Raw genomic sequence first — 54,465 nt, forward strand, 5'->3', positions numbered from 1 at the left:
AGGTATACCCGTCCAAGGGAATGACCCGATAGTACTGAGCACGTCAGGTGGGGTCCCCGACCTTCTCTTCCGCAGCCTGTGATGGGCAACGCTCGAGTTCCAGCGTGAGGACTGGCTGTGGCCCGGTTGAAAGAGGCTGGGGAAAACGAGCCGAGTGTGGTCGTCGGCGCCATCGAGCCGAGCCAAAAGGTCGTTGGCGTCATCGAGCCGAGTCATATGATCGCTGTTGAAGATCGTTTAGCGACCATACGACTCGACTCGATGGGCTCAGGCGACGATGTTGATCAGGCGGCCGGGGACGACGATCAGCTTGCGGGGCGCGGCGCCGTTCAGTAGTGCGGCGATCTTCTCGTCGGCCAGGGCGGCCGCCTCGATGGCCGCGTTGTCGGCGTCTGCCGGGACCTGAATTCGGCTGCGCACCTTGCCGTTCACCTGAATCGGGTACTCGACGGACTCGTCCACCAGTAGCGCCGGGTCGGCCACCGGGAACGGGCCGTGCGCCAGCGATGCGGTGTGGCCCAACCGTTCCCACAGCTCCTCCGCGATGTGCGGCGACAGCGGTGCCAGCATCAGCACCAGCGGCTCCACCACCGCGCGCGGTGCGCCGTCGGGGTAGGTCTTGGTGAGGTGGTTGGTCAGCTCGATGAGCTTCGCGCCCGCCGTGTTGTCGCGCAGCGCGGCCAGATCCTCGTCGACACCGGCGATCGTCTTGTGCAGCAAGCGCAGGGTCTCGTCGGCGGCCGCGGCCTCGGTGACCCGGATGCCGCCGGTCTCCTCGTCCACCACCAGACGCCACACCCGTTGCAGGAAGCGGTGTGCGCCGACGACGTCCTTGGTCGCCCACGGCCGCGAGGTGTCCAGCGGGCCCATCGACATCTCGTAGAAGCGGAAGGTGTCGGCGCCGTACAGATCGCACATCTCATCGGGAGAGATGGCGTTCTTCAACGACTTGCCGATCTTGCCGTACTCCTGGTTCACCGAGATCTCGGTGCCGGTCGGGTCGGTCCAGAAGAACTTGCCGTCGCGCTCCACCACCTCGGCGGCCGGGATGTACGCGCCGCGCTCGTCGGTGTAGGCGTAGGCCTGGATGTAGCCCTGGTTGAACAGTCGCCGGTACGGCTCGTAGCCGGACACGTCACCCAGATCGAACAGCACCTTCTGCCAGAACCGCGCGTACAGCAGGTGCAGCACCGCGTGCTCGACACCGCCGACGTACAGGTCGACGCCGCCGGGATCGTTCGGGCCGTGCTCGGCCGTGCGCGGACCGAGCCAGTACTGCTCGTTCTCCTTGGCGCAGAACGCTTCCGGGTTGGTCGGGTCGGCGTAGCGCAGCTGGTACCAGGAGCTGCCCGCCCAGTTGGGCATCACGTTGGTGTCGCGCCGGTATCGCTTCGGCCCGTCGCCCAGATCCAGTTCGACATCGACCCAGTCGGTCGCCTTGGCCAGCGGCGGCGACGGCTCGGAGTTCGCGTCGTTCGGATCGAAGGTCACCGGGGCGAAGTCGTCCATCTCCGGCAGCAGCACCGGCAGCATGGATTCCGGCAGCGCGTGCGGCGCGCCGTCCTCGTCGTAGACGATCGGGAACGGCTCGCCCCAGTAGCGCTGCCTGGCGAACAGCCAGTCGCGCAGCTTGTACTGGATGGTGCCCTTGCCGTGGCCGTCGGACTCCAGCCGGGCGATCACCGTCGCCTTGGCCTCGTCGATCGAAAGTCCGTCCAGGTAATCGGAATTCACGATGGCGCCGTCGCCGGTGTAGGCCGCGGCGGTGAGGTCACCGCCCGCCACGACCTCCTTGATGGGCAGGCCCAGCGCGGTGGCGAAATCCCAGTCGCGCTGGTCGTGGCCGGGCACCGCCATGATCGCGCCGGTGCCGTAGCCGCTCAGCACGTAGTCGGCGATGAAGATCGGCATCGGTGCGCCGTTCGCCGGGTTGGTGGCGTAGCTGCCGAGGAAGACGCCGGACTTCTCCTTGTTCTCCTGGCGCTCCAGATCGGACTTGGCCGCGATCGACTTGCGGTAGGCCGCAACGGCATCCGCGGGGCTCTCGCCGCCGCCGTTGGTCCAGCGGGCATCCGCGCCCGCGGGCCACGCGGCCGCGATGAGCGTGTCGACCAGCTCGTGCTCGGGTGCCAGCACGACATACGTTGCGCCGAACAGCGTGTCGGGCCGAGTGGTGAAGACCTCGATCTGCGCGCCGTTCGCATCGAACTTGACCTGCGCGCCGCGCGAGCGCCCGATCCAGTTGCGCTGCATGGCCTTCACGTTCTCCGGCCAGTCCAGGTGGTCGAGATCGTCGACCAGCCGGTCCGAATACGCGGTGATGCGCATCATCCACTGCCACAACCGCTTACGGAACACCGGGAAGTTGCCGCGCTCGCTGCGGCCCTCCGCGGTGACCTCCTCGTTGGACAGCACGGTGCCGAGGCCGGGGCACCAGTTGACCATCGAATCGGTCTGGTACACCAGGCGATACGAGTCGAGCACGGCCGCGCGCTCGGCGGCGGTCAGCGTCGCCCAGTCCTTGCCGTCGGGGGCGGGGCGGGCGCCGCTGGCGAACTGGTCGGCCAGTTCGCCGATCGGGCGGGCTCGGCCCAGCTCCTGGTCGTACCAGGCGTTGTAGATGCGCAGGAAGATCCACTGGGTCCAGCGGTAGTACTCGGGATCGGTGGTCGCGAACGTGCGTCGCCGGTCGTGGCCGAGCCCGAGGCGATCGAGCTGGCGCTGCATGGTGATCATGTTCGACTCGGTGGTGTCGCGCGGGTGCGCGCCCGTCTGCACCGCGTACTGCTCGGCGGGCAGGCCGAACGCGTCGTAGCCCAGCGCGTGCAGCACGTTGCGGCCGTGCATCCGGTGGTAGCGGGCGAAAACATCGGTGGCGATGTAGCCGAGCGGATGCCCGACGTGCAGACCGGCGCCGGACGGGTACGGGAACATGTCCTGGACGAACAGCTTGTCCGCGGGTGTGGCACCGGCCAGCGGACCGACCGGATTCGGCGCATGGAAGGTCCCGCGCTCGCCCCACGTCTGCTGCCACCGACGTTCGATGCGGCCCGCGAGCTCCGCGGTGTAACGGTGCTCGGGTACATCGCTATCGGTTGCACGAGTGTCCTGCACGGTCCTGCCTTCTTGTGATCGCCGATCCCCGACAAACTTCGTCTATCAGGGTAGAACGTGCGGACCGCAGTACTGAAAATCGGGCTGTGCCGACTACGTCGGCGCGTCCGCGTTCGCGCCCCGGGGAAAGTTACCCGCCCGTCGGGATGGGACTGTCCCGCACCGTCTTCGCGTTACTCGCGAGTTGTCGTTCCCATCCGAGCGGTCCCAACAGTGCGTTTGGTTGCTACAGCTCCAACCCAGCGCCGCGCAGTGTGGAACGCGCCTGTCCGGGCCGGTGTCGGGGCGAGTGCTGAACAGTTGCGGGGAGCTCTCGGCGGGCGGTCGGCACCGATGCGCTAGCCTGCATGAGTGCTCGTCGTCGCTCTCGTCCTGTTCGTGCTGGCCCTGGTGGCCATCGCAACCGGCGCTCTCGGACTGATCGGCAGGCTGCCGCGCAACCGCTTCGTCGGGGTGCACACCGAGGCCGCCCTGTCCGATGACGAGACCTTCCGCATCGCGAACCGCGTCGCCGCCCCCACCTCGCTGGCGGCCGGGGCGCTGCTGTTCGCCGGTGGTCTCGTCGCCCTCGCCGCGAGTGGCATCGTCGCGCTGCTCGTCGGTGCGGGTGCGGCCGTGGTCGCCCTCTTCACCCTCGGTGCCGGAGCCAACGCCGCCGCCTCGACGGCCGCCGCCATCGCACCGCCCGCAGAGGTCGGTGGCTGTGGCAGCGCGTGTGGCGCGTGCTCGCTGCGCGACGCTTGCCAGCCCGCGACCTAGAGCTGTGTTTCGCAGTCCGGTGCGGGCACGCTGCGTGACAGCGGACTCCCGAGCGGATTGACGTAAAGCACGCACAGGTGAACCGGTACCGAGCCGCGGTTGCGTGCGACATGTGGATAACTCGGGCCACTCGGCTCACGAAAGACGCGTCCGCGACGGTAGGTCACTGGTACACAGTCCGCGCCGGGATGATCGAGGGTGCCGCCCGTGACCACAACCAGCAGCGTGCCGTCGTGGTAATGCCAGCCGCTGCTGCCGCCGGGCTCGACGATCGTCTGGCGCAGCACGAACTCGCGGCGTCCCAGGGGAAAGCGGAACAGCACGCGACTCGCCGTGCCCTGCGCGGGCGCCGCGTTCACCTGATACTCGCGTCCCATCAGACCATCGAACCATTTCCCTGCGGTTCGCGTAGCACTGTGCCGACCAGGCCTTTCCGTGCGGCGCTTCGATATCCGGGTGGGTTGAATCGGCCGAGTTACGTTTCGGGTCGAACCCTGTCGACGGCGGTATCGGGAGTCCATACTTGGGGCATTGCAGTACCAGCTTGATTTTCGGGGTGGAAATGAACTCGCTCGTCTTTGTTGCCGCAGGCAATACCTGGGGAATCTCCGGGCCCGACTTCATGGCGCTGTATTGGCCATTCATCGGCCTCGCGCTGCTATTCGGATTGTTGATGCGATTGCGGGTGACCCGCGGCGCCGTCGACAAGCGCGGCATCGAGCGACCGGGCCTGGAGCTGTCGCTACCCGAGATCGCCATGCTGTTCGACGATCGCCGCGCGGTGCTGACCGCACTGGCCCGGTTGCGCAGCCACGACCTGATCGACTCGGCGGCCGCGCCGGCCCGGCCACTGACGGACGCGGACAAGCAGCGCCTCGACCCGTTCACCCGGTCGATCTACGACCGGATCGTCGCCGGAGCCAAGCCGACGGTCGTCTCGCTGACCGCCAAGTCGGCCGCGGCCCTCGGCTCGCTGCGCGACTCGATGATCAAGCGCGGCTACTTTCCCGACGCCGCCTTCCGGCGCAGGCTGTGGGATGCGGGGCTGCCGCTGCTGATCGTCGGCGCGGTCGGTGTGGTGCGGTTCATCGCCGGGACGCTGAATCACAACCCGGTCGCGTTCCTGGTCATCGCTCTGGTGGTGCAGGCGTTCGGCTATTGGCTCGTGGTCGCCAAACCTCGGCTGACTCCGCTCGGCCGTCTGGCCCGCAAGAACGCGACCAGTGGCAATGCCCATCTACGGCCGTCCAATTCGCCCGCCTACGCGACCTACGGTGCTGAGAGCGCCGCGCTGGCCGCCGCGGTCTTCGGCGGTGCCGCGCTCCTGTCCCTCGATCCCGGGCTCGCGAATGCTGTTCAGCCCCCGAGCTCTTCGGGCGGCGACAGTGGTAGCAGCGGTGACAGCGGCGGGGGTGGCTGTGGCGGTGGTGGCGGCTGCGGCGGTGGCTGTGGCGGCTGACCACGGTCCGCATCGGCGCCTCGGATGAGCGGACCGCTGCCGGACGGAGCGCTCGGCATCGGCTGGCGTCCGGAGATCTGCGGGGTGATCGCGGAGCTGAGCGGGCTCGGGTTCGGTGAGGTGATCGCGGAGTCGCTGCCGGTGCGGCGACGGCGGCTCGCCCGGTCGGAAGTTGCGATTCCCGATGAACTGACGGCATTGATCAACCGAGGGGTAGCCATTGTGCCGCACGGTATTTCACTGTCGCTCGGTGGCGCCGAACCGGTGGACGAGCACCGGATCGAACATCTGGCCGGGTGCGCGCAGGCGGTAGACGCACCACTGGTGAGCGAGCACATCGCCTTCGTCCGGGCCGGGGGAGTCGAAGCGGGACATCTACTTCCGGTGCCGCGCTCCAAAGCCTCCTTGGATGTCTTGGCCCGCAACATCTCCCGTACTCAGGACGGGCTCGATGTACCGCTGGCTGTGGAAAACATTGCGGCACTGTTCGATTGGCCCGACGACGGATACACCGAGTCGGAATTCCTCGCTGAACTCGTCGACCGCACCGGGGTATACCTGCTGCTCGACATCGCCAACGTCTACGCGAATGCCCGCAACCGCGCCCGCGACCCCCTCGACGAACTCCTGCGCCTGCCGACCGATCGCGTCGCCTACTGCCACGTTGCCGGCGGCCACGAATCCGGCGGTCGTTACCACGACACGCACACCGACCCGATCCCCGCTGAAGTCCTCACGCTCGTCAGCGAATTCGCCGATATCCACCCGGTGCCGCTGATGCTGGAACGTGACGGCAACTATCCACCCGCCGCCGAACTCCTCGACGAACTCGACGCCATCGCGGCGGCCGCGCATCGCCCGTCCATCACGGGCCACGCCCGATCGGCACGCACGTGAGACCGCCCGAGGCGCATTCGCGGGGCAGCGACGCCGACGTGCTTGCCGAGCGCCAGGCCGCATTGGTCCGGGCGTTGGTGGCCGGGAGCCCGGTTCCGCACGGGTTCGATACCGAAGCCGTCGCTGCGGCGGCCCGCGCATTGCTGCACAAACGCGCGGGTGAGGTCGCGCGCCGCTGCCCACTACTGGTGCATGCCTGCGGTGAGGACTTCACCGAGCGGTTCATTGCCTGGGCCGCGGACAAACCGAAGACGTCTACCGCTTCGGACGCAACGGCTTTCGCCGAATACGCGGGTATCGCGCTGCGGACGAGTGGCCCTTCCCGGATGTCGTTCCTGCGCCGACGCCGATAGCCGGGCCGGTCGCCGAGCGCTGCCATCAATGCTCCGAGTTCTCGGGATTCACCCGGCGCCCGCGCACACCGTGGCAAAGTGTACGGACGAACGTTCGCATTTATCGACTATGCTCAGAGGTCCCATGGTGTGACGAATTACGTACTTTTCGGTTCTATCCCGACACACCCTCGGCGTTAGCGTGTGGTGTGCGATTCCTCAGCAAGTTCTATATCGACGGATTCATCCTGTCGATCCTCGCTACGGTTGCCCTGGCCAGCGTGTTTCCCGCCCGGGGTACCGCTGCCGACGTAGTCGGTGTGCTGACGAAGATTGCCATCGCATTGCTATTCCTGCTGTACGGCACCCGCCTCTCGCCGAAGGAAGCCCTGGCCGGCCTCACCCACTGGCGGCTGCACGTCGTGGTGCTGGCGAGCACGTTTGTGCTCTTCCCGCTGCTCGGCCTGGCGGCCCACCTGCTGGTGCCGGGGGTGCTCACCGACGATCTGTACACCGGTTTGCTGTTCCTGTGCCTGGTGCCGTCCACCGTGCAGTCCTCGATCGCCTTCACCTCGATCGCGAAGGGCAATGTGCCCGGCGCGATCGTGAGCGCGACGGCGTCGAACCTGCTCGGCGTCTTCGTCACCCCGCTGCTGGTCATCCTGTTGATGAACACCACCGGCCAGGCCAGCGTCGACTTCTCCTCGATCGGCGACATCGTGCTGCAGCTGCTGGTGCCGTTCGCCGTCGGCCAGCTGATTCGGCCGAAGGTGCACGGCTGGCTCAGCCGGTACGCCGAGCCGACGAAGCTGGTGGACCGCGGCTCGATCCTGCTCGTCGTCTACAGCGCGTTCAGCGCGGGCATGGTCGAAGGCATCTGGCACATGCTCTCGCCGTGGCGGATCCTCGCGCTGGCCGGTGTGTGCTGTGTGCTGCTCGCGCTCGTCATCGCCGCGACCATGCTGCTCGGCCGGATCTTCGGTTTCTCGATGCCGGACCGGATCGTGATCGTGTTCTGCGGCTCGAAGAAGAGCCTTGCCACCGGACTCCCCATGGCGACAGTGCTTTTCGCCAGCCAGCCGGTCGGGCTGATCGTGCTGCCGCTGATGATATTCCACCAGATCCAGCTGATCACCTGTGCCGCGCTGTCGCAGCGCTGGGCCAAGCGGGCGGAGGAGTCCGGCGAGGAAGGCGAACTGCCTGCCGCCGCTTAACGCAGCGTCGCCAGGGCCGCCAGCACCGCGTGATCCGCGTCCGGATCGCCGACCGAAATACGCGCACTCCCGTCGGGATACGCTTTGGCGGCGATGCCTGCCCGCCGCAGCGCGGTGGATACACCGGGCCCCGGCAGGTACAGGAAGTTCGCGTGGCTGAGCGGCACCGCGATCCCGCAGCGCCGCAGCGCGTCCCGCAGTGTTTCCCGCGCGGCGGTGATCCGCATGGTTCGCACGGCGAGTTCGGGTTCGGCGGCGTAGGACGCGGACACCGCGGCCACCGCCGCCGAACTCACCCCGAACGGCAATTGCAACCTGCGCACCCTGGCCATCAGCTCGCGCCTGCCGAAGGCGTACCCGATGCGCAACCCGGCGAGCCCGTAGGCCTTCGAGAAGGTGCGCAGCACAAGCAGATTCGGATATCTGCTCACCAGGGCCACCGGGTCGATATAGTCGGCGGCGCCGAGAAATTCGACGTACGCCTCGTCCAGGATCACCGGCACCCGCGCGGGCACGCTACTCAAGAACGCCTTCAACTCGCCTGCCGAGACCACCGTGCCCGTCGGATTGTGCGGACGGCACACCACCACCAGCTCGGTCCACTTGTCGATGGCCTTGGTCATCGTGCGCAGATCCTGGTTGCCCGCGGCGTCCAACGGCACCGGCACCATCTCGACACCCGCCATCTCGGCCATGATCGGGTACCCGTCGAAGGTCGGTGCCGCGTAAACCATTCCGGCGCCGGGCGTGGTCAGCGACTGGATGATCTGCATCGCCACCCCGGTCGCGCCGGAGCCGACCACCACCTGATCCGGCTGCACGCCGAGATGCCGTGCGATCAGCTTCGGCAACCGCAGCGGCAGGAACTCCGGATAGCGATTGGCCTGTGCCAGCACGCTGTGCACCGCGCGAAGCACCGAAGGCAGTGGCGGGAAAGGGTTTTCGCTGAGGGTCAGATCGAACCGGGGTTGCGTCGACGAGGCGCCACGCCGCCGCGACGGCGTGGTCTCGTCGACGAGGTGCAGGCTCATCGCGCCGCGCCCCACCGAATGGCCGCGGCGCCCGCGAAATCACCCGCGTGCGCGAACGCGGACATCAGTACTACCGAGCCGTTGCGCAGCCTGCCCGCCCGGTTCTCCGTATCCAGGGTCACCGGAATGCCTGCGGCGAACAGGTTTCCGCAGCTGTCGAAGGTGTCCGGGTGGCGATCGGCGGGCAGCTCGAGCGCGTCGTGCCAGTTGCGCAGGAACAGCCGGTTCGGCTGATTGGTGACGAAGGTGTCGATGTCGCGCCCCTTCACTCCGATCCGATCGCACACCGCCAGCGCCACCTCGGGCACCAGCCGGTTGCCGCGCGCGAACACCTTGGTGATCTTCGATTCGGTGAAGCTGACGCAGCCCTGGCCCTCGCCCGGCTCCCAGTACTTGCGCTCGCCGTTGGTGGAAAACTCCATGTCCCCGGCGAATTCGGGATAGGTGCGGCATTCGATGTCCAGGATCGGCGCGCTGTCGTCCTTGACCAGCAGCCCGACCCCGCAGCCGTCACCGGGCACCGGCGCCTGCGCCAGTTTGCGGATGTCGGGCTGGGTGAACACCGGGCCCGCGCAGTTCTGCGTCGCCACGATCAGCGCGGTGCGAGCGTTGGTGGTCTGCAACACCATTCGGGCGATCGACATCATATGCACGAAGGCCGCGCAGCCGCCGTTGTGCACGTCGTACACGAAGGCGGGACGCGCACCGAGCCGCTTGGCCACCTCGGGCCCGCAGCCCATCACCGGATTGTCCGGCAGCTGAGTATGCGTGATCAGCACGTCGATATCCGAAATGAACTGTGCGCCATGGCGTTCGATCAACGGCGCGACGGCGCGCTCGACCATGTCCACCGCGGTCTCGTCCCGATCCACATGGTGGCGGCCCTTGGGCGAGCGGAACATCACGTTCTTGGCCATCCGGTCCGAGCGGGAGAACTGGGTGAAGTATTCGGTGCCGACCGGCTCACCCGGCAGGTAGCTGGCCACATCGACCAGGCTGACCGAGGGGAGCGCGGGAGCGTCCGGGTTGGTGGGGTTCATACCGGGTCTCATTTCATCCAGTCAGGCTTGATGGGCAGGTCATGCGCCGCCCGGTACTCACAGATCGCCTTGAGGTTGTCCATCTCCAGCTGGTGGCCCGCGGAGAACATCTCCCAGAAGTCGCCGACCCACACCGGGCGCTTCGTGGGCGCGGTCTCGGGATAGGGGTTCTCGTCGTAGAACGGGTGCTTGCAATTGACCCACAGGACAACCGAACCCGGCTTGTTGAACACCGTCTGCGCGTCCACGACCCGCAGCAGATAGATCATCCACAGGTGCTGGGACTGGTCCCAGGCGCAGTGGTAGTCGACGGTCATCCCCTCGGGATGCGCGACGGTGCGGGTGAAGATCTGGGTTTCGTCGCCGAGCCGGTCGTAGGCCAGCCACAGGCCCGGCTCCTCGGTCGGCACGAAGCCGCGCAGGCTGTAGGTCCATTCCTCCAGCGAGCGGGTGTCGGCGAGGTACTCGTACACCTCGCGCGGCGGCGCGGCGATATAGGCCTGCACCGGGCAGTATTCGCCGAAGATCTGGTCGTGCGGGTACACCGACCGCAGCATGTCCATGATGATCGGGGTGGTGGCGTCCTTGTCGGAATTCTCGATTCGCAAGAGACCGGGCGGCAGCACGTCCTCGGGGATATCGCTGAGTGCTGGCAGGGCGCTGGTGGTCACGAGTTACTCCTGGATTGTTCGATGGTCGTCAAAAACGGAAGAAACGGCGGAACCTCGTCCGGGTCTACGTCGATCGAAATGAACGAGGGCCCTGGGGTTTTCATGCAGTGTCGCAGCGTCGCGGCCAGCTCGGCCGGCAGCCGCACCGAGAAGGCGGGCAGTTCGGGGAACATGGCGCCGACCCCCTCGCCGAGATGCGCGGGCCGGAATCTGTTGAAGCTGTAGCGGTCTCGGTAATACAGCTGTTCTCTGGTCACGCACATCGCGTGGGCGTTGTTGTTGAGCACGATGAAGGTGATCGGCAGCGCGTGCTCGATCGCGGTGTGTATCTCCATGCCGTGCATGAAGAACGCGCCGTCGCCGGCCACCACCACCGTGCGCCGCACCTTGTCGGGGCCGTGCCCGCGGGCGAACGCGGAACCGATCCCCGCGCCGAACGCGTAACCCATACCGCCCATCCCGAGCGCGACCACGAACCGGCCGCCGCGCGGCACCCGCAGGTGATGCACCACGGCCGCACCGGTATTGCCCGCGTCGGCGAAGACGTCGGTGCCGTCGGGCAGACCCGCGTCGATGGTCTCCACCAGCTGCCGATAGCGCAGACCGGGACCGGAGGCTTCCGGAACATGCAGTGGAGTAAGCGAAGTGGCGGTCCGCCGCTCGGGTGTCGCAGTGGCAGCGGTGAATTCGTCGGCCAGGTCGCCCAAGGTGCGTGCCAGGTCGGTACTGGTGGCATGGGTGGTCGGCAGATGGGGCGGCGTCACACCGATGCTCGCCACCGTGCCGCCCGCCAGCAATTCGTCCAGCCCGGTGCGCGTGGTCATGGGCATCGGTGTGCCGATGAGCAGGCACAAGGCCGCCGACCGGATGGCCGCGCCGAGTTCGGGATGCCCCATGGTGCCCGCGACCCCGCAGAAGCCGGGATCGGTGTTGTCGTAGGTGTCCTTGGCATCGGGGGCGACGCCGACCGCGGCGTCCAAGACGGTGGCCAGCCGAGCCAGCTCACCTCGCGCGTCGTCACGGGCGACCTGGTCACCGGCGATGATCACGATTTTCCCGGTTCGCCGCGCCGTCGTCAGCGCGGCGCGCAGTCGGGCGAGGCCCGCCTCGTCGCGCCGATATACCTTGCTGGGCAACCGAATCGGCCGCGCCGCGCCCATCTCGGCCTGCTGCACGTCCTTGGGCAGCAGCAGCACGGCAGGCCCGCCGCGCCGGGCCGCGCCGACCGCCCTGGCCAGCAGATCCGGCAGGTCGGCGGCGGATTCGACGCGTGCGCAATAGCGGGTGATCTCGTGGAACATCCGGGCAGCGTCGATGGTGCCCGCCTGTCCGCTGGTGTCTTGAAAGGCGCCATTGCCCTCCAGCGCGGTCGGCGGCTGGCCGACCAGCGCGAGCACCGGTACCCGCGAGGCGAATGATTCGGCAAGTCCGGCAACGAGATTCATCGCGCCGCCGCCGGACGTCGCGGCGACGACGCCGAGTCCGCTGGTCGAGCGGGCATAGCCGTCGGCCATGGTGGCCGCCGAGAATTCGTGCTTGGCGATCACCCCGGTGACGTCGTAGGGCGCATCGAATATCGCGTCGTACAGATCCTCGATGTTCGCGCCGTCCACGCCGAAGATGTGCCGGACTCCCAAGACCGAAACCGCCTGCACCAAATAGTCCACGACTCGGCTCTGCATCGGCACTCCTTCCCGCGGTGTCCCCCTGTGCCCCGGGCACACGCGAGATCACGTTCTGCGTACAGGAGTGATACGAGCGGGGAGCACGGACGGTTCAACGCCGCGCCAGCAGTGCGGCGCCGGCTCCGCTACCGGAGGACGGTCAGCTCAGCTCGATGGGGTCGCTGTAGACGACCTCGCTGGTCTGTCCGCCGGGGGTCACCAGGGTGAATTTGACGAAGGTCCGCACCGTCACCGGCCCGAACGCGCCGGTGACGGTCAGATGCGTGTTGGACAGGTCGGCGTAGGCCATGGGCTGGGTCAGCGCGACCGTCGCCAACGTCGTCGCGACGATGCCGCCGTGCCCCACCTGGAACGATGTCTGCTGGGACGGCAGCACGGTGGCCAGCGCGCCGAACTCGCCGCCGAGTTCGTAGTTCAACGGGGTTTCCGACTCGGCGGCGGGCTCGGATTGGGTTTCGGATTGAGATTGCGACTGGGACTGCGATGAGGTGGTGCCTGCGATCTTCGGCTTGGCGTTGCCGGTGACCGCCACCGACGGCGAGTTGAGCGTCGCGGTGATCCCGTTGGGCGCCAGCGCCACCGGATAGCCGATTTCGTAGCCGACCTCGAGCACCGCGCTGACGATCTTGCCGTGCTTGGGCCCGTCGACCTGGCCGATGCCGATCCCGGACAGGAACGCCTCCTTGCTGAACGGGTTGTGGTCCAGCGGCGGCGTGACGTTGGCCGCGGTGTTCGCCTCGATGATCATGAACGCGTAGCCGTCCATGGTCCGTTTGACCAGCTGGTGGCCGATTCGGACGGGCAAGGTCGCGGGATCGACAAACTTGGCCGTCGCCGGTGTCGCTGCGGTCAGTGGCAAGGCAAGCGACAGCAGGCAACTACCCAGCACCAATCGCATGCTGTGCTTTCGCTCGGCGTTCAGAGGCTTCACAGCCGCACCTTCTCGCAATCCGCGTCCAGCAGCTGGTGCCGAGCTGGCGGTTCGCTGCCAGTCGGAGGATAGTGGTGACCTTCCAGCAACCTACAAGAGCCGGATTCCGAAATGCCGTATTTCGCCGGGCGGTGTCGCACGGCTTGCGTGTACGTATACATCTACGTATAGTCGGGTCATGCCCAACAAGACGATCTATGTTGCCGATGACGATCTGCCGCTGTTCCAGCGGGCCCAGGAGCTGGTTGGCGGCAATCTCTCCGGGGCGGTGACCACGGCGCTGCGCCGGTTCATCGAATTGGAGGAAGGTCGACAAGAAGGGTACGACGAGGTCATCGTCCGGGTCGGGCACAACGGTGTCCGGCAGGTCCGATTCTCCGGCGCGCTGCTCTTCGAAACGAACGACGTGAACGACCATCGGATGGAACATGTCCGGGTGTTCCGCAGCCGCAAAGGCAAGTTCGTGCTGCACGCCCACTACGCGAGCTGGGACGAATATCCGCAGTCGGCCAACTGGATCAAGGATTTGAAGAACTGGCGGCGCATGCTCGGCGTCGGCGAACAGGACTGGGGCGACTTCATTTTGGAGATCGTCGACTCGATCGAGGAGTTGAAGGGCAAGCTGCCGGACAAGGTGTACGAGCGGGTGGTCGATATCGCGAAGCGTCCGCAGATCGAAGACCTCGACATCTAGCCGAATCATGGTTCCGCACAACTGAACAGCACCTGTTCGACACGAAAGCCGCTCCCGGGGAGCGGTGTTGATTACACATGCGCGCATGCGCATTCAACTATGGAATTCATCGAAAGGACCGTTATGGTCAACGGCCATCGCGCACCCGCCATTTCGGCACTGGGCCTGCGCAAATCGTTCGGCGAGCAGGTGGTGCTCGACGGCATCGACATCACCGTCCCCGAGGGCACGATCTACTCGCTACTCGGCCCGAACGGCGCGGGTAAGACCACCACCGTGCAGATCCTGAGCACGCTGATCCACGCCGACGGCGGCGAAAACCGGGTCGGCGGCCACGATGTCGAGGGCGACCGCGACGCGGTGCGCAAGGCGATCGGCGTCACCGGCCAGTTCTCCGCGGTCGACGAGCTGCTCACCGGCCGGGAGAACCTGCAGCTGATGGGCGACCTGCATCACCTGCCGCGACGCGAAACTCGAAGGCTGACAGTGGATTTGCTGGAACGCTTCGACCTGGTCGAGGCCGCCGACAAGCCCGCGTCCACCTACTCCGGCGGCATGACCAGGCGGCTGGACCTGGCCATGACGCTCGTCGGGGACCCGCGCATCATCTTCCTCGACGAGCCGACCACCGGCCTCGACCCGCGCAGCAGGCGGGCCATCTGGGAGCTCATCCGCGGCCTGGTCGACGACTACAACGTCACGGTCTTCCTCACCACCCAGTATCTGGAGGAGGCCGACTACCTGGCCGACCGCATCGCGGTGCTCGACCACGGCCGGATCGTCGCGGAAGGCACTGCGGCGGAACTGAAGCGGCTGGTGCCCGGCGGGCACATCCGGTTGCAGTTCGCCGACCGTGCCGCCCTGTTCGCCGCGTCCGCCGCGCTCGGCGTCGCCGCCCAGGTGCTCGACGACGCCGAGGCCGACGAGGACCTGACCCTCGCCGTACCGAGCGACGGCAGCGTGAAATCGCTACGGGCCCTGCTGGATCGGCTCGACTACGAGCAGATCGAGGTCGACGGCCTAGCCGTGCACACGCCCAACCTCGACGATGTCTTCCTCACCCTCACCGGCCAGCCGACCTCCGAAAAGGAAACCGTCTGATGAGTACTATGTCCTACGCCCTGGCCGACTCGGCAACGATGTTGCGGCGCAACCTGACTCATGCCAAGCGGTATCCGAGCATGAGCGTCGGCGTCATCGTCATGCCGACCGTCCTGCTGCTGATCTTCAAGTTCGTCTTCGGTGGCGCGCTGGAAAAGTCTTCCGGCGGAAACTACATCGACTACCTCGCGCCCGGCATGCTGCTGATGGTTCCGGCCTACATCACGGCGTCGGTGGCGGTGTCCATCGCGACCGACACCTCCAAGGGCATCGTGAATCGGTTCCGCACCATGGGGATCACGCAGTCGTCGATGCTGACCGGCCACGTGCTCGGCGCGCTGCTGCAGGCGCTGGGCGGCATCGTGCTGATGGCCGCGGTCTCGCTGCTCATCGGGTGGCGGCCCGACGCCAACGTGTTCGAATGGATCGCCGCGTTCGGGCTGCTCAGCTTCACGACCTTCGGATTGAATTGGCTCGCGGTCGCGTTGGGCCTGCTGTCGCCGAACCCGGAGGGCGCGAGCAACGTCATTTTCCCGATCATCATGCTGCCGTTCCTCGGCAGCGGCCTGGTCAGCACCGACACCATGCCGGTCGGGCTGCGCCAGTTCGCCGAGTATCAGCCGTTCACCCCGATCACCGAGACGGTGCGCGGCCTGCTGATGGGCACCGAGATCGGCAACAACGGCATCCTCGCGCTCGTCTGGTGCGCGGGCCTCACCCTCGTCGGATTCCTCTGGGCGAACTCGATTTTCCGTCGCCAGACCAGCTGACCAACTCGCGATGAGGGGTGCCGATCCCCCGCCGGCCTCCGGCGGGGGATCGGTTTTGTGCTCAGACGGTTCCGGACAGCAGCGTCTCGCCCGAGGACGCCAACCGGATCTGCACGGCCTGGATCTGCTCCGGCGTCTTGTCGATCGTCCGGTCGATCGTCAGCTGGGTGCCCGGCCCGGCCGGCCACTGATCGAGCTCGGTCTGGCTGCCGTCGGTGCCGAGCACGAGCAACTTCAGATTCCAGTTGTACTGCTGGTCGCTCGGTCCATAGCTGCAGGTCATGACGATCCGCGTCTTGCCGTCGGCCTGCACGACCTTGAAGCTGGCCGTCACCGGATTCGGCTTGAGCGGTTGCATACTGCGTTCCGCGACAACCTGTTCCGAGCTGGTATTGCCCGAGGAGGTCACGGTGGACACCACCGGAACTGCGATGGCCACGGCGGCAGCGGCCGCCGCCACCGCGGCACCGACGGACACCCACCGGCTGCGGCGCTTGCGTTTCGCGGCCGCGTCGGCGAGCCGCGGCAGCAACTGCGGCACGGGCGGACCCGGCTCGGTCGCCGGCGAGCCCAGCTCCGCCGCAATGGCTTCGGGCAGCTCGATCATCGCGAGCGCGGTCGCGGGTTCGACCATCGCGAGCAGGCCCGGCATGCCGGCCAGTTCGGCGACGGCGCCCCGGCAGGCGGGGCAGCCGGCCAAATGCTCTTCGTATTCCCGCCGCTCGGTTCTGGTCAGGGAGCCGAGCACGTAGGGCGCGTCCCATGTGGTGTAGTCGTCAGCGATGTCGGTCATTGGTTCGTCACCCCCATCTCCTGTAATGCCAGCCGTAGTGCCCGCATGCCGTAGTGCATCCGGGATTTCACCGTGCCCGCCGGGATGTCGAGTTCCGCGGCGATCTGGTGGGTGGAAAGGCCCCGATAGTAGGCCCGCACGATCACCTCGCGGTGATCGGGACTGAGCCTGCCCAACGCGTCCGCGACCACCCAGCCGTCCAGCGCGCGATCGGCTTGATCGGGTGTGGCCTGCTCGGGTGGTGCGTCGGTGCGAAACTCGCGCCGGTTGCGGGCGCTGCGATGCTCATCCACGGCGAGATTGCGCGCCACCGTGAACAGCCACGCGCGCGCCGACGTGTCGGACTGATCCAGCACCTGCGGGCGTTGCCACGCTCGCAGCAACGTTTCCTGCACGATGTCCTCGGCCCGTCCAGGGTCGCGAACCAGACCGAGCGTGTACCGCCATAGTGCGGCAGCGTGTTCGTCGTACAAGACCCGCAACAACTCGGTTCGGTTGTCGGGCATTGCTCACCTCCCGCTCATCCCACGAATCAGCAGGGGTGAACGGTTCAATAAGTGCGCACATCTCAATTTCGTTCGAGTTCGATCGGGTGGGTGGCCAGCAGCGAGAGCGGCAGCGGCTGGCGGCGCAGCACGTGCGCCCACAGGTCGGCGCGGCCGGTGCTGATCGGGTCGGAGGGCAACGCGGACAGCACGATCCAGTCGTCGTTCTCCAGTTCGCCTTCCAGCTGCCCGAAGGTCCAGCCCGCATAACCTGCGAAAATGCGGATGCCCTCGACCAGCTGCCCGATCTCCTCCGGGTCCGCGTCCAGGTCGACGAGCACCACGCGGCCGTCGATCCGGCGCAGGCCGGGGATGCCTTCGATGGTCGCGCCGACGCGGATGGTGCCGAGGCACAACGCCGCGTCGCGTTTCACCGGGCCGCCGATGAACAGGGTGCGCGGCGCGGCCGCCACCTCGGTCCAGCGGGGCAGCACGTCGTGCACGGCCGTATCGCTCGGCCGGTTCAGCACGACGCCGAGGCTGCCCGCATCGTTGTGCTCGATGATGTAGACAACGGTGCGCCGGAAGGTGGGTTCGGCCAGTTCGGTCGCCGACACCAGCAGGGTGCCGGCGCGCACCGTCTGCTCGCCGTGCCGGAAATCGCGCCGCTTGCGGTCGCCGTGCCCGCCGCGAGTTTTCCGATCATCCGGGTCGTCTGCGCGTGCCACTCGGACATCATCGCAGTTGTTCCGGCGATATGCGCTTCTGCTGAGCAGTTCGGTGCCGGGAATTTGTCTCGGTGCCCGATGCTGGGCGCTTGCGGCCGTCGTAGAGTCCGTGTCATGGAACCTCCCGAGGTACGCCTCGAGAACAGCGATACCGTGTACGACTTCTATCTCGATCATCGGCAGAATCGGCTGAAAGCCTGGGCCGCATACGCGATTCTGGGGCGTCGTTACTATCCCCGCGTCTCCTACGCCGAGGGCGCGCAGGCCGGTTTGCGCGCGGCGATCCGGCAGCGCCGACCGCTGTTGATCTCGATCAATCATCTTTCCGAGAACGATCCGTACACGGTCGCGGCCGCGGCGTGGCGCAGCGCGTTGCGACCGGTGATCGGGCGGGTCCGGGTGCTGGCCAAGGACGAGCTGTTCGAGGAGCCCGAGCAGCGGCGCAAGATCGACATGATGGGCGGGATTCCGGTGTTCCGCGGCAAGGACCACGGGATCCGGGCGGTCAACGCGGCCGGTCAGCGGATGATGGACATCTGCGCGCAGCGGATCGTGCGCGGTGACGGGGTCGCGGTGTTCCCGGAGGGCACCTGCAACGAGGTCGACCCCACCCAGGTGCAGCCGGTCGGTAGCGGGATCGGGCACATCGCGTTTCGCGCGATGAAGCTCGGCGTGGCGCCGGTGCTGGTGTCGATGGGCCTGAGCTACGGGCCGCGCGCCGACCCGACGGTGCAGCCGAACAAGGAGGAGGCCAAGTCGGCCAGCTTCTACTTCGGCGTGCCGATCACCGAATTGCCGAGCAAGCCGGGCGATATCGCGCGGCTGGTGCGCACCGATCTGCAGCAGGCCCTCGACGGCGCCGTCGCCGCTTACTGAGGCAGGTTCAGGCTGTCGCGCGCCCAGTGCGGCACCATCACCAGATATTCGGGGCGGGTCTCGATGAAGTGGTGCACCATCCGGCACATCGGCAGCGCGCCGAGTTTGTCGGCCGCTGTGCTGTTCAAGGCCGCCTCGACCAGCACTCGGCCGTAGCCCTGGCCCTCGTAGCGGGGGTAGATCTCGGTGTGCACGAACGCACGTTCGGACTGGGTGTCCTGATATTCGACATATCCGGCATTGTCACCGTCGACATAGAGCTCGAAGCGTTCCAGAGCGGTGTTGATACGGACCTCCGTCGACATGGCTCGACGCTACTCCCGTGCGACGTCATCCGCGCATTCCGCGCCGCATAGCGCCGCGCCCGATCGGTCTGGGGACGGCCGCGCCCTCGGGGGCCTGACCGGCACAATCCGGTGCTCGACTTGTCTGCGGGTGGCGACCTGCGCAGAATGCTCATGATCGGGGTCGCGCACGCGCGCGTGGCGGCGGCCCGTGGAGGTACGAAACATGATGAAGGTACGGCTGTTTTCGCGGGCGGCGGCTGCCATGGCCGTGTGCCTGCTCGGCGGATCGATCGGCTCCGGCCTGGCCGACGCCGCGCCGTCGTTCGGGGCCTGCCCGGACGGCTCGGTGGTCGCGGGTCACGGCGTGCAGTGTGCTGTCGTGGACGTGCCGATGAACTACGCCGACCCGGACGGGCCGAAGATCCAGGTGACTGTCAGCCGGATCGCGGCAACGGGTGAGCGGCGCGGCGCCATCTTCGCCAATCCCGGTGGGCCCGGCGCGGACGGGCTGGACTTCTGGGGTCTGCGGACCGATGTGCTGCCCGCCGAACTGAACGCCCACTACGACCGCATCGCGGTGCAGCCGCGCGGATTGCGCTGGGCCACCCCGTTGAACTGCACCGCCGAGGGCGGCACCCAGGTGTCGCTCGGCGGCGGCGATCGCACTGCCATCAAGAAGGCGTGCGACGAGACGCATCCCGGCTACCTCGACACCATCACCACCGAGAACACCGCCCGCGACATGGACGCGGTGCGGGCCGCGCTCGGGCTGGACCGGATCAGCTACCTCGGCACCTCCTACGGCACCTACCTCGGCGCGGTGTACGCCTCGCTGTTTCCGGACCGGGTCGAGCGAATGGTGCTGGACTCCAACGTCAATCCCGATTGGGTGTGGACCGAGGAATTCGCCCAGCAGCAGATCGCGGGCAAGCAGCGCCTCGATGATCTGTTTGCCTGGATCGCCGACCACGGCGCCGACTACCACCTCGGCGACACGGCTTTGCAGGTCTATCAGAACTGGGTGCGGATGGCGGTCGATCAGGGTGGCGGCTGGTACGCCAACCTGACTCCGCCGCCGGCCAGCCTCGCGGACCTGCCTGGCTCGCTGCCCGAGCCGCTTGCCGAGATCGCTCGCGACGGTTACACCGGCAGCCTCGAGCAGACCGGAAAACTGCAGAACCTGTTGCGTACGTTGATCTCTCGCGGTGTCACCACGCAGGGACCGCTGCTCGGCGCGACATCGGTCGCTAGTTATACCCGCACCTACTGGCCTACTTTCGCGCGCGCGATGGCGGACGCACTGGCCAATCCGGCCAACGTGCAACGGTTGCGTGCCATCGAGGGCGTCACGTCCACCGACTCCACCGGGCAGTTCGTGTTCGCGGCGATCACCTGCAACGAGAACGCCATCCCCGGGCGGCTCGAGGTGATCGGCTCGGCGATCGCGACCATCGCCTCCGGCGGCGACGCGATGGATGCCCGCGCCGACCTGGTTCGCTCCGGAATGGCCTGTGGGACGTGGAAACCCGTTACCACGCCGGTCCGGATCACCGGCGCCGGTCTCGGGACGCGCCCGCTGGTGCTGCAGAGCCGCCACGATGCCTTGACCAAATATGAAGGTGGACCGGCGATGTCACGCGCGCTGAATGGTTCTCTGATCTCCGTCGAAGGTGGGGATCATGGAAACTTCGGTCGCGGGAACCGGGTTGTCGATGATGCGGTGATGACGTACCTCGACACCGGGCGGGTCACGATCACCGAGGCTGCGGAGGCGCCACTTCCGGCGCGCTGAGGCGTAAAAATGCTTCGCGCACTGTGCGATTCAGTTGCCGAAACCCGAATCGCACAGTGCGCGACGCTGGATCAGGACTATGTCCTGTCAGTGATTACCGCCGCCACCCTGGAGGGCGGCGAGCGCATTGAGCACCATGTACAGCGGGCCGTACAGTGCGGTCGCCAACGGATCGCCGTTGCGCTGACCATTGAGAATCCAATCGAAACTCATCGAGCCCATTCCCTTACCTCCGCTTTGTTTGCCGTGCCGGGATGTTTCGAAGTCGTCCGCCGAGTGCGGGCCGCGCTATTTCTTCTGCTTCTGCTTTTTCTTCGCCGGGAGCTCACAGGTCTTCTTCGCGCCCTTGGCCTTACAGGTGTCTTTCGAACCGGCGCCACCGATCACCGTGCCAGCGTTCTTGCCGGTGACGGTGATCTTGTCGTTGCCGCCTTCACCGTTGACCGAGGCCTGTTTGCTGTTGATGTTGGTCACGGTGATCACGTCGGCCAGCGGTCCGCCGCGGATTTTGGCCTGATCGTTGAGATCGGTGACCTTGATGATGTCCTTGCCCTTAACCGGGGCGTCCGGGTAGCCGTCACCCCACACCTGCCCCATCTTGCCGACCAGGCCGACGGTGATCTTGTCGTTGCCGTCCCAGCCGTTGATGATGCCCGCGTGCCACTTCAGCTCGTCGCCGTCGCCGCTGATCGGGTCCTCCGGGCCGTTGAGGCTCTTCACGGTGATCGTGTCGTTGCCGTCATCGCCGAACACGCCGCCCGTCCGCCCGATCATCTCGACGGTGATGGTGTCGTTGCCCGGTCCACCGTCCGCGGAACCGGCGTTGTAGCCCGGCATGACGATCTCGCCATCGGGTCCGTTGATATAGGTGACGTTGATGACGTCGTCGCCCTCGTCACCGTCGACCTCGCCGGTGTTCATGCCGTCGACGGTCAGGGTGTCCCGGCCGGGTCCACCGGACACCAGTCCGAGTCCGTTGACGTCGCCCGCGTGGATGGTGTCGTTGCCCTCGCCGCCGTAGACGCCATCGGCAGTCGCGGGGTTGTCGAAGGTGGCACCGGTCGCGACCCAGCCGACGTCGATGGTGTCGTCGCCCGTCCCGCCGTCGACTCGACCGGCGATCACCTCCAGACTCAGCTCAGGATGGTCTTGATCGCTCTTGACGTAACCCAGGGTGCCGACGCTGATCTTGTCGTTGCCGGGGCCGCCGGACACCTTGCCACGTTCGCTCACATTGCCCAGCGGAATGTCGATTCCGGCGAACTTCTTCTCGCACTCGGGAGACCGTTTGCCGCCGCCGACGGTGATGGTGTCGTCACCCTCCCCTCCGTCGATCTCGCCACCTTTGCCCGCGGAGGCGCCGATGCCCCCATTGCAGATGAACGTTCCGACGTCATAGGCGCTGATCGTGTCGTTCCCGCCCCCACCACGAACAACCGCGCCCTGGGGCACGTTGCCCTTGATCACAATCGTGTCGTCGCCGCCGGTTCCCTCGACCGTATCGCCGTCCTTCAGGTCACCATCGCAGGTGATGGTGCCTGCGGCGGATTTACATATCGAGGGCAATTCCGCGGCATGTGCGGGAACCGATACCGCCGTGAATGCCCCGGCAACCAGCGCGGGCGTGCATATCCATCGAACAGCCGTCAATCGTGAAACATGCATATCAGAGTTCCCCCATTTCTCATTCGTCCGACGGAAGTTCGGCATCCTCGTCAGCCGGATCGCCTGCGTTCATCTCGGCCTCGGATATCGCTACCGGAGGCGAAATCTCCTCGGACGCATCGTCTTCGAGTGCGTCCCCGTCGTCGGGCAACGCGCCCTCGTCGGTGAACGCGCTGTCATCGGGTTCGCCGGTTCGAGCGGCTTCTGCGCCCTGCGGAACGTCCGCGCAGGAATCGGTGACGCAGACCGCGGGCAATGCCGCGGCCTCTGTCGGAACAGCGAACGCTGCCAACGCAATTACCGCCAGTGCGGTAACACAAGACCGTCGAACAGCTGTTGATCGTGAAACACGCATGCCAAAGATCCCCTATTTCTCGGTCGAATCATCCTCGTGCACAAGCCCGGAACCTGCGCTCGCCCAGCACCAGGAACCCCGCAAATCAACACGCGCTTACTGATTGCGCTGTCTCGCGTCGCGATACTCCGCCGGATCGCCGACGCCGAACACCCCCTGTATTCGTGGCGGACCACGTCAGGGATGGGTGTGGCTCGACCCGGTCTGTTTCGCGTCGGATGTCTGGTTGGGTGGACGGTAAGTTCGGCTCGGCATTGCCTGCCCGGTCGGTCCGGATCACACTGCAATCCATGACGACATGGATGCCGCTGCACGGTCAGCCCTATCAGCCAGTTGCGTACCACCCGAACCGGATTCCCGTTGCGGAGGCGCTGGCCGCGTCGGCCGCGTTCCGTGCGCGGATGGACGAGCGCCGGACCGTGCGGATGTTCTCGACCGAACCGGTGCCGGAGCAGTTGGTGCTCGATGCGATCGCGGTGGCGAACACCGCGCCGTCGGGTGCCCATCAGCAGCCGTGGACGTTCGTGCTGGTCGAAGATCCCAACGTGCGCACCAGGATTCGGGAGGCGGCCGAGGCGGAGGAGCGGATCTCCTACAACGGGCGGCTCGGCGAGGAGTGGTTGTCGGCCCTGCAGCCGCTCGGCACCGATGAGCACAAGCCGCACCTCACCGACGCCCCCTACCTGCTGGTCGTCTTCCAGCAGCGCTTCGGCTTGCGCCCGGATGGCACCACCTACAAGCACTACTACGGCGACGAATCGGTGGGCATCGCCGTGGGCATGCTGCTTGCCGCGCTGCACATCGCCGGCCTGGCCGCGTTGACGCACACCCCGAGCCCGATGAAATTCCTCGCCGAGGTACTGCAGCGGCCCCGCAACGAAAAGGCTTTCGCGGTAATCCCTATCGGCTACCCTGCCGAAGATGCCATGGTCCCCGACCTCGTGCGCAAGACAATGGATCAGGTGCTTGTCCGAATCCGATAGGACGCAACATCTTACGATTCCGCTCGTGCCCCTGAATTTGGGGGCACTGAATTCGACTGCCTGGACGTAACCTTTCGGCGCTCCACACCGACAACACACGCAACAGGAGGAGTTAAAATGCGAAAGACAATTACCACCGCCGCCCGCCTCGTGGCCGCCGGTGTTTCGGGGCTTGCCTTTGTTGCAGTTATCGGCTCCGGCACCGCACAGGCAGCACCGCAGGATTGTGCCGTCCAGCGGGACCTTTTCGGTGCGTCCGCGACCTGCCAACCCGATGGTGGCAGCAATTACGTCCTGCACGTCGACTGCTTCGGCCTGTATGCCAGCGGACCGTTCCCGCTCTACGGCGTCGGCGCCTACAAGATACTCAGCTACCCGTTCACCCCGGACGGCCAGCGCATATCGACCGCGTGCACCGGCGTGGGCCCTGGCGTCGTCGCCATTGCCACCAACGCGTATGTGGAGATCTACCGCGGTTAGGAAAACCGCTCGGCTGATTGCGGCAGGTCCGGGACCTGGGCGACCAGGTCGTCCGGAGCCGACAACCGCCAGGCCTCGAACACCAGCTCGGCCAGCTCATCCGCCTCGATACCCGCCAGGTGGACCACGACCCAGCCGAAACCGCCTGCCGTGAACTGTTCTTCGAAGACGTCGGGCCGCTCGGAGACCAACGCCTTCTGTTCGGACAGCAGCTGTTTCAATCCGACCGTCTGGGTGCGCGGCCAGTAGTAGCCGAACAGCTTCCCGCGCACCTTGTACGAGGTGTACTTCGCACCCTTGCTGCCCTGCACGTCGACCAGGCCGCCGATGACCCGGAAGAACTCATCACTCTGTACTGCCACCGCGGACCCCTCACAAGTCAGAGTCCGCAATATACCTGCGCCGCTGGTCAGCGGGTCACGGTGGCCGAGGTGAGCACTACCTGCTGGACCGGTACGTCCTGTCCGCCGGTCTCGACCTTCCCGATCTGGTCGACGACGTCGTGGCCGCGGGAGACTTTGCCGAATACCGCGTAGCCCCAACCGTCTTGACCCGGGTAGTCGAGGAACGCGTTGTCGCTGGTGTTGATGAAGAACTGCGCGGAGGCCGACTGCGGGTCGGACGTGCGAGCCATGGCGACGCTGTAGGTGAGGTTCTTCAGCCCGTTCTTGGCCTCGTTCTCGACCCTGTTCGGGGCCGGCTTTTCCCGCATGGTCTTGTCGAGCCCGCCGCCCTGGATCATGAAGCCGTCGATCACGCGGTGGAAGATGGTGTCGTCGTAATGGCCACTGTTGACGTAGGTCAGGAAGTTTCGCACGGTCTTGGGTGCTTTCGTTTCGTCGAGTTCGAGCTCGATGTCACCCATAGAGGTTTGGAGCAGGACCTTGATCATGAATTCCCCAATTTGTGCGACGGGCTCAGTCCCGCAATCGCCCTGACGGACGCGTGCTCCAACCGAGCTGGACACGGACCTGTGCAGCTTACCGGTGCGTGGCCGCGAGGAATCCGTTTCGGCTACGCACCGGTACCCGCTGCGCCGACTACACCGCCAGGTCGGGCAGCACCTCGCCCGTCTCCAGCAAGGTCTTGAGGTTGGACAGGATGCCCGGCCAGCCGCCGCTGATCCCTTCCTGCACACCGCTGTTCGGCGGAAAATTGTTGTGTACGACGGTCAGCTTGACCACATCGCCGCTGGCCTGCTCGAGTTCGAAGGAAACCTGGGAGCGCGGTTCGCGGGCCCAGGCGGCGACGAGGTCGGGGTTCATGTCGAAGGCCTCGGCGAACGCGGGATCGAAGGTGTGCCAGGTGTAGGCGAGCTTGTTGTACGGGTCGGCTTCCAGCACCACCTGCTCGGGGTCCTTGCTGGTCCAATCCTGTTGGTGCCAGACCATTTCGGAGCCGGGCTGCCAGTCGGTGTCGAAGGACGAGCCCCAGTAGCGCTTGGTGAAAGCCGGCTCGGTCAGCGCCTGCCACAGCTTTTCCCGGGTGGTCTTGATGAAGGTCGTGTAGACGAAGGTGTTGTCGCTCATGGGTGCTGCCTCCAAAGCTTTCTTGAGATCGGCGAGTGCGTGTACGCGCGCCCGGTCGTAGCGGGTGATCCAGCGTTCGGTGATGGCATTGATGGGTTCGGCATTGAGGTAGTGCAGTTTTTCGCGGCCGCTGCGGCGAGTGCTGATCAAGTTGGCCGCCTCCAGCACGGCGAGGTGCTTGCTGACCGACTGGCGCGCCAGCTCGAGCCCGGCGCACAGCTCGCGCAGGGTTTGCCCGTTGCGGGCATTGAGACTGTCGAGCAGCCGCCGGCGATTGGGGTCGGCGAGCGCCTTGAATACCTCGTCCATGTCACCTTTCGCTTTATGCAGCCGTTCGGCTGCATGTTTTGAGATTAGGCAGCCGAATGGCTGCATGTCAAGGGGGCGATTCGAAGAAAGCATTGTTGCTGTGAAATGTAGTAGGTATGCTACGAATCGAAGGGCACCTGCAACGGGGGGAGAACCATGACCTTGGGTCAAGGCGTCGCACTCGACGTCGAGAAATTGCGTATGCGATACGGCAGTACTGACGTTCTGCGCGACGTGACGTTCCAAGCGAGGCACGGCGAAGTGCTGGTGCTACTCGGCCCGAACGGGGCGGGTAAGACCACCATCATCGAGATCCTGGAGGGCTTCCGCATGCGGTCGGCGGGCCGTGTCGAAGTGCTCGGTGTCGATCCGGCGCACGGCGGGGAGGCGTGGCGGGCGCGCATCGGCGTCGTCCTGCAATCGTGGCGTGATCACGGCAAGTGGCGGGTGCGGGAAATGCTGGACTATCTGGGTGCCTTCTATGCGCCCTACCGCACCGACAGCATCCAACGGCCGTGGGACACAGACGAACTCATCAAATCGGTGGGCCTCACCGACCAGTCGTCCAGCAAAATCAAGGACCTGTCCGGCGGCCAGCGCCGCCGGATCGACGTCGCGATCGGCATCGTCGGCCGCCCCGAGGTGCTGTTCCTGGATGAGCCGACCGCGGGTTTCGACCCGGAGGCCAGGCGCGAGTTCCACGATCTGGTGCATCGGCTGGCCGACGACCAGCAGACCACCATCCTGCTCACCACGCACGACCTCGACGAGGCCGAGAAGCTCGCCGATCGGATTCTGATCTTGGCAGGCGGGCGGATCATCGCCGACGGATCGGCCGACGAGCTCTCCCGCCGGATCGCCGGCGAAGCGGAGGTGAGCTGGACCAACGACGGGCAACGGTTCGTGCACTCGACCGCTGAATCGACCAAGTTCGTCTACGAACTTTTCAAGCAACACGGTGACGCGATCGGCGACCTGGAGGTTCGCCGCGCCTCGCTGGAGGACACCTATATGACGCTGGTGCGCCGGTTCGAATCCGGCCAGGTCGAGTCCGAGCTGCGCACGATCGAGGAGGTAGGGCGATGAACCCGATCGCGGTGGCCGTTCGCCAGGGCTGGGCTCGCGGCGCAATCGAGTTGCGGCAGTTGCTCACCAACGGTCAAGACCTGTTCGGGCTGCTGTTCTGGCCGCTGGTCGTGCTGGTCGTGCTGTTCTTCCTGCGGCACGCGTCGTTCCAGTCGAGCGGACTGCTGCTCGGCTCGCTCGCCTTGCCCAGCGTGATCGGCATGCTGGTCGCGATGAACGGAATGGTCGGCATGGGGCAGCAGCTCACCATCGACCGCGAGGACGGCACGCTGTTGCGGGCCAAGGCGACCCCGAACGGCATGATCGGCTTCCTGGTCGGCAAAATCATCCAGGTGTCCGGCATGGTGCTCATTCCCAGTGCGGTCATTCTGGTCGCCGGGTCGTTCATCGTCGACGGGCTCGCGCTCGACGATGTCGGGTCCTGGCTGACGTTGGCCTGGGTGCTGGTGCTCGGGCTGCTCGCCACCTTGCCGATCGGGGCCGTGTTCGGGTCGATGTTCGCCAATCCGCGCAACTTCGCGTTCATGACGCTCCCGATCACGGGACTGGTCGCGGTATCCGGCATCTTCTATCCGATCACGTCGATGCCCGGCTGGTTGCAGGGCACGGCCCAGGTGTTTCCGGTGTACTGGCTCGGGCTCGGCATGCGCTCGGCGATGCTGCCGGACCAGGCGGCGGCCGTCGAGCTCGGCCAGTCCTGGCGGCACCTGGAAACCGTTGGGGTGCTTGGTGTCTGGGCGCTGATCGGGCTACTCCTCGCGCCGATGGTGCTGCGCAGGATGGCGCGGCGCGAGTCCGGCTCCAGCGTCGCCGCCCGCCGCGAGAAGGCGATGAAGCGTGCCTAGTGAGGCCATCTACAACCGCATCGCGATGCTGCGCGCCGAGCGCGGCATCTCGCGGCGCGAGTTGGCGGAGGCGCTCGGCGTGCACTATCAGACCGTAGGCTACCTGGAGCGCGGCGAGTACAGCCCGAGCCTGCATCTCGCACTGCGGATTTCGGCCTACTTCGAGGTTGCGGTGGAGGTCATCTTCGCCACCACCCCCTTCCCGCGTCTCGGGTCGAGCACCGAAACCGCTTGAACCGCAAGCGGCTACACCTTCTCGCCGCGCAGTAGAGCGTAGGTCGACACCGCCTCGCCCTTCGCCTCGCTGGCGGCAATGGCCTTGCGCCACAAAGACTGTGCGGTGTGCGAGAACGTCGCGTCCACGCCGACCTCCTCGCTGGCGTCGATGATGTGCTGCGCGCCCGCGTCCATCATCTTCAGGCTCGCCAGGCTGGCCCAGCCGCCGTTCTGGTTGGCGACCGAGAACTCCTCCATGAAGTAGGGGAACGCGGCGGCCGAGCGGATGGCGAACGGCACGAACTGGGCGATGCTGTGCCCGGAGCGGTCGATCAGCGCGGTCGCCTGGTCGAACGCGAGCAACCACGGGTGGAAGATGGTCAGCAGCGCCTGGTAGAAGACCTGTGCGAGACCGTCGTCCGCGCCGAGGTACTCCTGCGGGCTCAGCGGCCGCAGCAGGTCGGCGTGCGCGTCGAAGACCTCGCGCGGACCGCTGTAGAAGATGTACGACGCGGGATGGACGATATTGTCGCCCGCCGACATCACGCCGCCGGAAATGAATTGCGCACCGTGCGAGCGGACCCACTCGGCACCCTTGCGCGCCTTGTCCGGCGAATCGGAGGACAGGTTGGCGATCACCTTGCCCGCCAGGTGATCGGTCGCAGGCCCGAGCACGTCGTACATGGCGGCGTAGTGGGTGAGGCTCAGCACGGTCACCTCGTTGGCGTCGAGTGCGTCGGCGACCGTCGCGGCGCGTTCGGCGCCGAGCGCGATCATCGCGTCGACCTTGTCGCTGCTGCGGTTCCACACGGTCACCTGGACGCCGGCGTCCAGGAAGGCCCGGACCATCGCCTGGCCCATCGGGCCGAGGCCGACGACGGAGACGGAGCGGGGGCTGGTCTGTTCGGACATTATGTGTCCCTTCGGTTCTCGATCGGATGGTGTCGGCGCCGGAATCAATACTCGTTGTCGCAGGTAGGGTCGGGAAGACCGAACGTTCAGGTGGGGTTGCTTACCTAGAGGTTCGAAATGCGGTCAGAAGGAGTGCGGTGGACATGAGCGGTGACGCGGATCACGACGTGTGTGGCATGTCCGTGGCGATCGATGTCGTCGGCGGCAAGTGGAAACTGCACCTGATGTGGGCGCTGAGCGCCCGCCCGCAACGGTTCGGCGAGATCCGTCGCCTGCTCACCGGCGTCAGCGAAAAGGTGCTCGCGGAAAACCTGCGTCACCTCGAGGCGAGCGGCGTCGTGCACCGCGAGGTCTACCCCGAGGTCCCGCCCCGCGTCGAGTACTCCCTCACCCCGCTCGGCGTGGAACTCGCCGCAGCCTTGCGTCCCCTCGAAGAATGGGGCGAGAGGTATCGCAACGAACTCGTCGGAAACCTGCTCGCCTCGGTGACCTAGCGGCGCAGGTGCTGTTCGGCTATCCGTGCGCCGATCTGTTCCAGGAGGGGGCTCGCGTCGGCGATCGAGCGGGCGGGGTCCGGCTCCAGGTCGGTGAGCGGGTAGCAGGCGGTGAAGCCTGCTGCTCGAATCTCGTGGGCGGCAAGGAGTGTGCGGCCGACGACGGCGATGACGGGGACGCCTGCCTTGCGGGCTGTGTCACAGACGCCGATCGGGGCTTTGCCGTGCAGGCTTTGGGTATCGAGCGAGCCTTCGCCGGTGATCACCAGGTCGGCGCCGGCGAGTAGGGCAGGGAAGTCGAGGAGTTCGAGGATTACCTCGATGCCGCTGCGGACCTCTGCGCCGAGCAAAGCCAATGCGCCGAAACCAGTTCCGCCTGCGGCACCGGCGCCGGGCTCACTTGCGACATCGTGTCCCGCCAGCCGTGCCCAGTTGGTGAGCGCGGTCTCCAGCGTTTCGAGATCCCCTGTGTCAGCACCTTTCTGGGGTGCGTAGACCGCGACGGCTCCGGTCGGCCCGAGTAACGGGTTGTCGACGTCGCAGGCCAATGTGACAGTGGCGGCGGCGATTCCGGCGTGCATAGCGGAGCGGTCCAACTGTGCGGCGTGCGCCAAAGCCGCACCGCCATGGGGTAATTCGTTGCCGTCGGCGTCCAGAATCCGGGCGCCGAGCGCCTGCGCCATGCCTGCTCCGCCGTCGGTGGAGGCGCTGCCGCCCAGGCCGAGGACGATGTCGGTGGCACCGTGGTCGAGGGCGTGCGCGATGACGACACCGAGGCCGAAGGTGCTCGCGCCGAGTGGATCCGGTTGGCCCCCAGGGAGTTTCTCCAGTCCGACAACCGTCGCCAATTCGATGACGGCCGTCGTCTCGTGCCTCGCATACGACGTGCGGTCGGGCACGCCCGTCGGACCGGGCGCGATCAACTCGACCCGCGCCCACCCGGCGGCCACGAACGCGTCGACGGTCCCGTCGCCGCCGTCGGCGACCGGTACCTGTCGGATCCGCACCTGCGGTGCGACCCGCGCGATGCCCGCGGCAAGCGCCGCCGCCACCCGCGGTGCGGTGAGCGACCCCTTGAACTTGTCCGGGGCAAGCACTACCCGGCGAACGGTCTCGCGCGTCATCCCCACATTGTCGGGTGCGTGCCGAGCTGGTGCGCGTCGGCCCGTTCCGATTCATCCACAGGCTTGTCATCCCCTGTGAGACCTGTGGATGTACTGCGAACGCGCTGCTGAACGGCGAAAACAGAAAAAGAGAGCACTGCTCTTGACTTTGTGTTCGCCAAAGTGGAACACTTATCGCAACAGAGAGCAGTGCTCGCTAAGGAGTGAAGATCATGGACCACAGCACCCGCTACATCGGCCCGGCCGGCCTGGACCCGATCATGAACCGGATCGCCAACTGGCTGCCCAGGCTCGGTATCAGCGTGATGGGTTCGCGGCTGCTCGCGGTCCGCGGCCGCAAGAGCGGGGAGTGGCGCACCACGATGGTCAACCTGCTGGTTCGCGAGGACGGTGCCCGCTTCCTGGTCGCCCCGCGCGGACACACCCAGTGGGTGCGCAACCTGCGCGCGTCAGGCGGCGGTGAGCTGCGGCTCGGCCGCAAGGTCGAGGAATTCACCGCCACCGAGCTCGCCGACGCGGACAAGGTCCCGGTGCTGCGGCTCTACCTGCAGAAGTGGGGCTGGGAGGTCGGCAAGTTCTTCGAGGGCGTCACCAAGGACGCGACCGACGACGAATTGGCCGCCATCGCACCGGGTTTCCCGGTCTTCCAGATCAACTGAACGCGCGGGTCTGCGTAATCAGGTTGTGCGCACCAGGAATTCGATCGCGGCGGCGTAGCCCTGGATGCCCATGCCGGCGACCACGGCGGTGGCGATCGGGGAGATGTAGGAGTGATGCCGGAACTCTTCGCGGGCGTGCACGTTGCTGATGTGCACCTCCACGATGGGGAGTTCCGGGATCACCAGCGCGTCCCGCAGGGCCACCGAGGTGTGCGTGAGCCCGCCGGGATTGATCACGATGCCCGATTCGACGCCGCGCGCCGCGTGGATCCGGTCGATCAGCGCGCCTTCGGAATTGGATTGGAAGGCGACGATCTCGCGGCCGCAGCGGTGCGCGATCTGCCGGCAGAGTTCGACGACGTCGTCGAGCGTCGCCGACCCGTAGACCTCCGGCTGACGAGTGCCGAGCATGTTCAGGTTCGGGCCGTTGAGAACCAGGATCGGACCGGGTGCGGACATGCCCGCAACATTAGTCCGTTGTGCATGAGCGGCCTTCCCGGCGCAAGCTACTGCGTCCGGGCGCGTCGCTAGAGCCCCTGCGGTCCTTCCGAGCGCAGGTCGTCCACCTTGCGCATGGCGCCGCGTAGCTCCTCCAGCCAGGATTCCGCGTGCTTACCGGCCAGTTTCACGGTCCAGGCCAGCGCGTCGGCCCGCGAGCGCGCCACGCCCGAGTCGACAAGGGTGTCGAGCACCTTGCGTTCGGGCTGCCGCAGCCGGGTCATCACCGGAACCGCCAGGTGGGTGAACATGACCCGCTCGCCGCCCACCGACACGCCCCACGCGACGCTGCGTCCGTAGCGACGTTGCGCCTCGTCGGCGATCTGCATGCGGGCCCCGCGGGTCGACTCACGGAAGCGGGAGATGGCGCCCTCCTTCGTCGCCTGCGGAACTTCCTCGGTCGGCGCGTCCGCGTCGCCTTCCGCAGGTGTGTCGACGGGGGTCTTGGGCTGGGTGATCGGCAGCTCGCCGATGACGACGATCTCGTCCCGGTCGATCTCGATGACGGGCGCGCCGACGAACCAGTCTGCGGGCAACCGGCCCGCGAACCAGTCCGGCGCGTCCGCGGGATCCGGGAGGTCGGCCTGCTGCCAGCCGCCCGGTCGTCCGAATCCTCGACCCCGATGTTCGTGTCTCATGAGGGATTCACCTGCTTACTTTTCAGTGTTGCTTACAGTGATTACAAGATTACGTCGCAATCCCGGACAATGGTTCCGCTCTGTGCGAACAGAGTTCGCCGCTGGTTAACGGGGGTGATTTGCGGTTCGTAGACGCTCGCTCTGGGTACTCATTGATCCGAAACGCCGAGTAAGGCAGTAAGCGCACAACTTTGCGTGGGGCCCCGGTACGGTAGCGGCGCCGGTTGTCGCCGCAGCACTGGATAAACGATCATGATCGGTCCCCCGAGACGGGAGATTTCGGGCACAATTGAGATGCTGAGCATAGGTAACGTCCTTGTGGCGTAGGCACCGCAGACAGGTCTTTTTCAGGTACGGTGGTCTTGTTACTGGAGTGACAAGAGTGAAGAGTGGGCGACATGGATGTCTGGGGATCCCGCCGCTTTCGCGTCCGGGGCGCTATGGCACTCGCGGGGGTGGCGGCGCTCGCGATCGCGATGGGATCGTGCGGCGTACACGAGGGTAAGAACGAGGCCGAGGCTGTCGTAGAGCGTTTCACCGAGCTGTTGGACAAGCAGGATTACGTCAAGGCTTCGGAGCTCACGTCGTATCCGTCGGCGGCTTCGGCAACGCTGAAGCAAATGTTTGCTGGGCTGCAACCGGGCAAGGCCGATTACAAGAAGACGCAATACATCGGCCTCGATTCCGAGGCGGCGATCTTCAGCATGGACGCCGACTGGAACTTCGGCGAGGGCAAGAACTGGACCTACAGCCTGCAGGGCAACGTACGCAAGCTCGCCATCGGCTGGCGCATCTCCTGGGATCCGGCGATCGTCATGCCGCAGCTCGACCACAATCGCACCGTGCGCCTGGTGCGCACCGAGCCGGCCCCGGCCCCGCGGGTCAACGACATCGCGGGCCAGCCGCTGATGACCGAGCAGACCATCAACGTGATCAAGCTCGACCCCGCGAAGATGCCCGACCCGGTCGGCTCGACCAACGCGCTGGCCAAGGCCATCGAGCCGGTCGCGCCGCTGATCACCGGGCCGTCGCTGATGCAGCAGGTGGCCACCTCGCAGGGCAAGCCGGTGGTCGCGGTGAACCTGCGCGAGCCCGACTTCGCGATCCTGGAAAAGGACATGGCGCCGATCCCCGGCGTGGTCATGGAGAAGCAGCCGCGGCTCATCTCCGCCGACCGCCGGGTCTGGTCGCCCATGCTCGACGCACTGAGCAAGGTGCAGCAGGAAAGTCAGGCGAACCACTCCGGCTGGGGTGTACAGATTTTCGAACAGGACGGTCGCTTCGTCGGTCAGCTGGCCGGCGTGCAGGGCCCGCCCGGCCCGGACATCGCGGGCACCATGGACCAGCGCCTGCAGCGCGCCGCCGAGGACGCGGTGGTCAGCGCGGCGACCCCCGCCTCGATCGTGGCCATCCAGCCCTCCAGCGGCGCGGTGGTCGCGGTCGCGCAGAACACCCAGGCCAGCGAGCACGGACCGGTCGCCTTCACCGGGCTGTATCCGGTCGGCGGCAATATCGAGCTGTTCCGCAATATCGCGGCCGTCGCCAAAGGCAAGGCACCGCAAGAGATTCCGGTGCAGGAGGCGGCCGAGGCCGCGACGACGCTCGGCGTCGGCATCGACTTCAAGGTGCCCGGTCTCGACGAGGTGACCGGGCGGCTTGCCGTCGCGGGCCGCAGCGCCGAGCAGGTCAGGCAGGGTGGCGGTTCGGATGCGGTGCTGGCCAGCCCCTTCGGGATGGCGATCGCCGCCGCCGCGATCGCCCGCGGCGCGGTGCCGCCGCCGATGATCGAGGTGGCCCGGCCGAGCACCACCGACGCCCAGCTCGCCCCGCTGTCGCCGGAGATCGCCGACCGGCTGCACGGCATGCTGCGCGATTCGACCAACGCGCCCGATCTCGCCAGCCTGCGCGGGTACCGAGACGTCAACGGCTACAGCGCGACCGCGGGGCGCGACGGCTGGTTGATCGCGATCATGGGCGACCTGGCCTTCGCCATCCACATCAACGACGTGGACAGCGGCGACGCCACTTCGCGGATGGCGGTGCGGATGCTGCAGTCGCTGGCCGCGCCGGAGACGTAATTCTTATTTCAACGCGGTGATGGCGGCGCGCCAGCCGAGCAGGAACAGTGCGAGCACCACCGCCGCGACCAGGATGAAGCTGAATGCGGTGCCCTGACCGCTGACCACGCGCAGCAGCATGCCGCCGCAGAGGGTGCCGAGCCAGACCAGAATTCCGGTGGGCCACAGCGCGGTTCCGTCGAATCGCGTGTCGCGCCCGGCGTCGCCGAACATCCGGCTCGCGGCGGCCACCGCCACGGTCCAGCCGATCGCCAGGCCGATCGCGAACGGCCAGAGCGTGCGAAGTAGCCCGGTGAGTACCGCCTCGTCGTGACTGCGCCTGCCGATCGCACAGAACAGGATTACCAGTAGCGCATCTACCAACAACGGCACCAGTTTCTTCACCCGGCCAGCGTAGTTGGGTGGGTCCTGCGAGATGTGAAGTGCCCGCGCGCTGCGTGTTCGGCCGTCCGTTTCCACCACGCCGCGCCCGCGCGGCCAAAATTCAGAAGCGGCGCTGCGAGAATTCCTTCTCGAACTCGGCGTCGTCGGCCTGCGGGGTGCGGAACAGGAACAGGAAAACGATCCAGCCGACGATCGCGACCAGGATGAAGCTCACCAGCCGGTAGACGAACGCGGCGGCCACCGCCTGTGCGGCGGGCAGCCCGGCGGCCGCGGTGAGACCGTAGATGAGTGTCGCGTCCACGTAGACGATCCCGCCGGGCGCGAACGGAATCGAGCCGACCGCCTTGCCGATGGCGAACGCGAGCAGCAGTCCGGCCAGCCGCGGCTCGGCACCGACGGCATAGCAGGCGGCGCCGAGACAGGCCACGTCGGCGAACCGGTGCAGCACCGCCCACACCGCGACCAGCGCGCCGTCGCGCTTGCCGAGATCCACCGACTCCAATTGCGCGAGCACGTCGGCGATCTTGTTGGCGCCCTGGTCGGCCGGGCGCTTGCGGACCCGGTTGACCAGGCTGAGTGCCTTGCGCAGCAGCGCTTCCAACGACCCGGGATTGCGCGAGACGTAGTTGCCGCCCCACACCACCGCGACCACCGCGGCCAGCGACAGGATCAGTTTGAACGGCCCGATGGTGCCGCCGGACAACAGCGTGCCGCCGACCCCGAGCAACGCCAGCCCCGCCGCGGCGACCACGCCGGAGAACACCAGCTGCCAGGACGCGACGATCGGGCTGGCGCCGAAGCGCCGGGTCTGCCGATAGGTGAAGGCGGTGGAAAACACCTGGCCCGCAGGCAACGTGACGGACATGGCGGTGGCGCCGTAGACCACCGCGACGGATTTGCGCTGACTCACCGCGACACCCCCGGCGTTGAGCAGTTGTTTCTGCACCCGCCCGAATCCGCTCATCGACAAGGCCTGCAGCCAAATACAGGCGGCCACCCACCCCCAGTGAATGTCGCTGAGTTTGCGCCACGATTCGTGTAGTCGCGGCCACAGATAGATACCTTCGGCGATCAGCAATGCCAGCAGGGCGACGCCGAGCACCCATTTGACCCACCAGAATTTGCCACGGCGGTGTTCGGTCGTTGGAGTCGGCGCAGGTTCTCCTGCCGGTTCCCCATTAGCCGTCACCCGGTCAGCCTAACGAACGCACCGTTTCGCTGTCTGTAGGCTGATCGCCCTCCTGCGGATAGGCAAGCAGCGTTTTTCGCCGCCGTCCGCGCAGCTGTACCTCGTCGCCGGTTTCCCACTTGTCCTGCTCGCTTTCATCGGCGAAATACAACGCGCTGCCGGAGGCCAGGGTGCGGCCCGGCTGGTCTTTGGCGAGCTCGGTCAGCCGGGAGGCCTCGTTGACCGGATCGCCGATCACCGTGTATTCGAAACGATTTGCGGCGCCGATATTTCCGGCGACGGCCAGACCCGCCGATACGCCGATCCCGATATCGAGGCCGGGCACCTCGCGCAGCACCTCGCGCAGTTCGCGGGCCGCGGCCAGCGCGGCGGTCGGCGCGTCCGGCCGGTCCAGCGGCGCGCCGAAAATGGCCAGTGCGGCGTCGCCGACGAACTTGTTGACGAAGCCGTTGTGCCGGTCGATCACGTCGACCACGATCCGGAAGAACTCGTTGAGCAGGCTCACCACCTCGGTCGGCGGGCGTTCGGCGGCGGTCGCGGTGGAGCCGACCATGTCCACGAACAGCACGGCGACGAACCGGGTTTCACCGCCGAGCTCGGTGCCGTAGTCGAGTGCGCGCTGGGCGACCTCCTCGCCCACGTGCTGACCGAACAGTTCCTGCAGCTGGCGGCGCTTGGCGGCCTCTTCCATCATCCGGTTGAAACCGACCTGCAGCAGCCCGATCTCGCTGCCGTCGAACACCTCGACCTGGACGTCGCGCGAGCCCTCCTGCACCCGGTCGATGGCCTGGCTGAGCTGACGCACCGGGTCGGAGATGCTGGATCCGGTCAGCATGGACAGCGCCAGCGCCTGCAGGATCACCACGCCGCAGAGCAGCAGGATGGAGATGGCCAGCGATTGGGCGGAGAACTTCACGTCCGAGGAGATCTGGGTGATGCACAGCAGCACGATCGCGATGGTGGGGGCGAAAGTGCCCATACCCCAGGTCATTGCCATCCGGGTGCCGACACCGGGGGTCAGCGTGTGGTCGAACGTGCCTGCGGTCAATGCCGCCGCCGCGACCGGGCGCAGGATGCGCTCGCCGAGCATGTAGGTGAAGCCGAACACGATGGTGGCGGCCATACACAGGGTGACGATGACCGCGCCCGCCAGCTTGGGTTCGTCGGTGATGATCAGCAACGCCAGGATCGCGCCGCCGATCAGCCAGAGCGCCAGATGTAGGATGGCCTGCCGCAGCGGGGCGTGCAGTGCGGCCATCTGCTCTTGGCGGCTCGGTGGTCCGCCACGCATCTGCCAGCGCATCACCGGGCGCAGCATCAGCGCGGACGCAGCCATGCTGAGCAGGCCGCCGGTCAGGAAGACCAGCGCGGGGATGAGCAGGCCGGTGCCGCGCGCGCCGTCGTGCGCGCCCTCGGGCACCGGCAGCCCATACTGGATGAAGGCCCAGACCAGCACCGCGCCGAAGGCGTTGGCCAGCAGCATCGAGGTCAGGTACAGCGGCCAGCGCGTTCGCATGGTCTGTTTGACCGCTTCCAAGGGCGCCGACACAACCAACAATCTAGCGTTTCGATCATGCGCGCCTCCCGCGGCGCTGTCGCGCGCCCTGGCATTCGCCCGGCCCGGCGCAGGCTGAGGACGGACAACTGTCTGCTTTGCTCGTTATGCTCGGCCAGGTGACGGACCCGAAGCCGAGCTCGAAGCGGAATGCCTCCCTGACGCGGCCTGCCGCTGATTCCGTGCACCCGATCGTGCGGGTGTCGGCGGAGTGGGGCTGGCGACTGCTGATCCTGTTCGCGGTGACGCTCGCGCTGGCCGCGATCGTGCAGAAGCTGGCGACGGTGGTCATTCCGCTGGCGATCGCCTTGCTCGCGGCCGCGCTGCTCGCGCCACTGGTCGACTGGCTACAGCGACTAGGCGTGCCGCGTTCGGTAGGCGTATTCGTCGCGTTGGTCGGGTCGCTCGGGCTGGTCGCGGGGGTCATGACCTTCGTCGTCGAACAGTTCATCGCGGGTGTGCCGCAGCTGTCCGACGAATTCACCAACAGCATTCACAAGATCCAGGATTGGCTGATCACCGGCCCGCCGCATCTGAGCAACGATCAGATCCGCAACGTGGGCGACCAGATCATCAAGACCATCCAGTCCAATCAGGACCGGCTCACCAGCGGTGCGCTGACCACCGCGACGGTCATCGCCGAGCTGCTCACCGGCACCTTCCTGACCCTGTTCATCCTGATCTTCTTCCTCTACGGCGGCGATCAGATCTGGCGCTTCGTCACCCGGATCGTGCCGACCGAGCAGCGCGAGAAGGTCCGCACCGCCGGGCAGCTCGGCTTCGGCACGCTGGTCGGGTTCGTCCGCGCCACGGTGGCCGTCGCGGCGGTGGATGCCATCGGCATCGGCACCGGGCTCGGCATTCTCGGTGTGCCGCTGGCACTTCCGCTGGCCTCGCTGGTGTTCATCGGCGCGTTCATCCCGATCATCGGCGCGTTCGTCGCCGGGTTCGTCGCGGTGTTCATCGCGCTGGTGACCAAGGGACTGATCACGTCGCTGATCGTGCTCGGCATCATCATCGCGGTGATGCAGCTGGAAGGCCATGTGCTGCAACCACTGCTGCTCGGGCGGGCGGTGAGCATCCATCCGCTGGCGGTGGTGCTGGCTATCACCGCCGGCGTGGTGCTCGGCGGGATCGCGGGTGGTCTGCTCGCGGTCCCGTTCGTCGCGGTGATGAATACCGCTATTCGGTCGCTGCTCACGGGAAGTCCGGAGGAGTTGTTCGAGGAACTACAGACCGGGGAGGTCGAGCCGGACGATCCGGAGCCGGGCCGGTTCGATGTGGCGGCGACCTTGGCGAAGGAAGACACCCGAGTCTCCGCGCCGGAATCCGATGACGGCGCGCCGAAAAGCTGAGCCCGATGGGGGAGGCGGGGCTTGATGGCGCGCGGGGCTGAACCGCGCTCGTCCGATGTGGCGACCACGCCGCTGTGGCGGGCCGCGCAGGCGTTGCGGCTGGTGACGCTGCTGTACGCGGTGTTGCAGCAGGTCGCTTCCGCGCCCTACTACCAGAATCAGCGGTTGAGCTGGGTGCTCATCGCCTTGATGGCGGTGTGGTCCGGTGCGTCGGCGATCATGTTGTCGCAGTGGCGTTTTCCCGATGTGCGGCGGGTGCGCGTCTGGGTGGTGTTCGGTGACCACGTGGTGGTGATCGCGCTGATGGCGGCGACCAGGCTGGTCGCCGACTACGACTGGTACCACGGACATCAGACGCTGCCGACGACGCTGTGGGCCACCAATGCCGTGATCGGGGCGGCGATCCTGCGCGGGCCGGTCGCCGGGGTGCTGTCCGGTGCGTTGATCGCGGCGGTCGCGTTGACCGTGCGCGACCAGTGGGGGCAGGACGTGTGGACCGATGCGACCGTGCCGGTGCTCGTTTCCGTCGGCCTGGCACTGGGTTTGGCGGCCAACACCGCGCGCCGCGCGCAGGACCAGCTCGAACGCGCGGTTCGGTTGACCGCGGCCACAGAAGAGCGGGAACGGCTTTCGCGTGAGGTGCACGACGGCGTGCTGCAGGTACTCAGCTACATCAAGCGGCGCGGTACCGAGATCGGTGGGCCCACTGAGGAATTGGCGCAGCGCGCGGCGGAACAGGAAGTGGCGCTGCGGGTGCTGATCACCGAGAGCGCCGTTCGCGAGGATTCCGGTGGGGCCGAGGTCGATCTGCGTCCACTGCTCACCGTGCACGCGACGCCGTCGGTGTTCGTGTCCACCCCCGGTAATCCGGTGCCCATCGGACGGTGGGCAGGTGCGGAGATCGCGGCCGCCGTGGCGACGGCGCTGTCCAATGTCGCACTGCACGCCGGGCCAGACGCGAAAGCCTATGTGCTGCTGGAGGACACCGGCGATGAGCTGGTGATCAGCGTGCGCGACGACGGAGTCGGCATCCCGCCCGGTCGGCTGGCCGAAGCGGAAGCCGAAGGGCGGCTCGGGGTTTCGCGGTCCATCGTCGGCCGGATCGAGGCGCTCGGCGGCACCGCCGAACTACTCACCGAGACCGATGACGGGGTCGGCTTCGGCGCCGAGTGGGAATTCCGGGTACCGCGAACATGAGACCGTGGCGATCGACCCAGGAGGTATGGCGTGACCGATAACGTTGCGGCCGAAGCTATTTCGGTGATGGTGGTGGACGACCACCCGATGTGGCGCGACGGCGTCTCGCGCGACCTCACCGAGGCGGGCTTCCACGTCGCCGCCACCGCGGACGGGGTCGGCGCGGCGACCAGGCGGGCGGCGGCGGTGCGGCCCGCCGTGGTGCTGATGGACATGCAGTTGCCCGACGGGAACGGCGCGCAGGCCACCGCCGAGGTGCTGCGCGTCTCGCCGGACAGCCGGGTGCTGGTGCTCTCGGCGTCGGCCGAACGCGACGACGTGCTCGACGCGATCAAGGCGGGCGCCTCGGGTTATCTGGTGAAGAGCGCGTCGGTAGCGGAGCTGATCGAGGCGGTGCACGCGACCGCCGCCGGACAGCCGGTCTTCACGCCCGGCCTGGCGGGCCTGGTCCTCGGCGAATACCGGCGGATGGCCACCACACCGGCCGAACCCGACGAGCCGCACCGTCCGGCGCTGACCGATCGGGAGACCGAGGTGCTGCGGATGGTGGCAAAGGGGTTGTCCGCCAAGCAGATCGCGTCGCGACTCGGGCTGAGTCATCGGACCGTGGAAAATCACGTCCAGGCGACGCTGCGCAAGCTGCAGCTGGCCAACCGGGTCGAGCTCACCCGTTACGCGATCGAGCAGGGCCTCGACGAGTAAGAGCTGCCCGAAAGTCGTACACCGTTATCCGGGATCGCCCTGATACATCGCGGCCCGCGGATCGGTAATCTCGAATCATGGGCGGACCCGAATCGGAATCCAATGGCGTCGGCTCCGGAGACGCGATAGGCGACCGGGATCTACGCGTGTCCGACGTCGAACGCGAGCACGTCGGCCAGCTGCTGCAGCGCGCCGTCGGGCTGGGCATGCTCTCGCTCGGTGAGTTCACCGAGCGGATGGACACCGCGCTGGCCGCGAAGACCCGCGGCGAACTGAATGCCGTGCTCATCGATCTGCCCGGCGTCCGCCTGGTCGGCCGGCCCGCCGCGCCGCCGTCGACCTTCGTGAATACCGCGCCCTCGTTCGTGAAGCAGCACCGTCCGGCACCGTCCCCGCTCGCCGGGCCCAGCGCGCCCGGCGGCGTGATCCGCTCTCGCCTGTCCGGGGTGAGCAGGCGCGGGCCATGGCATGTCGCGCCGTCGCTGCAGCTCAACAACTGGCTCTCCGGGGTGACCCTGGATTTCACCGAGGCGATCATGTCGACCCAGGTGGTCGAGTTGACCGTCGATGACTACTGCAGCTCACTCACGCTGATCCTGCCCACCGAGGCGACCGTCGACCTCGACGACGTCGACCTGATCGGCTCCAGCGTGAACAACAAGGTGCGCACCGGACCGCCGTTCGGACCATTGCACCTGGTCGTGCGCGGTCGCATCCGGTTCGGCTCCATCACCGCCAAGCACACCTTCATGGCGCACTGGCGTCGCATGATGGGCCACTGACCGTTCGGGGTCAGGTGTTGACGCCGATCCGGCGGGCGAAGGCGCGCAACGGGACTCGGCGGTCGTGATCGAGCAGTTCGGAAACGATGTGGCGCGGCAGCGACTGATATTTGAGCCAGTCCGCGCCGCCCACTCGTTCGGCGGTGAGCAGCGTGTCGAGTGCGCGCTGGTGCTGACCGGTGCGGGTCAGCGCGACCGCGGTGTCGGTGAGATGGCGGGCCCGGGAGGCCTGCGGGAGGCCGCCGTTGGCGGGCATCGCCTTGGCGGCGGCCAACGCCTCGGGATAGCGCTCGGAGGACACGTTGACGTCGACCGTCTGCATGACGACTTGCGAAGGGCCGAAATAGGTTTCGTAGTCCCGGCGATCGCTGCCGAGCCGCAGCGCGACCTCGCCCGCGGCCTCGACCAGCGACAACGCGTCGGGTATCGCCTGCGCCCGGCCCGCGGCGGTCGCGCTCAGCAAGACCAGCGACCCGTACGCGGACAGGTGCTCGGGGGTGACCTCGCCGGACGGCTCCAAGCTCGCCGCCGCACGCAACGCGACCCGGCGCGATTCGTCATAGCGGCCCTGCACCAGCAACTGCCAGGCGACCGAGCCGCGGATGGTGCCGAGCAGTAGCGGGTCGTTGCCGTCCTCGGCCGCCGCGAGCGCCTGCCGGATCGCCAGGAACGCCGGATCGGTCTGGCCGAGGTGCACCAGCGTGCAGCCGGTGACCCAATACATCCGGGCCAGCAGCTCATTCGCCAGCGCGACCGAGCCGTTGCGCGCGGCATGGACGGTGGCCCGCAGCTGGGTGAGTCCCGACGGCAGGATCGAGGTGAGCAGTTCGTAGCGGCCGACCCAGTAGGCGCCCCACGCGTAATCGACGGCGCGGCGGCCGTCGTCGAGGCTGATCGCCGCCTCCTCGTTGGTCTCGCCGAGCAGATCGTCGACCGGGGTCAGCGCGCGGCGGATGGCGACGATGCCCGAATCGGGATCGCTGGACGGCACGCCTGCGCGTTTACCGATGAGGTCGGCGATGTCCACATCCAGTGCGCGGGCCAGCTTCTGCAGGCTGGCGATCGAGGCGGTCTGGCGGCCGCCCTGCTCGAGTTTGCGCACCAGGTCGACGCTGACTCCGGCCTGATCCGCGAGCTGGCGCTGGGTGAGCGCCTTGCCGCGGAACATTCGGATGCGAACGCCGATCGACGAATCGTCCATGTACCCAATTCCTTTTGTTAAATCTGGGTTTCAGGGTACGACGCTAAATCACCGAACTCGACCAAAGTGGGACATTACGTACGACTCGTTCACTGCTGGATGGAATACCGTTGCCTTTCTGCAACTTTGATAGCAAAGGGCGGCGGCAAATGAACACCATGCCGAACACCTCTGTGCAGGGCAAGCGCGCCGATCGCGCGCTGGGACCCGCGAGCCATCGCAGCACCCGACTCTCCCGCACGGCTTTACCGACCTACCGCGGCGTCACCGCACGCCACCTGCAGCGCGTGCGCGAACAGCACGGCCCGCTCCGCCGAACGACGACCTCCGCGATCCGGTCCGCTGTTCTCGCCGAAGGGTAAATCCATGTTCGAGCGCTGTCATACCCCCCTCGATATCGCCCACCTGCTCCGCGATCTGTACGGCCTCCCGGTACAACTGCTGGCCGGGCGCCCGATGGTCACCACCGGCTCCATCCTCGGCGCCATCGTCATGCCGCCTGACCTGGGCCGCAAGGTCCTCGCCATCCTGGACCGCACGCACACCGCCCCGGTGATCGCCGACCCCGGCGAACGCAGCTGGACCTTCCTGGTCACCCCACCGACCCCGGCCCACCCCGTCGAGGTCCCCGTCCGCCGCTACCTGGCCGGTCACCACGTCACCATCGTCCCCGGCGGCCACCACATCCTCCTCCCCACCACCGACTCCACCCTCGGCTGGCATTGGGCAGGCGAACCGGCCCCCGGCGCCCTCCGCATGCCGCCACGCCAAGCCGTGATCAACGCCATCCACCAGGCAACCACCCGCCAAACCGCCACTCCCTGACCACCCGCCGAGACCGCCCCCCCACCCGCCTCACCGGGCTGGGGGTCGGTCGGCGAGCCCGCCCGCCTTTGCCCAGTCGGCGATACTTGTGGTGCCACTCAGAAGCGCAAGGTGCTACGTGCTCTATACCCTCGAGGTATGTCTCTTCAACCCGAGATTACGCAGCGGGACCTGCGAAACAAGTCCAAGGAGATCATGGATGCCGTCGAGCATGGACGGTCGTTCACGGTCACCCGAGACGGCCACCGGATCGGCGAGTTGATCCCGTTGCGTCGCAAGCGACGGTTCGTCAGTCGAGAAGATTTCGCGGCGATGTCACGGAATGCTCCGGACATCGATCTCGAAGCGTTCAGGGCTGATCAGGACGCTGCGGTTGACACCGAAGCGAGTAGTCCGTATGACCGATGAGGTTCCGGAATTCGGGCTGCTCGATACCAACATCCTGATCCTGCGTCGACACATCGATTCCGCGCTGCTTCCTGCGAGCATGGCCATCAGTGCCATCACGCTGGCTCAGTTGTCGTCAGGGCCGCATGAGGTGCGTCGTAACGATGAGCAGGGTGACTATGACGAGCACGAGGAACGGGCCCGGCGGCTCGACGTCCTACAACGGGCTGAAAGTGAATTCGATCCGATCCCGTTCGATGTAGAGGCTGCGCGTGTGTACGGACGAGTATCGGCGGCAGTCGTCGCGATCGGCCGAAAGCCTCGAAGGCGCCTCGCGGACTTGATGATCGCTGCTACTGCGGTTGCCGAAGACTTGCCGTTGTTCACGACCAACCCGGATGACTACCGGGGTTTGGATAAGTTGCTGCGGGTCGTTCCAGTAGCGCGACCGTTGGGTTAGGCCGGCAAATCTCCTGGCCGCGACAGTGTCCTAGCTGATGTCGGGTAGATATTCGGGGTCTACCGGGGGTAACTACTCATGCTGGTGGGTGGGGTAGGCGGCCAGCATGGGGTTATGACCACATCTATCGATCCGGTGTTGATTTCGCGCATTTCGGGGGAGTTCTCTGCGTTGGGGGCGCAGATGGGGGTGCTTGGGCGGGATTTGGAATTGTTGCGGGCTCAGGTTGTGGGGAGTTCGTTTGGGGTGCAGGGGGTTTCGGCGGTCGCTCCGGCCGAAGGTGCGCCGGTGGCGGGGCCGTCGGCGCAGGTGCCGCGGGTGGAGCAGCAGGTTCCGCTCGGGATGGTTCCGCCGAGTTCGGCTGTGCCGCCGACGTATGTTCCGCGGTTTGCTCCGGCTGCGCCCGGGTGGGCTGCCGGGGCGCCGGGTGGGGCGATGCCGCGGCAGGCCGGGCGGATGCCGTCGCGTGGCGCGGTGCCGCCGATGAGTGCGCCGATGCTGCCACCGGGGATGCGGCCGCCGCCTCCGCCGCGGCTGGGGCCGCCGGTTCCGCATACGCCGTGGTGGCAGCGGGATGGGGTGATCAGTCGGGTGCTCGCGGTGGCGGGGGTGGCCGTCACGTTGATCGGTGTGGTGATGCTGTTGGTGCTGGCCGCGCAGGCGGGGTTGTTCGGGCCGGTGCCGAGGGTTGTTGCGGGCGCATTGTTCTCGGCGGCGCTGGTGGCGGCCGGGATACGGGTGTTCGGCCGGGTCGGTGGCCGGGTCGGCGGGATTGCGTTGGCGGCCACCGGAATTGCGGGGGCGTATCTCGATGTTGTTGCGGTGACTTCGATTTACCACTGGTTGCATCCGGTGATCGGGTTTGCGGTGGCGTTCGGTGTCGCGGCTATCGGTGTCGCACTGGCGATGCGGTGGCAGTCGCAGCCATTGGCGGTGTTGGTCGTGGTCGGCGCGGCGGTGTTGTCACCGGTGCTGACGACGGAGCTGGTGTTGCTGGCGTTCCTGATCGTGTTGCAGTTGGCTTGTGTACCGGTGCAATTGGTGCGGGATTGGCCGTATCTGCATGTGGTGCGGACCGTGCCCGCGGTGCTGGCCACGTTCCAGCTGATCGCTGGGGCGATTCTGAGTGGTCCTTCGGACGGTGAGCGGCCACTGCTGCTGCTCGCCGCCGTGGCGGTGGCAGCGGTGGGGCTGGTCGGGACCGTTCTGGTGGTCCGTCGCAGGCCCAGTGATCTCACCGCCTCGCTGATGCTCGCGCTGGCAACGGTGCCGATGCTGGCCGCGCCGGGGCTGTATGAGGTCGATCGTCCCGTCGCGGCAACGATCGCGGGGATCTTCGCAGTGGTGTTGCTGGCGGTGGCCGGAACCGCGCTTGTGCCGAAATTGGCTGGGATAGTAAAGATTCCGAGCCACACCGCGGTGGTCGCCGCCGTCGCGGGTTCCATCGCGTTGCTCGAAGTCTGTGTCGCGGTGACCGATCCGCGAACCTTGCCAGCCGCGTGGTTCCTGGTGGCCTTGGGCTTCCTCGGCGTGGCAGGCCAACGACGCTCCAGCGTCGCGGCGGGCATCGGCGCGGCCTTCGCGGCACTCGGCGCTTTCGCCTTCCTGAACGTCGCGGGGCCGGATGTCCTTGCTTCCCAGCGGCGTTCGATGGAAAGCCTGAGCATCTCGACGGTGCTAGGAGCAGTGCTCGCTATCGCAGTGGTTGCCGTGGCTGTATGGTGCGCGCGAAAACTGCCGAGCCTGCAGCGCACTGCCGAACTGCAGTGGATCGTCGCAAGTATCGCCGGCTTGTACGCGGTAACCGCCGCGACAGTCTCGATCGGCATCGCGACCGGCGCGGACGACGGCTTCGTCATCGGCCACAGCGCCGCAACCATCCTGTGGATGGCAGGCGCCACCGCCGCTCTGTTCTACGGACTCCGCAATATCGGCAAGGCCACCGCGGTAGCCAAACTCGCCCTCGGCTCCGGCTTACTGGTCACCGCAGCAGCTTTGGCCAAACTCTTCCTGTTCGACCTCGCCACCCTCGACGGCCTCGTCCGCGTCGCCGCCTTCCTCGCCGTCGGAGTCCTACTCCTCGTCGTCGGCACCAGGTACGCACGAGCATTCGCCGAAGCAGGTGCGAACTCCCGCGAACCAGGCGAAGCGTGATCGGGTCGGGGCCGATCCATCTAAACCGGAAACTCCACCGCCCGCACCGGAACCACAAAACCCCCAGGAGCAGCCATCCACTCCGGTCGATCCGAGAGGCGCTCCCGGTGCCGCAGCCGGGACCGGGAGCGGCAACACCACCCGGATTGCCGTCTGAGCAGCGCGTATGATGAACGAAGGGATTTCGATGAACTCCAGCGCCCGGCGATCGGAGAGCAATCGATGACGTCATCTCGTTTTGCGGTCTGGCCGACGAGGCTGCTGTTGTTCGGTGGCACATTCGTCATTGTCTTCGCTGTCGACAGGGTCTTCGCGTTATTGGGAACGCCCTTGTTCGGCGGCATTCTGGAAATGCTGCTTTGGTCATTGGGTGGAACTCTGGTAGCACTGTTCCTGGTGTCACGAGGGGTGCTGCGTACGGCTGAAAACAATGCGGCGCAACGTGCGATGAGATTGGTCTTCTCGCCGAAGCGGAATGCGACCGAAATCGATACGGTGGCCAATGCGGATCTGGCCGTGCTGGCTCGCATGATTCGGCAGATAAGTATCTTCGGATCGCTGGGTCTCCTAGTGCTGGCCGTACTGTGTTTGAGCTACGCGTCGTCGATCGAGCAGCGGGCCGCCTGGGTTGCTTTCGCGGGGCTGTGCATTGTCTCGGCTCTTATGCTCTGGGTGGTCCGATTCGCCGGTCTCCGTCGTATTCGTCGAACTCGAACGGCGTTCTTCGGCACGAGCGGAAAGGGGTGAATCTCGCATGAAGTGGTACGAGAGTTGCCTGCTCGTCGGTGTCGCGGCCTTCGTGGCTACCGTAGTGACTTTCCTGTCGCCGTTTCCCCGGCTGCGGGTGACGCGGCAAGAGGTCGTGGATCGGGGAAAGCGTCGAGCATCGAACAAAGCCGGCTGAACCCACCTCGGATGCCACTTCCGGTGTGGCACAGCGGCAATGCGGACGTGACCGCCGTCGTCGCACGAAATGGCCAGCGGCACCATCGAAATACGGTGGTGGCGGCCGAAACCCGGGCTCGCCACCACGCTACGGCGCTGCGCCCGAACTACTCCCGGTCGCGCCGGCGAAGCAGTTCGTTAACGCTGACGGTGCGCCCGTCGCCACCGGAATGACGACCCTCGTCCGTCTTGCCGGGACGGCGGGAGGAGCGGAGTCCGGCCATCCAATCTTCGATGCTGTTGCGGTTGAGGTCACCGGTATCGGTGGAGTCGGTCGGCGCCGCCGCAGCGGGTTCGGGTGCGGCGTGGTGCGTGGGCGGCTCCACGGGGGCAGGCGGATCCTGGCGCGGCGCGATGAATTCGGTGTATGCGGGCGGATCCAAGGGTGCCAGCGACGGTGTCGGCTGCGTCGGCTCGAACTTGGCCTCGGGACGTCTCGCTCCGTGGACGGGCGGTGCCGGAACCGGCGGTGTCGAAACTGCCGGCGGCGCAGGCGGCTCGAACGAACTTGCCGCAGGCGATTCGAACGCCGAGAACGAGGTCCCCGCCGACGCTTCGGGCCGAGCGCCACCGATGTCGAATGGCAGCGCGGGCGGAGCCGGTCGCGGCCCGGTGGGGTCGTGCGGAATCGCCGGGAAAGGTATGGGCGGCTGCCCGTTCGGACTGACTCCGGTAGGCGCCCCGGTCCCCGAAGGCCCTACGGGACGCGGCATGTTCGGATCCGACATGAACCCCGACGGTGGGGTCGGCCGCTGCCGAGTCGGGTCGAGCGGGGCCGGCGCCGGAGTCCCGGGCGGCTTCGGCGCCGCGGGCGGCACCTTGTTGAGATGCTGGGTGGGCGCCTCGGCCTCGATCTCCTCCACCGTGCGCGGCCGCCGGGGTTTGCGCGGCCGATTGCCGTTGTCGATGGCGGGGATCTGCATGGTGACCGGATCGGTGATCGGTGTCGTCTTGACCAGGTCGACCACCTCGCCGCCGCCGGGCCGTTCGTCGTCGAGGATGGGCTCGCCGAGCCCGATCTTCTGCTGGATCTTCTTCATCCAGGCGGGTGCCCACCAGCAGTCGTCGCCGAGCAGCTTCATGGTCGCGGGCACCAGCAGCATGCGCAGGATGGTGGCGTCGATGAACAGCGCGGCGATCATGCCGTACGCGAGGTACTGCATCATCACCAGATCCGAGAACGCGAATGCGCCGGTGACCACGAGCAGGATCAGCGCGGCCGCGGTGATGATGCGGCCGGTCTGCGCGGTACCGATGCGGACCGCCTCGGTGGTCGAGGCGCCTTGCGTGCGTGCCTCCACCATGCGGGACAGCAGGAAGACCTCGTAGTCGGTGGACAGGCCGTAGATCACCGCGATGATCAGCACCAGCACCGGCGACATGATCGGCTGCGGCGTGAAGTTCAGCAGCCCGGCCCCGTGCCCGTCAACAAAGATCCACGTCAAAATGCCGAGCGTGGAACCCAATCCGAGGGCGCTCATCAGCGCGGCCTTGATCGGCAGCACCAGCGAGCCGAAGGTGAGGAACATCAGCAGCGTGGTGACGAGCAGGACCAGCCCGATCATCAACGGCATGCGGTGCAGCAGCGCGTCGATGCTGTCCTTCTGGATCACCGGCTGCCCGCCGACGTACATGGTCACGCCGTCGGGCACGTCGATCGAGCGCAGATATTCGATGGTCGGGTCGGCGTCCTCGGAGTCGGCGAGGGTCGCGCTGGTGCGATAGACCTGGTTATCGGAATTGGAGCGGGACGGCACGTCGAAGGTGCCGTTGAGGCCGGGCGCCTGCTTGGCCGCGGTCCAGGCCTTGCCGACCTTGTTGCTGTCGTCGGAGACGAACACCAGCTGGATCGGATCGGATTTGCGCAGCGGGAAGATCGAGTCGAACTTCGCCTGCGCGAGCCGGGTTGTGTTGTCCGGCGGCAGATATCGCTCGTTGATGCCGCCGAAGGCGAGGTTCTTGACCGGAATGATCAGCAGCAGCAACAGGATGCAGATCGGGATAGCGATCTTGAGCGGATGCTGCATCACCCAGCGGGTGGACTTGCCCCAGAAGCCGTTCTCCACCTCGTCGGCGGTCTTGGTCTTGCGGAACCGCTTGAGCCCGAACATATCCACTCGGGGTCCGAGCACGCCCAGCATCGCGGGCAGGATGGTGATCGAGGTCAGCGCCGCCAGCGAGACCGTGGCGATGGACCCGTAGGCGATCGATTTCAGGAAGCCCTGCGGAAACAGCAGCATGCCGCCGAGGCTGGCGATGATCATGGTCGCGGAGAACACGACGGTGCGGCCCGCGGTCATCACCGATCGGCGTACCGCGGCGGGAGTGCTGTAGCCCTCGGCGAGTTCCTCGCGGAATCTGCTCACGATGAACAGGCCGTAGTCGATCGCCAGCCCGAGACCGATCATCGAAACAACCGGCGCGACGAACGAATTCACCTCGGTGAATCTGGTGATGAACAGCACGATGCCCTGCGCGCCGATCACCGTGAGGCCACCGACGATCAGCGGCAGCCCGGCGGCGACCAGACCGCCGAAGATGAAGAACAGCAACACCGCGACGGCGGGGATGGCCAGGATCTCCATCCGGTGCTGGTCCTCGGCCATGGTGTCGTTCAGCGTGCCCGCCACCGCCTGCAGGCCGGCGACCTGCACGTCTACTCCCGGAATAGTGAAGACGTCCTTCACTTTCCGGAAGTTGTTCAGCATCTCGGTGTCGTTGTTGCCCTTGATGGCGATCGACGCGAAGGTGTACTTCTTGTCCTTGGAACCGAAGGTCAGCGGCGATGTCTGACCGGTCTCGGTCGGCCAGTAGGCGCCGTTGATCTTGCTGATCTCCGGGTAGTCGTGCGGGAGCCGGTTCAGGCTGTCGACGACCTTCTGCTTGAAATCCGGATCATCGATCGTCTTACCGTCCGGCGCGGTGTACAGCACGATGACGTCACTGTTGTGGTCGCGCCCGAACGCGGCGTCCGCGATCTGCGCGCCCCGCGAGGACTCCGACGTCGGGTCGTCCCACCCGCTGGAGCTGAGGTGGTCTCCCAAACCGAGGCCGTATCCGCCCAGCGCCAACAGCGCGGCCGCGACGATACCGATGACGCCGAAGCGCAGCTTGTAGACCAGATCGCCCCAGCGTGTGAACACTTAAGCGACTCCTTGCGCTGGGCGAGAGGTGAGCAGCGCCGTCAGCGGCCGGAACGGCTGCAGCCAGGCGCCCTCGTCGGGCAGCGAGTCGAGGCTGACCCTGGGCAGCGGTTCACGGAACACGCCCGGGATGTCCTCGAGATCGATGAACTCGAGGGTATCGGATGTGACGGCCCAACTGGCATGCTCGCGGAAGCCGAGTACCTGACAAGGTATTCCGCTCGCGGCGAGTTCCTCGAGTGGTTCCCGGAACGCCTGGCCGTCGGCCGAGGCGACCATGATGCCGGCCAGTCCGGCACCGCGGCTGCGCAGTTCGATGTGCGCGAGCATGTCCGCGTCGACATCGGAGTCCTCGTCGATCTTCGGCTTCGCGAATACCGCGTAGCCGACGTTGCGCAGCGCCTCGACCCACGGCCGCACCACATCGGCGGTGCCGGGCGCGATGTTGGTGAAGACGGTCGCTTCCGGTTCGACCCGGTGCACGGTGCCGACCGACAGTTCGGCCGTGCGGGCCAGCAGCCAGCGGCCGAGCGCGTCGAACCGGGGCCGGTAGGCCGCGGTCGGCCGCCCGCCGAGAATGGCCCCGAGACCCATGTCGAGGTTCGGGGCATCCCACACCAGCAGGACCCGGCGCACATCCGGCGTTGCGCCACCCAGACCTTCCGATCCGGTTCCCTGCACCTCCCCGGCAACATCGACCACCTCGTGGGCCATCTCACTGACACTCATAATTGAATCTTCCCCCATATGAGCTCAGTAATGGCGCTACCGGCACGATGTGCCTTGCCCTCGAATTTCGTGACGGGCCTTTCGAAACCGATCGGCGCGCTGTCCCGATGCTCCGCGCTGACGCCACCTGTGGCCTCGTTAAGGCCTTTGAGCAGCGGTTCTTCCGCGCCTACCGCGGCAATGTGTTCCGCGTAGTCGGCGTGGTCTGTCGCGACATGCAACACACCGCCCGGTTTTAGTCGATTGGCGATCAACGCGAAAGTCGCGGGCTGCAGCAGGCGCCGTTTGTGATGACGCGCCTTCGGCCACGGGTCCGGAAAGAAGACTCGAACGCCGGTCAGCGATTCGGTAGCAATCATGTTTTCCAGCACGTCGACGGCGTCGCCGCGCAGCAGCCGAATGTTGTCGATCTGCTGGCGTTCGATGCGCTGCACCAGTTGGGCGAGCCCGGGCCGGTACACCTCGATGCCGATCAGGTTCAGGTGCGGTTCGGCCTGTGCCATCGCCGAGGTGGCCGTGCCGGTGCCGCAGCCGATTTCGACGACCAGGGGCGCTTCGCGGCCGAACCAGGCGGCGGCGTCCAGCGGTTCGTCGGCGACCTCGCGGCCGATCGCCGGCCACATGCGGGCCCACGATTGCTGCTGTGTCGCGGTCAGCGCGCCACGGCGCGACCGGAAGCTGGTTACGCGTGGGTACAGGCGAGAGCCGGTGTTGTTCCGGGGCTCACCCGCATTCTGGGCCGGACCTGTGGACGGCGGGCCCGGAACTGACTCGGCAGTATTGTTCGCGGCGTCGTTCACGGCATCCATTGTCCAGCATCGGCGCGGTGGTGCGGCAATCGAGTGCGTGCTTGCCGTCCATCGGGAGGTCAGGCGGCGCGTGCGCGGTCGATCCTGGCCACCTGCGCGCTCTCCTGTCGCAGCGGTCGGCCCAGCGCGACCTTGGCCGCAGTCACCACCATCTCGTACAGGCCACGCGCTCCGGTCAGTGATGCGGCGACCGACCACACAGTGCGGTCGCCCACGTCGCTCACCGGTTGCCCGGCCAGCCGGTCCGCGAGCCACTCCAGACTGATCGGGGTGGCCAGCGGTAGCAGCGAGAAGTGCTCGCTGAGCCGGTCGCGCACATAGCTGACCTGCGCGCCGCTGCGCCGGTAGCGCTCGACCTGACCGTCGATGCCGTCCATATGGATCACTTGATCGTGGATCGGCTGTACCACCAGCAGCGGGCAGGTGGGCGTCGAATTGCCAAGGCGCAGATCCTCGAACATGGCCTGGAACTCCGGCGTCGCGATCAACTCGTCGAGTGGACGGCTCAGGTAGTCGTCCATCCGCTTGTTGGCCAGGCCGAAGATGGCGCCGAACGGCGTCGCGTTTTCCGCACGGGCCACGAAACGGCGGCCGTCCAGGGTGAGTTCGTTCTGCAGCATCGTGCCGAGCACCGGATAGAGCCTGCGCAGCGCCGCGATCACGATGGCGGGCAGGCCCGCGTAGTTGGTGCCGTTCAATCGGGCGAACACCTGGCCCGGGTCGCCGACCGGTGCGCCGAGCACCGCGCCGACGATGTCGAGTTCCGGGGCGTAGGTCGGGGCCATCTCGACCATCCAGGCGCTGGCCATGCCGCCGCCGGAATAACCCCACACCGCGATCGACGTGTGCGGGCCGAGGCCGAGCGGGGTGAACCGCTGCGCGGCGCGCACGCCGTCGAGCGCGCGGTAGCCGGGTTCGCGTGGCGCGCCGAAGTTTCCGCGCGGGCCCTCGTGATCGGCGATGCTCACCGCCCAGCCGCGGCGCAGGGCGTTCGCGACCAGCAGCCACTCGAACTGGGTGACCGAGCCGAGCGCGCGGGCGCCGTAGCGCAATGCGTAAGAAGGAGAACATTTCTCGGTGACGGCATCCATCGCGGTCTGAAAGGCCAGTAGCGGCCGGTCTTCTCGCGGATCGGCGTCCAGCGGCAACAGCACCGTGGTGATCGCCGCCTCCGGCGTGCCGTGCATGTCGCAGCTGCGGTAGAGCAGCTGCCAAGCCGAGACCTGCTGCGGCACAACACCGAACAGCGCGAGCTCGATCTTGCGGCTGCGCAGGATGGTGCCGGGCGGCTTGGCCGCGAAACCCTTGGGCGGCCGATGGAACGGGTCCTTACTCGGCAGCAGCGGTTTCCCGTCCGCTAGGGCGGGCTCCGTATCGGCAGTGCCGATGACATCGGCTGTCATCGCGACCTCCTCGTCGGTGCGGCCTCGCGCATTCGCGCTCGCAAGCGCTCCTGGAGGTCGGTGCGCCGCGTTCGAAAAGCGAAGTTGCGCACCAACAATGGCGCCGACCACTGGAATGCAGGGTAAATGACCGGTGGCGGCTCTGGGAAGCCCGGTCGTACCTGGTCGGCCGCACTAGACTGCGCGGTATGGGCAGACCGTCAGTGTTCATCACCGGTGCCGCGGCCGGGATCGGCCGGGCGACGGCCCTGCTTTTCGCTGCGCAGGGGTACCACGTCGGCGCCTACGACATCGATGAAGTCGGCTTGACCAGGCTCGCGGCCGACGTCACGGGCACGGGTGGCAGCGTGCACACCGGGATGCTCGATGTGACGAACGCCACCCAGTGGGCCGAGCGGCTCGCCGAGTTCCACGCGGACGCCGGGCAGTTGGACATTCTGATCAACAACGCCGGCATTCTGCGTGCGGGCCCGTTCGAGGGCCTCGAACTATCCGCCCATCAGACGATCATCGACGTCAACCTCGGCGGCGTGCTCACCGGCACGCACACCGCGTTCAGTTACTTGCGTGACACTCCGGGCGCCCAGGTGGTGAACCTGTGTTCGGCGTCGGCCATCTACGGCCAGCCGGAACTCGCCAGCTACGGCGCGAGCAAGGCCGCGGTCAAAAGCCTCACGGAGGCCTTGGATCTCGAATGGGAGCACCACGACATCCG

Annotated in this window: 57 protein-coding genes, 1 tRNA gene and 1 pseudogene (1 of these 59 only partly in view); 30 read left to right on the forward strand and 29 right to left on the reverse strand. The window is 66.8% G+C overall.

Features of this window, described 5'->3' with window-relative positions; all coding sequences use genetic code 11:
• Nucleotides 1-267: 267 nt before the first annotated feature.
• The gene (gene leuS / locus ABZ942_RS21485; RefSeq protein WP_357384594.1) at nt 268-3,114 is read right to left on the reverse strand and encodes a leucine--tRNA ligase; all 2,847 of its coding nucleotides are present in this window, start codon (nt 3,112-3,114) and stop codon (nt 268-270) included.
• Between the two features lie 351 nt (nt 3,115-3,465).
• On the opposite strand from leuS, the gene ABZ942_RS21490 reads away from it, so the two are divergent.
• Nucleotides 3,466-3,873 carry an SdpI family protein gene (locus ABZ942_RS21490; protein ID WP_357384596.1) on the forward strand — a complete coding sequence of 136 codons (408 nt, stop codon included), beginning with the start codon at nt 3,466-3,468 and terminating at the stop codon, nt 3,871-3,873.
• On the opposite strand, the gene ABZ942_RS21495 is transcribed toward ABZ942_RS21490, so the two are convergent.
• On the reverse strand, nt 3,870-4,250 hold the full coding sequence (locus ABZ942_RS21495) for a cupin domain-containing protein (RefSeq protein ID WP_357384598.1): 381 nt from the start codon (nt 4,248-4,250) through the stop codon (nt 3,870-3,872). The two genes, ABZ942_RS21490 and ABZ942_RS21495, sit on opposite strands and share 4 nt — an antisense overlap.
• A 185-nt stretch (nt 4,251-4,435) precedes the next feature.
• Here ABZ942_RS21495 and ABZ942_RS21500 point away from each other — a divergent pair, with 185 nt between their 5' ends.
• From ABZ942_RS21500 to ABZ942_RS21515, 4 genes are all read left to right on the forward strand, one after another.
• On the forward strand, nt 4,436-5,332 hold the full coding sequence (locus ABZ942_RS21500; RefSeq protein ID WP_357384600.1) for a TIGR04222 domain-containing membrane protein: 897 nt from the start codon (nt 4,436-4,438) through the stop codon (nt 5,330-5,332).
• 24 nt (nt 5,333-5,356) lie between these two features.
• Nucleotides 5,357-6,229, forward strand: a complete 873-nt coding sequence (locus tag ABZ942_RS21505) for a DUF692 domain-containing protein (protein WP_357384602.1) — start codon at nt 5,357-5,359, stop codon at nt 6,227-6,229.
• On the forward strand, nt 6,226-6,582 hold the full coding sequence (locus tag ABZ942_RS21510; protein WP_357384604.1) for a hypothetical protein: 357 nt from the start codon (nt 6,226-6,228) through the stop codon (nt 6,580-6,582). The genes ABZ942_RS21505 and ABZ942_RS21510 overlap by 4 nt, the downstream gene beginning before the upstream one ends.
• Nucleotides 6,583-6,770: 188 nt before the next feature.
• Nucleotides 6,771-7,775, forward strand: coding sequence for a bile acid:sodium symporter family protein (locus ABZ942_RS21515; protein WP_357384606.1), 1,005 nt, complete (start codon nt 6,771-6,773; stop codon nt 7,773-7,775).
• On the opposite strand, the gene ABZ942_RS21520 is transcribed toward ABZ942_RS21515, so the two are convergent.
• From ABZ942_RS21520 to ABZ942_RS21540, 5 genes are all read right to left on the reverse strand, one after another.
• Entirely contained in the window at nt 7,772-8,806 is a 1,035-nt protein-coding gene (locus tag ABZ942_RS21520; RefSeq protein WP_357384607.1) for an aminotransferase class I/II-fold pyridoxal phosphate-dependent enzyme, read from the reverse strand. The two genes, ABZ942_RS21515 and ABZ942_RS21520, sit on opposite strands and share 4 nt — an antisense overlap.
• Entirely contained in the window at nt 8,803-9,846 is a 1,044-nt protein-coding gene (locus ABZ942_RS21525; RefSeq protein ID WP_357384609.1) for a 3-oxoacyl-[acyl-carrier-protein] synthase III C-terminal domain-containing protein, read from the reverse strand. Before ABZ942_RS21525 ends, ABZ942_RS21520 begins: the two co-directional genes overlap by 4 nt.
• 8 nt (nt 9,847-9,854) lie before the next feature.
• Nucleotides 9,855-10,517: an SRPBCC family protein gene (locus tag ABZ942_RS21530; protein WP_357384611.1), complete on the reverse strand. Its 663-nt coding sequence runs from the start codon at nt 10,515-10,517 to the stop codon at nt 9,855-9,857.
• Nucleotides 10,514-12,199 (reverse strand): thiamine pyrophosphate-binding protein, encoded by a 1,686-nt coding sequence (locus ABZ942_RS21535; protein WP_357384613.1) that lies wholly within the window; start codon nt 12,197-12,199, stop codon nt 10,514-10,516. Before ABZ942_RS21535 ends, ABZ942_RS21530 begins: the two co-directional genes overlap by 4 nt.
• A gap of 142 nt (nt 12,200-12,341) precedes the next feature.
• Nucleotides 12,342-13,133, reverse strand: a complete 792-nt coding sequence (locus tag ABZ942_RS21540; protein ID WP_357384615.1) for an MspA family porin — start codon at nt 13,131-13,133, stop codon at nt 12,342-12,344.
• A gap of 178 nt (nt 13,134-13,311) precedes the next feature.
• Between ABZ942_RS21540 and ABZ942_RS21545 the strand changes: the two genes are divergently transcribed.
• The 3 genes from ABZ942_RS21545 (at nt 13,312) to ABZ942_RS21555 (ending at nt 15,698) form a co-directional block, all read left to right on the forward strand.
• Nucleotides 13,312-13,827 (forward strand): EXLDI protein, encoded by a 516-nt coding sequence (locus tag ABZ942_RS21545; protein WP_357384617.1) that lies wholly within the window; start codon nt 13,312-13,314, stop codon nt 13,825-13,827.
• A 123-nt stretch (nt 13,828-13,950) separates the two neighbouring features.
• Complete coding sequence (locus tag ABZ942_RS21550; protein ID WP_357384619.1) at nt 13,951-14,928, forward strand: ATP-binding cassette domain-containing protein; 978 nt, start codon at nt 13,951-13,953, stop codon at nt 14,926-14,928.
• The gene (locus ABZ942_RS21555) at nt 14,928-15,698 is read left to right on the forward strand and encodes an ABC transporter permease (protein WP_357384621.1); all 771 of its coding nucleotides are present in this window, start codon (nt 14,928-14,930) and stop codon (nt 15,696-15,698) included. Before ABZ942_RS21550 ends, ABZ942_RS21555 begins: the two co-directional genes overlap by 1 nt.
• A gap of 61 nt (nt 15,699-15,759) precedes the next feature.
• Here ABZ942_RS21555 and ABZ942_RS21560 read toward each other — a convergent pair whose 3' ends face one another.
• The 3 genes from ABZ942_RS21560 to ABZ942_RS21570 form a co-directional block, all read right to left on the reverse strand.
• Nucleotides 15,760-16,491: a zf-HC2 domain-containing protein gene (locus tag ABZ942_RS21560; protein WP_357384623.1), complete on the reverse strand. Its 732-nt coding sequence runs from the start codon at nt 16,489-16,491 to the stop codon at nt 15,760-15,762.
• A complete protein-coding gene (locus ABZ942_RS21565) occupies nt 16,488-16,997 on the reverse strand; it encodes a sigma-70 family RNA polymerase sigma factor (protein WP_357384625.1) in 510 nt (169 codons plus the stop codon). The genes ABZ942_RS21560 and ABZ942_RS21565 overlap by 4 nt, the downstream gene beginning before the upstream one ends.
• A 62-nt stretch (nt 16,998-17,059) precedes the next feature.
• Nucleotides 17,060-17,704, reverse strand: a complete 645-nt coding sequence (locus ABZ942_RS21570; protein ID WP_357384627.1) for a YqgE/AlgH family protein — start codon at nt 17,702-17,704, stop codon at nt 17,060-17,062.
• Between the two features lie 114 nt (nt 17,705-17,818).
• On the opposite strand from ABZ942_RS21570, the gene ABZ942_RS21575 reads away from it, so the two are divergent.
• Nucleotides 17,819-18,580, forward strand: a complete 762-nt coding sequence (locus ABZ942_RS21575; RefSeq protein ID WP_357384629.1) for a 1-acyl-sn-glycerol-3-phosphate acyltransferase — start codon at nt 17,819-17,821, stop codon at nt 18,578-18,580.
• Here ABZ942_RS21575 and ABZ942_RS21580 read toward each other — a convergent pair.
• Nucleotides 18,574-18,885 carry a GNAT family N-acetyltransferase gene (locus ABZ942_RS21580; protein ID WP_357384631.1) on the reverse strand — a complete coding sequence of 104 codons (312 nt, stop codon included), beginning with the start codon at nt 18,883-18,885 and terminating at the stop codon, nt 18,574-18,576. The two genes, ABZ942_RS21575 and ABZ942_RS21580, sit on opposite strands and share 7 nt — an antisense overlap.
• 205 nt (nt 18,886-19,090) lie before the next feature.
• Between ABZ942_RS21580 and ABZ942_RS21585 the strand changes: the two genes are divergently transcribed.
• A complete protein-coding gene (locus ABZ942_RS21585; protein ID WP_357384633.1) occupies nt 19,091-20,659 on the forward strand; it encodes an alpha/beta hydrolase in 1,569 nt (522 codons plus the stop codon).
• An 87-nt stretch (nt 20,660-20,746) separates the two neighbouring features.
• On the opposite strand, the gene ABZ942_RS21590 is transcribed toward ABZ942_RS21585, so the two are convergent.
• From ABZ942_RS21590 to ABZ942_RS21600, 3 genes are all read right to left on the reverse strand, one after another.
• Complete coding sequence (locus tag ABZ942_RS21590) at nt 20,747-20,872, reverse strand: hypothetical protein (RefSeq protein ID WP_357384635.1); 126 nt, start codon at nt 20,870-20,872, stop codon at nt 20,747-20,749.
• A gap of 75 nt (nt 20,873-20,947) precedes the next feature.
• The gene (locus ABZ942_RS21595) at nt 20,948-22,309 is read right to left on the reverse strand and encodes a hypothetical protein (RefSeq protein WP_357384637.1); all 1,362 of its coding nucleotides are present in this window, start codon (nt 22,307-22,309) and stop codon (nt 20,948-20,950) included.
• A 34-nt stretch (nt 22,310-22,343) separates the two neighbouring features.
• Nucleotides 22,344-22,616, reverse strand: coding sequence for a hypothetical protein (locus tag ABZ942_RS21600; protein WP_357384639.1), 273 nt, complete (start codon nt 22,614-22,616; stop codon nt 22,344-22,346).
• Nucleotides 22,617-22,969: 353 nt separating this feature from the next.
• Here ABZ942_RS21600 and ABZ942_RS21605 point away from each other — a divergent pair, with 353 nt between their 5' ends.
• Nucleotides 22,970-23,662 carry a nitroreductase family protein gene (locus ABZ942_RS21605; protein WP_357384641.1) on the forward strand — a complete coding sequence of 231 codons (693 nt, stop codon included), beginning with the start codon at nt 22,970-22,972 and terminating at the stop codon, nt 23,660-23,662.
• Between the two features lie 117 nt (nt 23,663-23,779).
• Nucleotides 23,780-24,142 carry a hypothetical protein gene (locus ABZ942_RS21610; protein ID WP_357384643.1) on the forward strand — a complete coding sequence of 121 codons (363 nt, stop codon included), beginning with the start codon at nt 23,780-23,782 and terminating at the stop codon, nt 24,140-24,142.
• Here ABZ942_RS21610 and ABZ942_RS21615 read toward each other — a convergent pair.
• The 3 genes from ABZ942_RS21615 to ABZ942_RS21625 form a co-directional block, all read right to left on the reverse strand.
• Nucleotides 24,139-24,504: an MmcQ/YjbR family DNA-binding protein gene (locus ABZ942_RS21615; RefSeq protein ID WP_357384645.1), complete on the reverse strand. Its 366-nt coding sequence runs from the start codon at nt 24,502-24,504 to the stop codon at nt 24,139-24,141. The two genes, ABZ942_RS21610 and ABZ942_RS21615, sit on opposite strands and share 4 nt — an antisense overlap.
• A gap of 47 nt (nt 24,505-24,551) precedes the next feature.
• A complete protein-coding gene (locus ABZ942_RS21620) occupies nt 24,552-25,034 on the reverse strand; it encodes a peptidylprolyl isomerase (protein WP_357384647.1) in 483 nt (160 codons plus the stop codon).
• 148 nt (nt 25,035-25,182) lie between these two features.
• Nucleotides 25,183-25,980: a metalloregulator ArsR/SmtB family transcription factor gene (locus tag ABZ942_RS21625; RefSeq protein WP_357385837.1), complete on the reverse strand. Its 798-nt coding sequence runs from the start codon at nt 25,978-25,980 to the stop codon at nt 25,183-25,185.
• 201 nt (nt 25,981-26,181) lie between these two features.
• Between ABZ942_RS21625 and ABZ942_RS21630 the strand changes: the two are divergent.
• From ABZ942_RS21630 to ABZ942_RS21645, 4 genes and pseudogenes are all read left to right on the forward strand, one after another.
• A pseudogene (locus ABZ942_RS21630) lies at nt 26,182-26,685 on the forward strand (ABC transporter ATP-binding protein); the annotation flags it as partial.
• 266 nt (nt 26,686-26,951) lie between these two features.
• A tRNA-OTHER gene (locus ABZ942_RS21635) sits at nt 26,952-27,029 on the forward strand.
• A 33-nt stretch (nt 27,030-27,062) separates the two neighbouring features.
• Complete coding sequence (locus ABZ942_RS21640; protein WP_357384649.1) at nt 27,063-27,911, forward strand: ABC transporter permease; 849 nt, start codon at nt 27,063-27,065, stop codon at nt 27,909-27,911.
• A complete protein-coding gene (locus ABZ942_RS21645) occupies nt 27,904-28,146 on the forward strand; it encodes a helix-turn-helix transcriptional regulator (protein ID WP_357384651.1) in 243 nt (80 codons plus the stop codon). The genes ABZ942_RS21640 and ABZ942_RS21645 overlap by 8 nt, the downstream gene beginning before the upstream one ends.
• A gap of 11 nt (nt 28,147-28,157) precedes the next feature.
• Here ABZ942_RS21645 and ABZ942_RS21650 read toward each other — a convergent pair whose 3' ends face one another.
• Nucleotides 28,158-29,039: an NAD(P)-binding domain-containing protein gene (locus ABZ942_RS21650; RefSeq protein ID WP_357384653.1), complete on the reverse strand. Its 882-nt coding sequence runs from the start codon at nt 29,037-29,039 to the stop codon at nt 28,158-28,160.
• Between the two features lie 143 nt (nt 29,040-29,182).
• Here ABZ942_RS21650 and ABZ942_RS21655 point away from each other — a divergent pair, with 143 nt between their 5' ends.
• On the forward strand, nt 29,183-29,533 hold the full coding sequence (locus ABZ942_RS21655) for a helix-turn-helix domain-containing protein (protein ID WP_357384655.1): 351 nt from the start codon (nt 29,183-29,185) through the stop codon (nt 29,531-29,533).
• On the opposite strand, the gene ABZ942_RS21660 is transcribed toward ABZ942_RS21655, so the two are convergent.
• A complete protein-coding gene (locus ABZ942_RS21660) occupies nt 29,530-30,657 on the reverse strand; it encodes a glycerate kinase (protein ID WP_357384657.1) in 1,128 nt (375 codons plus the stop codon). The genes ABZ942_RS21655 and ABZ942_RS21660 overlap by 4 nt on opposite strands.
• Nucleotides 30,658-30,869: 212 nt before the next feature.
• Between ABZ942_RS21660 and ABZ942_RS21665 the strand changes: the two genes are divergently transcribed.
• Nucleotides 30,870-31,316 carry a nitroreductase family deazaflavin-dependent oxidoreductase gene (locus tag ABZ942_RS21665; protein WP_357384659.1) on the forward strand — a complete coding sequence of 149 codons (447 nt, stop codon included), beginning with the start codon at nt 30,870-30,872 and terminating at the stop codon, nt 31,314-31,316.
• 18 nt (nt 31,317-31,334) lie between these two features.
• Here the strand turns inward: ABZ942_RS21665 and aroQ are convergent, their stop codons facing one another.
• Both aroQ and ABZ942_RS21675 read right to left on the reverse strand, forming a co-directional pair.
• The gene (aroQ, locus tag ABZ942_RS21670; protein WP_357384661.1) at nt 31,335-31,775 is read right to left on the reverse strand and encodes a type II 3-dehydroquinate dehydratase; all 441 of its coding nucleotides are present in this window, start codon (nt 31,773-31,775) and stop codon (nt 31,335-31,337) included.
• A gap of 68 nt (nt 31,776-31,843) precedes the next feature.
• Nucleotides 31,844-32,452 carry a hypothetical protein gene (locus ABZ942_RS21675; protein WP_357384662.1) on the reverse strand — a complete coding sequence of 203 codons (609 nt, stop codon included), beginning with the start codon at nt 32,450-32,452 and terminating at the stop codon, nt 31,844-31,846.
• A 398-nt stretch (nt 32,453-32,850) separates the two neighbouring features.
• On the opposite strand from ABZ942_RS21675, the gene ABZ942_RS21680 reads away from it, so the two are divergent.
• Nucleotides 32,851-34,530 carry an NTF2-like N-terminal transpeptidase domain-containing protein gene (locus ABZ942_RS21680; protein ID WP_357384663.1) on the forward strand — a complete coding sequence of 560 codons (1,680 nt, stop codon included), beginning with the start codon at nt 32,851-32,853 and terminating at the stop codon, nt 34,528-34,530.
• A gap of 3 nt (nt 34,531-34,533) precedes the next feature.
• Here the strand turns inward: ABZ942_RS21680 and ABZ942_RS21685 are convergent, their stop codons facing one another.
• The 3 genes from ABZ942_RS21685 to ABZ942_RS21695 form a co-directional block, all read right to left on the reverse strand.
• Nucleotides 34,534-34,914, reverse strand: a complete 381-nt coding sequence (locus ABZ942_RS21685; RefSeq protein ID WP_357384665.1) for a DUF3054 domain-containing protein — start codon at nt 34,912-34,914, stop codon at nt 34,534-34,536.
• A 100-nt stretch (nt 34,915-35,014) separates the two neighbouring features.
• On the reverse strand, nt 35,015-36,103 hold the full coding sequence (locus ABZ942_RS21690; RefSeq protein WP_357384667.1) for a YbhN family protein: 1,089 nt from the start codon (nt 36,101-36,103) through the stop codon (nt 35,015-35,017).
• 4 nt (nt 36,104-36,107) lie between these two features.
• On the reverse strand, nt 36,108-37,619 hold the full coding sequence (locus ABZ942_RS21695; protein WP_357385839.1) for an adenylate/guanylate cyclase domain-containing protein: 1,512 nt from the start codon (nt 37,617-37,619) through the stop codon (nt 36,108-36,110).
• Nucleotides 37,620-37,840: 221 nt separating this feature from the next.
• Here ABZ942_RS21695 and ABZ942_RS21700 point away from each other — a divergent pair, with 221 nt between their 5' ends.
• The 4 genes from ABZ942_RS21700 to ABZ942_RS21715 all read left to right on the forward strand — a co-directional run bounded on the left by ABZ942_RS21700 (nt 37,841) and on the right by ABZ942_RS21715 (nt 41,694).
• Entirely contained in the window at nt 37,841-39,013 is a 1,173-nt protein-coding gene (locus ABZ942_RS21700; protein ID WP_357385841.1) for an AI-2E family transporter, read from the forward strand.
• A 24-nt stretch (nt 39,014-39,037) separates the two neighbouring features.
• Nucleotides 39,038-40,210, forward strand: a complete 1,173-nt coding sequence (locus ABZ942_RS21705; protein WP_357384669.1) for a DUF5931 domain-containing protein — start codon at nt 39,038-39,040, stop codon at nt 40,208-40,210.
• Nucleotides 40,211-40,276: 66 nt separating this feature from the next.
• Complete coding sequence (locus ABZ942_RS21710; RefSeq protein ID WP_357385843.1) at nt 40,277-40,912, forward strand: response regulator transcription factor; 636 nt, start codon at nt 40,277-40,279, stop codon at nt 40,910-40,912.
• 125 nt (nt 40,913-41,037) lie between these two features.
• Nucleotides 41,038-41,694 (forward strand): DUF1707 domain-containing protein, encoded by a 657-nt coding sequence (locus ABZ942_RS21715; protein ID WP_357385845.1) that lies wholly within the window; start codon nt 41,038-41,040, stop codon nt 41,692-41,694.
• Nucleotides 41,695-41,704: 10 nt separating this feature from the next.
• Here ABZ942_RS21715 and ABZ942_RS21720 read toward each other — a convergent pair whose 3' ends face one another.
• The gene (locus ABZ942_RS21720) at nt 41,705-42,895 is read right to left on the reverse strand and encodes a helix-turn-helix domain-containing protein (protein WP_357384670.1); all 1,191 of its coding nucleotides are present in this window, start codon (nt 42,893-42,895) and stop codon (nt 41,705-41,707) included.
• A gap of 158 nt (nt 42,896-43,053) precedes the next feature.
• Between ABZ942_RS21720 and ABZ942_RS21725 the strand changes: the two genes are divergently transcribed.
• From ABZ942_RS21725 to ABZ942_RS21750, 6 genes are all read left to right on the forward strand, one after another.
• Entirely contained in the window at nt 43,054-43,257 is a 204-nt protein-coding gene (locus tag ABZ942_RS21725; RefSeq protein WP_357384672.1) for a hypothetical protein, read from the forward strand.
• A 4-nt stretch (nt 43,258-43,261) separates the two neighbouring features.
• The gene (locus tag ABZ942_RS21730; protein ID WP_357384674.1) at nt 43,262-43,720 is read left to right on the forward strand and encodes a hypothetical protein; all 459 of its coding nucleotides are present in this window, start codon (nt 43,262-43,264) and stop codon (nt 43,718-43,720) included.
• A 138-nt stretch (nt 43,721-43,858) separates the two neighbouring features.
• The gene (locus tag ABZ942_RS21735) at nt 43,859-44,128 is read left to right on the forward strand and encodes a type II toxin-antitoxin system prevent-host-death family antitoxin (protein ID WP_357384676.1); all 270 of its coding nucleotides are present in this window, start codon (nt 43,859-43,861) and stop codon (nt 44,126-44,128) included.
• The gene (locus ABZ942_RS21740) at nt 44,118-44,567 is read left to right on the forward strand and encodes a type II toxin-antitoxin system VapC family toxin (RefSeq protein ID WP_357384678.1); all 450 of its coding nucleotides are present in this window, start codon (nt 44,118-44,120) and stop codon (nt 44,565-44,567) included. The genes ABZ942_RS21735 and ABZ942_RS21740 overlap by 11 nt, the downstream gene beginning before the upstream one ends.
• A 114-nt stretch (nt 44,568-44,681) precedes the next feature.
• Nucleotides 44,682-46,721 carry a DUF2339 domain-containing protein gene (locus tag ABZ942_RS21745; protein ID WP_357384680.1) on the forward strand — a complete coding sequence of 680 codons (2,040 nt, stop codon included), beginning with the start codon at nt 44,682-44,684 and terminating at the stop codon, nt 46,719-46,721.
• A 222-nt stretch (nt 46,722-46,943) separates the two neighbouring features.
• Nucleotides 46,944-47,468 (forward strand): hypothetical protein, encoded by a 525-nt coding sequence (locus tag ABZ942_RS21750; RefSeq protein WP_357384682.1) that lies wholly within the window; start codon nt 46,944-46,946, stop codon nt 47,466-47,468.
• Between the two features lie 305 nt (nt 47,469-47,773).
• Here the strand turns inward: ABZ942_RS21750 and ABZ942_RS21755 are convergent, their stop codons facing one another.
• The 4 genes from ABZ942_RS21755 to ABZ942_RS21770 are packed head-to-tail and all read right to left on the reverse strand — an operon-like array spanning nt 47,774 to nt 53,750.
• A complete protein-coding gene (locus ABZ942_RS21755) occupies nt 47,774-50,809 on the reverse strand; it encodes an MMPL family transporter (RefSeq protein WP_357384684.1) in 3,036 nt (1,011 codons plus the stop codon).
• Nucleotides 50,810-51,538: an NYN domain-containing protein gene (locus tag ABZ942_RS21760; RefSeq protein WP_357384686.1), complete on the reverse strand. Its 729-nt coding sequence runs from the start codon at nt 51,536-51,538 to the stop codon at nt 50,810-50,812.
• Nucleotides 51,535-52,347 (reverse strand): tRNA (guanosine(46)-N7)-methyltransferase TrmB, encoded by an 813-nt coding sequence (gene trmB, locus ABZ942_RS21765; RefSeq protein WP_357384688.1) that lies wholly within the window; start codon nt 52,345-52,347, stop codon nt 51,535-51,537. The genes ABZ942_RS21760 and trmB overlap by 4 nt, the downstream gene beginning before the upstream one ends.
• A gap of 59 nt (nt 52,348-52,406) precedes the next feature.
• Entirely contained in the window at nt 52,407-53,750 is a 1,344-nt protein-coding gene (locus ABZ942_RS21770) for a lipase family protein (protein ID WP_357384689.1), read from the reverse strand.
• A 188-nt stretch (nt 53,751-53,938) separates the two neighbouring features.
• Here ABZ942_RS21770 and ABZ942_RS21775 point away from each other — a divergent pair, with 188 nt between their 5' ends.
• Nucleotides 53,939-54,465, forward strand: partial view of an SDR family oxidoreductase gene (locus ABZ942_RS21775; RefSeq protein ID WP_357384691.1) — the 5' portion only. The gene runs 256 nt beyond the window's last position; only the first 527 of its 783 coding nucleotides appear in the window; its start codon is at nt 53,939-53,941; its stop codon lies beyond the right edge, outside the window.

Origin of the sequence: Nocardia sp. NPDC046473, assembly GCF_040645995.1 — a bacterium.
In the GTDB taxonomy this organism is placed as follows: Bacteria; Actinomycetota; Actinomycetes; order Mycobacteriales; family Mycobacteriaceae; genus Nocardia.

What these genes read in the sequence shown, in the direction of transcription:
- ABZ942_RS21555 (WP_357384621.1), top strand. Translation starts at nt 14,928, where the DNA reads ATGAGTACTATGTCCTACGCCCTGGCCGACTCGGCAACGATGTTGCGG.
- ABZ942_RS21735 (WP_357384676.1), top strand. Translation starts at nt 43,859, where the DNA reads ATGTCTCTTCAACCCGAGATTACGCAGCGGGACCTGCGAAACAAGTCC.
- ABZ942_RS21680 (WP_357384663.1), top strand. Translation starts at nt 32,851, where the DNA reads ATGGATGTCTGGGGATCCCGCCGCTTTCGCGTCCGGGGCGCTATGGCA.
- ABZ942_RS21610 (WP_357384643.1), top strand. Translation starts at nt 23,780, where the DNA reads ATGCGAAAGACAATTACCACCGCCGCCCGCCTCGTGGCCGCCGGTGTT.
- ABZ942_RS21495 (WP_357384598.1), bottom strand. Translation starts at nt 4,250, where the DNA reads ATGGGACGCGAGTATCAGGTGAACGCGGCGCCCGCGCAGGGCACGGCG.
- ABZ942_RS21745 (WP_357384680.1), top strand. Translation starts at nt 44,682, where the DNA reads ATGACCACATCTATCGATCCGGTGTTGATTTCGCGCATTTCGGGGGAG.
- ABZ942_RS21740 (WP_357384678.1), top strand. Translation starts at nt 44,118, where the DNA reads ATGACCGATGAGGTTCCGGAATTCGGGCTGCTCGATACCAACATCCTG.
- ABZ942_RS21545 (WP_357384617.1), top strand. Translation starts at nt 13,312, where the DNA reads ATGCCCAACAAGACGATCTATGTTGCCGATGACGATCTGCCGCTGTTC.
- ABZ942_RS21750 (WP_357384682.1), top strand. Translation starts at nt 46,944, where the DNA reads ATGACGTCATCTCGTTTTGCGGTCTGGCCGACGAGGCTGCTGTTGTTC.
- ABZ942_RS21620 (WP_357384647.1), bottom strand. Translation starts at nt 25,034, where the DNA reads ATGATCAAGGTCCTGCTCCAAACCTCTATGGGTGACATCGAGCTCGAA.
- ABZ942_RS21580 (WP_357384631.1), bottom strand. Translation starts at nt 18,885, where the DNA reads ATGTCGACGGAGGTCCGTATCAACACCGCTCTGGAACGCTTCGAGCTC.
- ABZ942_RS21695 (WP_357385839.1), bottom strand. Translation starts at nt 37,619, where the DNA reads ATGCGAACGCGCTGGCCGCTGTACCTGACCTCGATGCTGCTGGCCAAC.
- ABZ942_RS21705 (WP_357384669.1), top strand. Translation starts at nt 39,038, where the DNA reads ATGGCGCGCGGGGCTGAACCGCGCTCGTCCGATGTGGCGACCACGCCG.
- ABZ942_RS21575 (WP_357384629.1), top strand. Translation starts at nt 17,819, where the DNA reads ATGGAACCTCCCGAGGTACGCCTCGAGAACAGCGATACCGTGTACGAC.
- ABZ942_RS21710 (WP_357385843.1), top strand. Translation starts at nt 40,277, where the DNA reads ATGGTGGTGGACGACCACCCGATGTGGCGCGACGGCGTCTCGCGCGAC.
- ABZ942_RS21660 (WP_357384657.1), bottom strand. Translation starts at nt 30,657, where the DNA reads ATGACGCGCGAGACCGTTCGCCGGGTAGTGCTTGCCCCGGACAAGTTC.
- ABZ942_RS21535 (WP_357384613.1), bottom strand. Translation starts at nt 12,199, where the DNA reads ATGCAGAGCCGAGTCGTGGACTATTTGGTGCAGGCGGTTTCGGTCTTG.
- ABZ942_RS21590 (WP_357384635.1), bottom strand. Translation starts at nt 20,872, where the DNA reads ATGAGTTTCGATTGGATTCTCAATGGTCAGCGCAACGGCGATCCGTTG.
- ABZ942_RS21505 (WP_357384602.1), top strand. Translation starts at nt 5,357, where the DNA reads ATGAGCGGACCGCTGCCGGACGGAGCGCTCGGCATCGGCTGGCGTCCG.
- ABZ942_RS21720 (WP_357384670.1), bottom strand. Translation starts at nt 42,895, where the DNA reads ATGGACGATTCGTCGATCGGCGTTCGCATCCGAATGTTCCGCGGCAAG.
- ABZ942_RS21770 (WP_357384689.1), bottom strand. Translation starts at nt 53,750, where the DNA reads ATGACAGCCGATGTCATCGGCACTGCCGATACGGAGCCCGCCCTAGCG.
- ABZ942_RS21605 (WP_357384641.1), top strand. Translation starts at nt 22,970, where the DNA reads ATGACGACATGGATGCCGCTGCACGGTCAGCCCTATCAGCCAGTTGCG.
- ABZ942_RS21560 (WP_357384623.1), bottom strand. Translation starts at nt 16,491, where the DNA reads ATGACCGACATCGCTGACGACTACACCACATGGGACGCGCCCTACGTG.
- ABZ942_RS21650 (WP_357384653.1), bottom strand. Translation starts at nt 29,039, where the DNA reads ATGTCCGAACAGACCAGCCCCCGCTCCGTCTCCGTCGTCGGCCTCGGC.
- trmB (WP_357384688.1), bottom strand. Translation starts at nt 52,347, where the DNA reads ATGGATGCCGTGAACGACGCCGCGAACAATACTGCCGAGTCAGTTCCG.
- ABZ942_RS21500 (WP_357384600.1), top strand. Translation starts at nt 4,436, where the DNA reads ATGAACTCGCTCGTCTTTGTTGCCGCAGGCAATACCTGGGGAATCTCC.
- ABZ942_RS21655 (WP_357384655.1), top strand. Translation starts at nt 29,183, where the DNA reads ATGAGCGGTGACGCGGATCACGACGTGTGTGGCATGTCCGTGGCGATC.
- ABZ942_RS21730 (WP_357384674.1), top strand. Translation starts at nt 43,262, where the DNA reads ATGTTCGAGCGCTGTCATACCCCCCTCGATATCGCCCACCTGCTCCGC.
- ABZ942_RS21585 (WP_357384633.1), top strand. Translation starts at nt 19,091, where the DNA reads ATGATGAAGGTACGGCTGTTTTCGCGGGCGGCGGCTGCCATGGCCGTG.
- ABZ942_RS21625 (WP_357385837.1), bottom strand. Translation starts at nt 25,980, where the DNA reads ATGGACGAGGTATTCAAGGCGCTCGCCGACCCCAATCGCCGGCGGCTG.
- ABZ942_RS21640 (WP_357384649.1), top strand. Translation starts at nt 27,063, where the DNA reads ATGAACCCGATCGCGGTGGCCGTTCGCCAGGGCTGGGCTCGCGGCGCA.
- ABZ942_RS21760 (WP_357384686.1), bottom strand. Translation starts at nt 51,538, where the DNA reads ATGAGTGTCAGTGAGATGGCCCACGAGGTGGTCGATGTTGCCGGGGAG.
- ABZ942_RS21665 (WP_357384659.1), top strand. Translation starts at nt 30,870, where the DNA reads ATGGACCACAGCACCCGCTACATCGGCCCGGCCGGCCTGGACCCGATC.
- ABZ942_RS21725 (WP_357384672.1), top strand. Translation starts at nt 43,054, where the DNA reads ATGCCGAACACCTCTGTGCAGGGCAAGCGCGCCGATCGCGCGCTGGGA.
- ABZ942_RS21675 (WP_357384662.1), bottom strand. Translation starts at nt 32,452, where the DNA reads ATGAGACACGAACATCGGGGTCGAGGATTCGGACGACCGGGCGGCTGG.
- ABZ942_RS21565 (WP_357384625.1), bottom strand. Translation starts at nt 16,997, where the DNA reads ATGCCCGACAACCGAACCGAGTTGTTGCGGGTCTTGTACGACGAACAC.
- aroQ (WP_357384661.1), bottom strand. Translation starts at nt 31,775, where the DNA reads ATGTCCGCACCCGGTCCGATCCTGGTTCTCAACGGCCCGAACCTGAAC.
- ABZ942_RS21550 (WP_357384619.1), top strand. Translation starts at nt 13,951, where the DNA reads ATGGTCAACGGCCATCGCGCACCCGCCATTTCGGCACTGGGCCTGCGC.
- ABZ942_RS21520 (WP_357384607.1), bottom strand. Translation starts at nt 8,806, where the DNA reads ATGAGCCTGCACCTCGTCGACGAGACCACGCCGTCGCGGCGGCGTGGC.
- ABZ942_RS21525 (WP_357384609.1), bottom strand. Translation starts at nt 9,846, where the DNA reads ATGAACCCCACCAACCCGGACGCTCCCGCGCTCCCCTCGGTCAGCCTG.